Here is a 55,670-nt window from a genome sequence, read left to right on the forward strand (position 1 = left end):
GTGCTTGACGCGCAAACGCGAATCAATATCATCTGCATCGAACAAGGACAGGGCGTCACTTCGATGATGTGGCATGCGCGGACAACGCAGGTTTCAGAGGTAGCGCCCCGGGCGCTGCCCACCTCCGCGCAACTCGCCTCCCTCGGCCCGGTCCTGTGCCTTTACCGCGTCCAGCCCGGGGGCGCCCTGTCTGGCTGGGCCCAGGCTTCGCACTGCGAAGTCGTGTGCCGCGTCGATTGCGACGGCCCGTGCGAGGCCATCCACTTTTTCGACGCCCAGGGCCGCGTCTGCTGGCGCCTCTACCTGCTGCCGGACAGCGACTTCCTCGGCTGGGACGCTCTGACAGCACCGCTCCGCGCGCGCAGCGACGGCGCGCGACACGGCGCGCGCTGGTATCGCCTCGTCTGGCGCCTTCGCCGCAAACACTGGCGCGCCGACATCCTCACCTTCCGCGATGCGGGCGACGGCGGTGCCTCGATCGGCGCCGAGCGCACCCATTTGTCCCCGTTCGGGAACGCGATTGCCGCGCGCATCGCGCGACGCGAGGGCCTGACGAGCGACGGCTTCGACTGTTGCTGCCAGCACCACGCGTTTCCGCTGCAAACCCCTCTCTGACTCCCTTTACAAGGCCCCACCATGTCCGTTGGACCGCTGCACCCGCTCGCTTTCGCGATCCTCGCCTCGCTCGCCACCTTGGCCGCGCCTGCGCGCGCCGACGACGATCCGGCGCCGCCGCCGACCGCGCGCGAGCTCGACAAGGTCACCGTCGTCGGCGAAGCAGAGGCGTCTCGCTCGAGCGGCGCGACTCGCCTGGATCTGTCCCTGCGCGAAACGCCGCAATCGGTAAGCGTCATCGACCGCGCGACGCTCGAAGCCTTCGGCCTGACGAATGCGAACCAGGCGCTCGAGCTCGCAACCGGCATCCAGGTCGAGTCGGTGGAAACCGACCGCGCCTACTACACCGCGCGCGGATTCGACATCACCAACTTCCAGCGCGACGGCCTCGGCCTCCCGATGCCCTACGGTCTGCAGAACGGCGACATCGACACCGCGATCTTCGAGCGCATCGAAGTGCTGCGCGGTGCAAACGGCCTGATGTCCTCCACCGGCAACCCATCGGCCACGATCAACTTCATCCGCAAGCGGCCGACGAACGAACTGCAGGCCAATGCCGCACTCACCGTCGGCAGCTGGAACATGGTGCGTGTCGATGCCGATGTCGCCGGCGCGATCGCGAACGAAGGCGCCGTGCGAGGGCGCGCGGTCGTCGCGGTCGAACAGGGCGACAGCTACCTCGACCTCTATTCCAACGACAAGCAGGTCTATTACGGCATCCTCGAAGCGGATCTTGGCGATGCGACGATGCTCGCCGTCGGCGCGTCCTACCAGCGCAATCGCCCCGAAGGCGTCCTGTGGGGCGCGTTGCCCTTGTTCTACGGCGACGGCACGCCGACCGACTACGACGTCTCGACCAGCACCGCCACCGACTGGTCGCATTGGGACACCGACGACATGGATGCGTTCGTCGAACTGCAGCACGACTTCGGCAACGAGTGGCAAGCCAAGGCTTCGTTCAACTACGAGGAAACGGAAGAACTCACCGAGTTGTTCTATGTCTACGGCACGCCGGATCGCGAGACGGGCCTGGGCCTGTTCTCCTATCCCTCCGCCTACGATTCGGTATTCCGCGCGCACTTCGCCGACGTGTACGCCAGCGGTCCGCTGACGCTGTTCGGCCGTAAACACGACGTGGTTGCCGGCTTCAACTGGGCGCGCGGCAACAACGTCGAGCACTCGCAGTACAGCGACGATCTCGGCACGCCGCTGCCGCCGCTCGAGCAGGGCTACGCGCACTACCCGAAGCCGGCCTGGAACGCGATCTCCGCCGGCTCCGACTTCGATTACGCGCGCGAAAGCCTGTACGCCACCGTGCGCTGGAATCTCTCCGACAGCGTCAAGCTGATCACTGGCGCATCGCGCACGCACGCGGAGACCACGGGCGACAGCTATGGCGAATCCAATACGTCCGACGACACGAAGACGACGCCCTTCGCGGGCCTGGTGATCGATTTGGCGCCGAACTATTCGCTGTACGGCAGCTACGGCGAGATCTTCAATCCGCAATCCGAGCTCGACGTCGACCACCGGCTCGTCGGCCCGCTCACCGGAAGCAACGCGGAAATCGGCATGAAGGGCGAATGGCGCGACGGCGCGGTCAACGCGACGGTGGCGGTATTCCGCACGCGCCAGGACAACCTCGCCGAATCCGCCGGCTTCGACCTCGATACCGGGACGAGCTACTACCAGGGCATCGACGCGGAATCGCGCGGCATCGAACTCGACATGGCCGGCCGCCTGACCGATCGCTGGCGCGTGGCCGGTGGCATCACGCACCTGCGGGTGGAAGACGACGCGGGACAGGACACCCGCACCTACGTGCCGCGCGACACGTTCCGACTCTCCACCACGTACGATCTCGCGCAAGTCGAAGGCCTCATGCTCGGCGCGTCGTTGCGCTGGCAGAGCGCGATCCATCGCGAGGCCGTCGCGTTCGACCTGCTCGGCAACGCCACGCCGACGCGCATCGAACAGGATGCCTACGCGGTGCTCGGCCTGATGGCGCGTTACGAGTTCGCCGATCGCTGGAGCGCCACGCTCAACCTCGACAACGCGACCGACGAGAAGTACCTCCCGAGCCTGTACTGGGAACAGGGGTATTACGCCGCGCCGCGCAATGTCGCGCTGACCATCGCGTATCGCTTCCAGTGAGCACGCTCGCCGTCCAGCGTCGCCTGTCGCTCGCCAGCCGTTCGCTGGCGGCGATCGTCGGCGGCTATGCGTTCGCGCATGCCGCCACTGCATTCCTCACGCTCGCGCTTCCCTTCGGACGCAACGATCGCGTCGTCACCGCGACGCTGCTGGCGTTCGTCGTGTGGTGCGCGGCGGCCATCTACGCGTTCGCGGCGGCCAAGGCCTGGCGCGTGTGGGCGATCCTCCTCGTCGGCGGCGCGTTGCTGTACGGCACGGCCGCCGTCTTCCCCGAACTGGCGGCACGCGCATGAAGCACAACATCACCCAGTCGCTGTCGTGGCTGCACACCTGGTCCGGCCTGCTCGTCGGCTGGCTGCTGTTCGTGATCTTCGCCGGCGGCACGATCGCGTGCTTCGACAAGGAACTCGATTACTGGATGCAGCCATCGTTGCACGGACGCGCGACGCCGAAGATTCCCGCGTTCGACAAGGCGGTCGAACGCCTGCAGGTGCAGGCACCGGAGGCGCATTCGTGGTACCTGCTCGCCGGCGATCGCGACCCGGCGCTGCAGGCCTATACCTTCGCGGACGACGGCACGGAAACACGCGTCGCGCTCGATCCGGAAACCGGAGAACCTTTGCCGTCGACCGCGGGCGGCGACTTCTTCTTCGAACTCCACTACAACCTGCACGCCGGCAACCTGGGCATGTACATCGTCGGCCTGGCGGGCATGTTCGCGTTCGTGGCCATCGTCGCCGGCATCTTCATCCACAAGCGCATCTTCAAGGACTTCTTCACCTTCCGCCCCGCGGCGGGAAACCAGCGCGCGTGGCTCGATGCGCACAACCTCACCGGCGTGCTCGGCCTGCCCTTCCACCTGTTGATCTCGTACACCGGCGTGATCATCTTCGCGACGAGTTACATGTTCGCAGGGGTGAACGCGGGCTACGGCGGCGACATCAACAAGCTTTACATCGACGCGGGCGATTTCTACGAACGCGAGGAAGTCGGCAGGCCGCTCGGCCCGATGACGTCCGTGGAAGCGCTGCTCGCCGACGCGCAAGCGCGCCTGGGGGCACCGGTCACCTGGGCGAGCATCCACCATCCGCACGATGCGAGCGCGACCATCGCGCTCGGCGGCGACCATGATCGACGCGTCGCCTGGAACTTCCACCAGGCGACCTACGACGCCGCGGACGGACGATTGCTGCATGTCACGCCACCACCGAAGACCGCCTACCACGCGTACACGTGGCTCGGCGGCCTGCACATGGCGCAGTTCGGCGGATCGTCGGTGCGCTGGTTGTACTTCCTGCTCGGCCTGGCGGGGTGTGTGATGATCGCGAGCGGCTGCAGGTGTGGGTCCGCAAACGCATCAAGCATGTGCGCGAAGCAGGCATCGTGTCGGGTTACGGATTGGTACGCGCGCTGAACGTCGGCGTGGTCGGGGGGTTCCCGTTCGCCGCGGCGGCGATGCTGCTCGCCAATCGTCTGTTGCCCTGGCATCTCGCTGATCGCGCCGCCGCGGAAATCTTCGTGTTCTGCGGCGCATGGGGCGCCGCGGCATTGTGGGGCGCATGGGCGGACCGTCGCGATCGCGGGTGGCGCGACCTGTTCGCTGCAACCGCGATCGCGCTTGCCTCCATCCCGGTCGTCAACGCCGTCGCCACGCCGGACAGCGCGCCCTGGCGCACGTTGCAGTCGGGCCAGCATGGATTGGCCGCGGTCGACCTCACCGCGTTGGCGCTCGCGATCGCGTTCGGATGGATGGCGATGCGCGTATCGCGACGCCATCGCGTCACGCAGGGCGAGGAGGCGATCGCATGAGCCTGGCCCTGTGCATCTTGCTTGGCCTCGTCGGTTGGGCCGCGTTGAGCCTCGCGCTGCCGAAGCACTTTCGTGCGCTACGCGGGCGCGACCCCTCCTCCGCCGTACACCGGACGCTGCGCACCTCGGGTTGGTTCGCGCTCGCCGCGATGTCCGCGGGTTGCATCGCCTCCCGCGGCGTCGAATTCGGCGTGATTCAAGCGTTCGTGCTGGCGATGCTCACCGCCCTCGCGTGGTCGTTGTGGCTCACGCGGATGACGATGCGTCGCTGAGGCGCTTGCGCAACGCGTCGAGTCGAAGGTCTCCCGCTGCACCCGGCGACACGCGCGCGGACAGGCTCGCCTGCGGATCGCCTTCGGCCCATCGCGCGGGATCCGCCGCCTGCCTGTAGGCATCGCGGAACGGCACGCCTTCGCGCGCGAGGTCGACGGCGAGGTCGGTCGCGTACATCGACGGATCGATCGCCGCACGCATGCGCCCGGCATCCCAGTCGAGGTTGCGCAACAGGTCGGGCAAGAGCGCCAGCGCGGCGAGGCCCTTGCCGAAGCCATGGAACAGTGCGCCCTTCGTGATCTGCAGGTCGCGGTGGTAACCGCCCGGCAGCGACAGCAGGTGTTCGATTTCGGTGCGCGCGGCAGCGACGCTCGCGTACGTGCCGCGCATCAGTTCGACGACATCGGGGTTGCGCTTGTTCGGCATGATCGAACTGCCCGTCGTGTACTGCGCGGGCAGCTTCACGAAACCGAACTCCGCGCTGGTGAACAGGCTCAGGTCCCAGGCCAGGCGACGCAGGTCGAGCATCGCGCTGTTCAGCGCTTCGAGCGCGGCGAGTTCGAACTTGCCGCGCGACAGTTGCGCGTACAACGGCGACACCTGCAGCCGCGCGAAGCCGAGCGCCTGCGTGGTGTGCGCGCGATCGAGCGGCAGATTCACGCCGTAGCCGGCGGCAGTGCCGAGCGGATTGGCATCGACCCATGCGCGCGTTTCGCCCGCGCGCTGCGCGTTGTCGATGAACGCCTCGGCCCACCCCGCCCACCACATGCCCGCCGACGACACGACGGCGCGCTGCAGGTGCGTGTATCCGGGCATCGGCAACGCGCTTTCGGCCTGCGCGCGATCCAGCGCGATACCCGCGACTTCGCGGCACAGCGCCTGCACGCGCGCGAGCTTTTCCTTCAGCCACAGGCGCGTGGCGACGAGCACCTGGTCGTTGCGGCTGCGCCCTGCGTGGATCCGTCGGCCGGCGTCGCCGAGACGTTCGGTCAGCCGCGCTTCGATGGCGGAGTGCCCGTCTTCGAAGCGTTCGTCGAGCACGAATGCCCCACTGCGGAAATCCTCGGCGAGCGTCGTGAGTTCGCGTTCGAGTCCCACCAGCTCTTCGCCCGTCAGCATTCCGATCCGCTGCAAGCCCTGTGCATGCGCGCGACTCGCCTCGATGTCGTGCAGGAAGAACTCGCGATCGAGCAGCACGTCGTCGCCGGCGAGGAACGCCTGGATCTGCGCGTCGACCGCGACGCCCGGCTTCTGCCACAACAGGTCGCTCATGCGGCCTCCGCGCGCGGTGCAAGGGGAATGCCGGCGAACTCGTCGAAGCCGAACGCCAGGTTGAGGTTCTGCAGGGCCTGCGTCGCGGCGCCCTTCAGCAAGTTGTCTTCGGTCGCGACGACGACGAGGCGGTGCCCGTCCTCGGACAACGTGAAGCCGCCGAGTTCGACATGGTGCGCGCCCGCGATGCGGCTCACCCACGGGGCATCGTCGCCGACGCGCACCAGCGGCTCGCCCGCATACGCGTCGCGATAACGGGCGGCGACCGCCTCGCGGTCGAACGCGGTGCGAAGGTGCAGGTTCGCGGTGATCGTGAGTCCGCGGAAATGCGGCGCGACATGCGGCATGAACTCCACCGGATGGCGCAGGTGCGCACTCACTTCGCGCTCATGCACGTGGCCGGTCAGTGCGTACGGCATGAAGTTGTCGCGCAGCTTCTCCGGATCGTTCTTGTCGGAGGGCGTGGTGCCCGCGCCCGAATACCCCGAGACACCGAAGCATTGCACCGGCCCGTCGAGGAACTCGAGCATCGGCGCGATCGCCAGCTGCATCGCGGTGGCGTAGCAACCGGGATTGCTGATGCGACGCTGTCCTGCCTGGTGTTGCCGCGTGAGTTCCGGCAAGCCGTAGTACCACGCAGCGTCGAAGCGGAAATCGGCGGACAAATCGAGGATCACCGGATCGGCGTCGTCGGCGAAATCGAATGCGGCCACGCACGCGGCCGCCTTGCCGTTCGGCAGCGCGAGCACGACCGCGTCCGCGCCGAGCGTCGGCAGGTCTTCGTGCGTCGGTGCGCTGTAGCGCAACTCGCCGACGTAGGCCGGCTCGAAATCCGACACGCGCCGCCCCGCACGCTCGCGCGACGACACGTAGGCGAGATCGAACGACGGATGCCCGCACACCAGCTTGATCAGCTCCGTGCCGACATGCCCGCGCGCGCCGACGATGCCGATGGTCTTCTTCGCGCTCATGCGTGACGCTCCAGGCGACCGGCGAGGTTGGCCTTCACGCCCGGCCACTCCGCGTCGATGATCGAGAAGTTCACCGTGTCGCGCAGCGTGCCGTCGCGATGGCGCACGTGGTTGCGCGTGATGCCCTCTTCCTTCGCGCCGAGTCGCGCGATCGCGGTGCGCGAGACGTGGTTGAACCAGCTCGTCTGCAGTCCCACCGACGCGCAACGCAGCACGTCGAACGCATGTCCGAGCAGCAACAGTTTCGCTTCGGTGTTCAGGCCGGTGCGTTGCACGCTCGCCGCGTACCACGTGTAACCGATCTGCAGGCGCGGCACGTCGGGCGTGAGTTCGTAGTAACGCGTGGTACCCACCACGCGACCGTCGGCGTCGCGCACGGCGAACGCCAGCTGCTCGCCTTTCGCCTGCTTCGACAGCGCGCCGTCGATGTAGGCAGCGACGTCCGCGGGGGCCGGCACGTTGGTGTACCAGATCTCATGAAGGCGGCCGTCCTCGACCGCTTCGCGCAGACCGTCCGCATGCGACGGCGCGAGCGGTTCCAGGGACACGTGGCGGCCGCGCAGGGTCGGCGGCGTGGTCCAGTCGACGGTGGTCATGCGGCATCCTCGAGCGTTGCGGGGCGCGCGGCGCAATGGTCGACGCAGCGCGCGACTTCGTCCAGTCCACCGGCTTCGTGCGTGTCGATGCCGTACCAGTACACGTCCCACTTCGGCTGCTTGAGGCAACCGTCGGATTCGGCCCAGTAGAACGCGTTCACCGGATTGCCGCGGCGCGAACGCCAGAACAGGCGCGGGTTCTCGTCGCGCATCACCTGCCAGACGGCACGACCGAGGCCTTCGCCCTGCGCTTCGTCGAGCACGGCGAACTTGTCGAGGTACACGCCCGCGTCTTCCTGCGTGAGGATGACCGCGACGCGGTAGTTCTCGCTGACGTAGGCGCGATGCAGTTGCGTGCGCTCGAAATAGTCCGGCAGCAGCTTGCGGCCGAACGCAGAATCGATGAGCTTGCGCAGGCGCACGAGATCGAGTTCGTCCCACGACGACGCCGTCAGCACGCGCTCGCCGCGACGCACGAGCGTGCCGGAGCCGGTATGCGTGAACAGTTCCTTCGCGAGTTCCGAGGGGCGCGTGATCGACACCGACGACGACAGCGGCAGCGTGTCGAGCAGCGCCTTGATCTGTTCGATCTTCACCTTCATGCCACCGTGGATCCACGGCTGCTCGATCAGGTGTTCGTATTCCGTCGACAGGTTGATCGAATCGATCACGTCGCCCGCATCGTCGAGCAGGCCGCCCGTGCCGGTGAGGAAGACGATCTTGTAGGGCTGCAGCACCTGCACGAGCTCGTTGGCGGCGAAGTCGGCGTTGATGTTGAGGATCTGTCCACCCGCGGTTTCGCCGAGGCTCGCGATCACGGGAATCGAACCGGCCTGGAGGCTCGCCTGGATCGGTGCGAGGTCGACCCGCTTCACTTCGCCGACGAGGCCGTAGGTGTCGCGATCGAGGTAATCGGCTTCGAACACGCCCGACACGATCGAGGTCGCGCGCGCGTCCTGCGCCTGCAGCGCTTCGACCAGCTTGAGGTTCTGCGCGTGGAAGACGCGGCGCACGATGGCGAGCGCTTCGGGCGAGGTGATGCGCAGGCCGTTGACGGTCTGCTTTTCGATGCCCGCGTTGGCGAGTTCGGCGTCGAGCTGCGGGCCCGCGCCATGCAGCACGATCGGCGTGAGGCCGACGTCCTGCAGGAACGCGAGCGACGACGTCAGCGCATCGAGGTCGTCGCGCAGCACCGCGCCGCCGACCTTCACGAGGGCGAAGCGCGCCGCGTCCAGCTGCGAGAAACGCTTGAGGTACTGCGAGATCTCCTTCGCACCGGCCATGCTCGAAAGCAGTCGGACGATGGTCTGGCGGGTTTGCGGATCGTGGACTTGGAGATTCATTGCGACAGGATCCGCACGATGGAATCGGTGTAACGGGTGAGCTGGTCGAGGGCGACCCATTCGTCGGCGGTGTGCGCCTGCGCGATGTCGCCCGGGCCATAGACGATCGCGGTCATGCCCGCGCGCGAGAACAGCGAGGCTTCGGTCCAGAAGTCGACGGCGTTGCCGATCGGCAGGCCGAGTTCGTCGGCGAGGTCGCGTGCTTCGAGGCGACGCGCCTCGGCGGTCGCGACATCGCCCGACGGCAACGACGGACCGCGGAAGGTTTCTTCGTAACGCGCGAGCGCACCGGGATCGGCGAGTCGACCGAACGCGTCGTGCAGTTGTTCGAACGCCATCGACGGCAACGGACGGAACCCGAACCGCACTTCCGCGGCGGGCGCGATCACGTTGGCCTTGATGCCGCCTTCGACGCGGCCGATGTTGAAGCGCAGGCCGGTCAGTCCGCCGAATCGCTCGTGCGATTTCGCTTCGACATGATCGAGCGCGCGGCTGCCCCAACGCATCGCGTGGTGCAACGCGCTCGCCTGCAGCGCGCTTTCGCCGGACGCGTGCCCCGCCTGTCCCTGGAAGCGCAGCAGCACCGAACTGATGCCGCGATGCGCGAGCACCGCTTCGCATTGCGTCGGCTCGGCGACGATCGCTTCGGCGAATCCATGGTCGCTGGCAAGGAACGCTTCGATGCAACGCGGGTCGTTCGCTTCCTCGTCGCTGCTGAAGAGGAACGCCGCATCGCCGCGCGTGAGGTTCGCCGCGGTCACCAGGCCCGCGGCCGCGCCCTTGATGTCGCACGCGCCGAGGCCGATCGCGCGATCGCGCGTGACGCGCAGGCGCAGCGGATTGCGCGACCACGCGGGCGAGTTCGGCACGGTGTCCAGGTGCACGTTGAACACGCGCTTCGGCGTCCCGCGCACGGCGAGCATCGACACGGCGCCTTCGCCGTGGTCGGTCACCGTGCAGCGGAAGCCCGGCAGTTGCGCGCGCAGGTAGTCGAAGATCCCGCCGGTCGTGATCTCGCGCGGCGGATTGCGCGTATCGCACGCGACCAGGGCTTCGAGGTGGCGGAGCGTGGTGTCGAGCATGTCAGTCGAGGCCGCCTTCGACACGATCGCCGTTCACCTGCGCCCACAACGTGCTGCTCATGCCGAACAGGCGGATGAAGCCTTCGGCTTCCTCCACGCCCCAGTCCGCCGTCTGCGCGTACGTCGCGCCCTTCGCGTTGAGCAGGTGCGGCGATTGCACCGCGACTGCATCCACGCGCGCGCCGCGCGTTTCGAGCACGACTTCGCCGTTGACCATGCGCTGGCTGGAAGCGAGGAACGCTTCGAGGTCGGTCTTCAGCGGATCGTGGTAGAAGCCTTCGTACACCAGCTCCACCCACTTGCGCGCGACATCGGGCTTGAAGCGGTTCTGCTGCTTGGTGAGCACGGCTTCCTCCAGCGCACGATGCGCGACGAGCAGCGCGGTGAGGCCCGGCGCTTCGTACACGATGCGGCCCTTGAGGCCGATCGTGGTGTCGCCCGTGTACATGCCGCGACCCACGCCGTACGGCGCGAACATCGCATTGAGCTTCGCGAGCAGCTTCGCGCCCGGCATTTCGACGCCGTCGATCGCCACCGCCTCGCCGCCGACGAAGCGGATCGCGACGCGCAGCGCATCGGCCGGCCACTGTTCGCGCGGCGCACACCAGCCACGCGCGCCCTCGCCCGGCGCTTCCCACTTGTCGATCTCGCCGCCGGACAGCGTCACGCCCAGCAGGTTCTCGTTGATCGTGTAGGCCTTCTGCTTGGCGCGCACGCCGAAGCCGCGCTGCTCGAGGTACGCCTGCTCGTAAGCGCGCGTCTGCGTGTGCTCCTTCTGGATTTCGCGGATCGGCGCGACGATGCGGTAATCGCCGCTCGCCTTCACCGCGAGATCGAAGCGGACCTGGTCGTTGCCCATGCCGGTGCATCCGTGCGCGATCGCGCGCGTGCGCAGCGCCTGCGCGCGGGCGAGCGTCGCGTCGACGATCAGGTAACGATCCGACACCAGCAGCGGGTACTGGCCCTGGTAGCCCTCGCCCGCCATGACGAACGGCTTGACGAAGCCGTCCCAGATCGCGGGGCCGCCGTCGATGGTGACGTGCGAAGCGACGCCGAGTTCGGCGGCGCGCGCTTCGATCGTCGCGCGTTCTTCCGCGTCGACGCCGCCGGTGTCGGCGAACACGGTGTGCACGTTCCAGCCCTGCTCCTGCAGGTAGGGAACGCAGAAGGAAGTGTCGAGGCCGCCGGAAAAGGCGAGGACGATGTCTTTCGAAGGCATTTGAAGTCGTTCCGTGGGAAGAGAGTCAGCGACGCTGGCCGATCAGCGAGGCCATCACGGCCTTCTGCACGTGGAGGCGGTTTTCGGCTTCGTCGATCGCGATGCAGCGCGGCGAATCCATCACCGCATCGGTCGCCTTGACGTTGCGGCGCAGCGGCAGGCAGTGCGAGAACACGCCGTCGTTGGTCAGCGCCATCTTGGCTTCGTCGACGATGAAGTGCTTGTACTGGTCGCGGATGGGCTTCTCGGGCGCCCAGTTGCCGAAGTACGGCAGCGCGCCCCAGCTCTTCGCGTACACGACGTCGGCGCCGCGGTACGCGCTTTCGATGTCGTGGCTGACGTGCAGCGAGCCGCCGTTGTCGGCGACGTTCTGCGCGGCCCATTGCATGTAGCGCTCGTCGAGGACGTACTCGGGCGTCGGGCACAGCAGCGTCACGTCCATGCCCATGCGCGTGGCGATGGTGAGCGCGGAGTTGGCCACGGCGGTGTTGAGCGGCTTCGGGTGGTAGGTCCAGGTGAGCACGTACTTCTTGCCGCGCAGGTCGTTCGTGCCGAAGTGTTCCTGCAGCGCGAGGATGTGGGCGAGCTCCTGGCACGGGTGGGTGATCGTTTCCATGTTGATCACGGGCACCGAGGAATAAGCGGCGAAGCTGGCGAGCACGCGGTCCTGCCGGTCGACCGACCAGTCGACGAACTTCGGGAACGCGCGCACGCCGATCAAGTCGACATAGCGCGACAACACCCGCGCCACTTCCGCGATGTGCTCCTCCGATTCGCCGTCCATCACCGTGCCGAGGTCGAATTCGATCGGCCACGCGTCCTTGCCCGGCTGCAGGATCACGGCGTGCCCGCCGAGCTGGAACGTGCCGATCTCGAAGCTCGTCCGCGTGCGCATCGACGGATTGAAGAACACCAGCGCGACCGACTTGCCTTCCAGCTTTCGCAGTCCGAGCGGCTGCTGCTTGCAGGCGGCGGCGAGCGACAGCACCGCGTCGAGCTCAGCGCGCGACCAGTCCTGGGTATTGAGGAAGTGACGAAGCGGAACCTGTTTCATGGGGCGTCCTGGGGAAGGAAACCGCTGGGCCATGAACGAAAAAACCCAGCGCGGAGGGCTGGGTTTTGGTGCGATCCGATGCGATGCGCGACGCCTACCCAGCCAGATTGTGGGTCAGCGGTCGGCGCGCGCGCGAAGTCATCCCCGCCGCCATGCGGGCGGAAGTCAGGATGTCGGCGTCGGCGCGGCAGGTCTGCATCGGGCGCGCATGGTCGCACCTGCGCCCGTGCGATGCAACGGAAGCCATCATCTGGCCTCGTCGCGCGGCGGGATGTAAGGCACCACCGACACGCGAACGCGCAGGCGGTTGCCGGGGTCGTACGGCAGGCGCGAGCGGTACTTGGTGCCCCGGTAGACGTAATCGACGTCGTAGGCGATCGGGCGGCGGAACTCGCGCACGACCGGGACCATCTCGCAGTTGGCGTCGGCCTTCGGCTCGGGCTGGCGCGACATCGCGCCCTTCACCGCACCGACGATCTTCGCCAGGCCCTTGTTGTCGTCGTCGTCCGGGCAGCGCGGCTCCATGCGCGTGGCGCGCAGCACCTGGTAGATCGGCTGCACGCGCATCACCTGGGCGAAGTCCATGCGCACGTTTTCCGGCTGGAGGACCGTCGTGGCGGTGTCCTGCGCGGCGGCGGGAACACAGGCCGCCCCCAGGGCAAGGGCAGCGGTCAGCAGGAGAGACGAAGGGAGGCGCACGCATTCAGTGTAAGCGCCGAAGGGCCCCGAGGCCTGAATCCCTGCTGTCATGGGCGCGGGTCGTGGCCGTTAGAATGGCCCGGTTTCCCCATCCCCCACCCCATGAGCCTGCGCCTCCACAACACGCTGACGCGCCGGGTCGAGGCCTTCGCGCCGCTCGATCCCACGTGCCCCACGATGTATCTGTGCGGGCCGACGGTCTACAACTACGTGCATATTGGCAACGCGCGCGGCCCCGTCGTGTTCGACGTGCTGGCCGGCGTGCTGCGCCGACGCTTCGGCAACCTGCGCTATGCGCGCAACATCACCGACGTCGACGACAAGATCAACAACGCCGCGCGCGAAGCCGGCGTGCCGATCTCGGCGATCACCGACAAGTACACGCAGGCCTATCGCGAAGAGATGGCGCTGCTCGGCGTCGCGCCGCAGGAACTGCAGCCCAAGGCGACCGAGCACATCCCGCAGATCGTCGCGATGATCGAAACCCTGATCGAGCGCGGCCATGCGTACGCGGCGGAAGGCCACGTGCTCTTCGCGGTCGACAGCTATGCCGAATACGGCAAGCTCTCGCGCCGCGATCCGGAGGACATGCTCGCCGGCGCGCGCGTGGAAGTCGCGCCTTACAAGCGCAATCCCGGCGACTTCGTGCTGTGGAAGCCCTCGACCGACGACCTCCCCGGCTGGGACTCGCCGTGGGGCCGCGGCCGCCCGGGCTGGCACATCGAATGCTCGGCGATGGCCGAAGCGCACCTCGGCGAAACGATCGACATCCACGCCGGCGGCATCGACCTGCAGTTCCCGCACCACGAGAACGAAGTCGCGCAGAGCGAATGCGCGCACGGCGGCAAGCCCTTCGCGCGCTTCTGGCTGCACAACGGCATGCTGGTGTTCGGCGGCGCGAAGATGTCCAAGTCGCTCGGCAACGTCGAACGCATCCACGACCTGCTCGCGCAATGGCCGGCCGAAGCGCTGCGCTATTCGCTGCTGTCGGCGCACTACCGGCAGCCGCTCGACTGGACGCCCGCGCTGATCGAACAATCGATCCGCACGCTCGATCGCCTGTACGGCACGCTGCGCGACCTCGCCGACGTCGACGCTTCACCCGCGATCCCGCAATCGGTCGAGGACGCCCTCGACGACGACCTCAACACGCCGCAGGCGCTCGCGGAGATCGCGCGCATCGCGGCCGACGCGCGCAAGGTCGAAGGCCCCGACGCGCGACGCGAAGCGAAGGCCGCGCTGCTCGGCGCGGGCCTCGCGCTCGGCCTGCTGCAACAGGCGCCGGCCGACTGGTTCGGCCGCGGCGCGTCCAACGAGGACGACGCGCGCATCCAGGCGCTGATCGACGAGCGCATCGCGGCGAAAGCGGCGAGGGACTTCGCGCGCGCCGACGCCATCCGCAAGCAACTGGCCGACGACGGCATTCTCCTGGAAGACACGCCCCAGGGCGTACGCTGGAAACGTGGATGAATGACCTGACGCAACCGCCGTTCTTTCCCCTCGAACCGACCGCCGCCGAGGCGCAGCGGGCGATCGCGGAGGAGTTCGCGTTCTTCGGCGACTGGTCGGAGCGTTACCAGTACCTGATCGACCTCGGCCGCAAGTTGCCACCGTTCCCCGATGCGCAGAAGGTCGAGGAACATCGCCTGCTCGGTTGCCAGTCGATGGTGTGGATCGTGGTCGATGGCGACAAGGATCGCCTCGACTTCGCCGCCATCAGCGATTCGGCGATCGTCTCCGGCCTGTGTTTCCTCGCGCTGCGCGTGTATTCGGGGCGTTCGGCGGACGAGATCCTCGCGACGAGCCCCGACTACGTCGCCGACATCGGCCTGGCGAAGCACCTCTCGCCGACCCGCAGCAATGGCCACGCCGCGCTGCTCGCCTTCATCCGCGAGCGGGCGCAGGCCGCCGCGTGAGTTCGATCACCGCCGATACGCCGCTGCGCAACCGCGGCTTCGTCCAGCTGCTCAGCTATCGCATCCTCGCGATGCTGTCGTACCAGATGGTCGCGGTCACGGTCGGCTGGCACGTGTACGAACTCACCGGCGATCCGCTCGCGCTCGGGCTCGTCGGGCTTGCGGAAGTGATCCCCTACATCTGCGTCGCACCGTTCGCCGGGTATCTCGTCGACCACGTGCGACGCCGGCGCCTCGGCGCGGTGGCGTGCCTCGGGCTTGCGATCACCGCGATCGTGCTCGTCGGCATCGCGACCGGAAGGATCGCGACGAGCGGGACGTGGCTGATTTATGCCGCGGTCGCGCTCACCGGATCGGTGCGGTCGTTCCTCACGCCGATCTACAACACGCTGTTCGCGCGCATCCTGCCGCGCGAGCAGTACGCGCGCGGCGCGGGCTTCGGCAGCGTCGTGTTCCAGCTCGGCCTGGTGCTCGGCCCCGCGTTCGGCGGCGTCATGGTCGCGTGGGCCGGCAAGGGCGTCTCGTACGGCGTCGCCGGCGTGTTCGCGATCGCCGCGGGCCTGGCGCTGCTGATGCTGCACATGGAAGAGCCGCACATCCCGACCGAACGCGCGCCGATCTTCTCGAGCATCGGCGAAGGCCTGCGCTTCGTGTTCGGCCACCAGATCCTGCTCGGCGCGCTCGCGCTCGACATGTTCGCGGTGCTGTTCGGCGGCGCGGTCGCGCTGCTGCCCGCCTTCATCAAGGACATCCTGCACGCGGGCCCGGAAGCGCTCGGCATCCTGCGCGGCGCGCCCGCCGCGGGTGCGGTGATCGTCGGCCTGTGGCTCGCGCGCAAGCCGCCGGAAAAGGGGGCGGGCCGACTTCTGCTGATGGCGGTGGCCGGATTCGGCCTGTGCATCATCGGCTTCGCGCTCTCGCGCCACCTGTGGCTATCGGCGGCACTGCTGTTCGCCTCGGGCCTGTGCGACGGCGTGTCCGTGGTGCTGCGCTCGACGATCCTGCAACTCGCCACGCCCGACGCGATGCGCGGCCGCGTGTCGGCGATCAACGGGATCTTCATCGGCTCGTCGAACGAACTCGGCGCATTCGAGTCGGGCCTGGCCGCGAAGCTGATCGGGCTGGTGCCGAGCGTGATCTTCGGCGGATGCATGACGATATCGATCGTCGGGATCACGGCGAAGTTCGCGCCGAAGTTGCGGCGGTTGGATTTGCGCGAGCTGCATTGACGCAAAGCGGGAAACGGGAAACGGGAAACGAAAAGCGGGAAACGGGAAAAGAGGTACGCAGTGCCTCAGCCGGCGCGTGCCGAAGACACGCTTTCGACGCGTCGCAATGCGACCTTCGGCTCGCGCGCCCAAAATCGCCGCGCAACAGTCCCTCCCGTTTCCCGCTTCCGGTTTCCCGTTTCCCGCTCTTGCTCCAACAAAACGAAACCCCGCCGAAGCGGGGTCCGTTCTTCCTTGCGTCGGGCGAAAAACTCAATCGCCCATCTGCTTCTGCAAATGCTCCCAACGCTCCTGCTCGTCGATCGTGCGTTCGGCGGTCAGGCGCGCTTCGAGGCGTTCCAGGCCGATCTCTTCGCCCGAATCCACGCTGTAGCCGTACTCGCCGGCGTCCAGGCGCTTGAGCGTGCTGTCGATCTTGCCGATCAACTTGCGGTAGCGGTCGCGCGTGCGCAGTTCCAGGGAGTTCTCGGTCTCGCGCGTCGCACGTTCGGCTTCGTCGCCGACGTCGCGCACTTCGTCCTTCAGGTTCTCGATGGTCTGCTTGGATTCCTCGACGAGGTCGGCGCGCCACGAGAGCAGGCGCTGGCGGAAGTACTCCACCTGCAGCGCGCTCATGTATTCCTCGTCGCCCGAGGGCTTGTAACCCTGCGGAATGACGGGGCGACCCGTTCCTTCATCGGTCTTGTATTCGACGACTTTCACCTTGCCCCGCGGTGCAGGAGCGGCCGGCTTCGCGGCCACGGCAACAGCCACTTTACCTGCCGGGCGCGGGCGCGACGTGACGGCCTCCGACGACGACGCGGGCTTCGGCGCGGTCGCCAGGGCGGGTTTTGCATTCTTCATTTGTTCTTTCTGCGGTGCTGCAACGGCTGTGGACTTCGCAACTGCGGGCGCGGCCACCGGTGCGCTCTTGGTGGCGGGCTTGGCGGCGGGCTTCTTGACCGCGGCGACCTGCGGCTGCTTCGCGACGGGCGCGGGCACGGCCTTGACGGGCGGCGCGGCCTTCGCGGGAGCGGCCTTCGCAGGCGCGGGCGCGGGCTTGGATGCGGGCTTGGGTACGGGCTTGGCGACCGGCTTGCTCGCGGCCTTCGCCGGCATGGGCTTCTTCGCCGGTGCGGGCTTGGCGACGGGCTTGACGGCCTTCGCGGGTGCAGGCTTCCTGGCTGGCGCCGGCTTCGAGGGTGCTGATTTCGCGGGCACCGGCTTCTTCGCGACCGCGGCTTTCTTCGCGACCGGCTTGGTGATTTTTTTCGCGGCGGGCTTGGCGACCGGCTTCTTCGCCGGCGCAGCCTTCTTCGCGACAGGCTTCGCGGGCTTGGCCGCGGCCTTCTTCGCCGCAGGTTTCTTCGCGACGGGCTTGGTGGACTTCTTCGCGGCCTTGGCGGCCTTCTTCGCTGGTTTCTTCGCTGCCACGAGCGGTACGTCCCTCGTTCCCTTGAGGCGGGAAAGCGCGCTGTTATACCCTGCCCCGACAAGGGCGGCAACACGTGATCGATCGATTGCTCATCGGGGCCCTGCGCCTCTACAAACGTTTCATCAGCCCGCTGTTGGGGCCGCGTTGCCGCTTCGTGCCGAGTTGTTCGGAGTACGCGATGCAGGCGATCGCGCGCTTCGGTGCGGTGCGCGGCGGGTGGCTCGCGGCGCGGCGCATCGCGCGGTGCCATCCGTTCCATCCCGGCGGCCACGACCCCGTTCCGGGCGACGATACGAACCCACACACCCATCGCACGCATCGCTGAATGCGTCGCCACGAGAAGGACCCCGTCATGCCCGCGACGTCCAAGCCCACGCTGATCGTCAACGCCCGCCTGGTGAACGAAGGACGCGAGTTCGACGGCGACCTGCGCATCGAAGCCGGCCGCATCGCGCAGGTCGGCAGCGGTTTGTCCGCGCGCGAGGGCGAGCACGTCGTCGACGCCGCCGGCCGCCGCCTGCTGCCGGGCATGATCGACGACCAGGTCCACTTCCGCGAACCGGGCATGGAATACAAGGCCGACATCGCGACCGAATCGGCCGCGGCGGTCGCCGGCGGGCTCACCAGCTTCATGGACATGCCGAACACCAACCCGCCGACGCTCGACAGCGCCGCGCTGGAAGACAAGTACCGCCGCGCCACCGGCCGCGCCTGGGGCAACTTCGGCTTCTACATGGGCGCGAGCAACGACAACATCGAGGCGATCCGCGCGCTCGATCCGCTGCGCGCGCCGGGCATCAAGGTGTTCATGGGCGCCTCGACCGGCAACATGCTGGTCGACAACCCGGAAACGCTCGACGCGATCTTCCGCGATGCACCGACGCCGATCATCACGCATTGCGAAGACACGCCGATGATCGACGCCGAGCTGGCGAAGTACAAGGCGAAGTACGGCGACGACATCCCGGCGGAATTCCACGCCGACATCCGCTCGCGGCAGGCGTGCATCAAGTCCACGCGGCTGGCGATGGAACTCGCGCGCCGCAACGACACGCGCCTGCACGTGCTGCACATCAGCACCGCCGACGAGCTGGCGCTGTTCGAACGCGGCCCGCTGGTGCGCGCCGACGGTTCGCGCAAGCAGATCACCGCCGAGACGTGCATCCATTTCCTGCGCTTCGATCGCGCCGACTACGCCGCGCTCGGCAACCTGATCAAGTGCAACCCGTCGATCAAGGAAGCGAGCGATCGCCAGGCGCTGATCGCCGCCATCGGCGACGACATCATCGACGTGCTCGCCACCGACCACGCGCCGCACACGCTGGAAGAAAAAGCGCGTCCCTATACCTCCGCGCCGAGCGGCCTGCCGCTGGTGCAGTACGCGCTGGTCGCGGCGCTCGAACTCGTGCGCGAAGGCAAGCTCACCAACGCGCAGGTCGTGCAGAAGGTCTCGCACGCGCCGGCGCAGTTGTTCGACGTCGCGCAGCGCGGCTATCTGCGCGAAGGCTATGCGGCCGATCTCGTGCTGATCGACGACACGCCGTTCACCGTGCGCCGCGAGGACGTGCTGTCGAAGTGCGGGTGGTCGCCGTTCGAGGGACGCACGTTCCATTCGCGCATCGGCGCGACGTGGGTGAACGGCGTGCTCGCATGGGATGGCGCGCAGTTGGTCGGCGGGCCGAACGGGCAGCGCCTGGAGTTCGCGCGTTGACGTCGGCATCCCCGCGCAGGCGGGGATTCGGGCGCGCTGTACGCCTGATGATGTCGATTGCCTGGATCCCCGCATGCGCGGGGATGACGGTGCTGGCAGGTTGCACCGCGACCGCGGAAACCCGCTCCGCCCAATCGCCCTCGCCCGCTATCGCGGGCACGCGCGCGACGATCCTGCCGCCCACTGTCGAACAGGGCGCGCTCGTCATCGGCACGACGCATCCGGCCGCGACGGTCGAGTACGCGGGCCGTCGCGTGCGGGTGTCACCCGACGGCGTGTTCGCGATCGGCATCGCACGTGACGCGGCCTCGCCCGCCATCGTGGTCGTGACGCAGCCGGGCACACCGCGCACCGAACATCGCATCGAAGTACGACCGCGCGACTGGCCGGTCGAACGCATCACCGGCGTGCCCCCGAAAACCGTGAAACCGCCGCCCGAGATCGCCGCACGCATCGCGCGCGAACAGGCCGAGGTCAGCGCCGCGCGCACGCGCGACGATGCGCGCGCGGATTTCGCGCAAGCCTTCCGCTGGCCCGTGCAGGGCCGCATCAGTGGTCGATTCGGCAATGCGCGCGTGTACGTGCTGCCCGACGGCACCGACGTGCCGCAGACGCCGCATTCGGGCATGGATATCGCCGCGCCGACCGGAACACCGGTGCAGGCGCCCGCGCCGGGCGTGGTGACGTTCGCGCGCAGCGATCTCTATCTCACCGGCGGCACGGTGCTGCTCGACCATGGGCAAGGCGTGAGTTCGAACTTCCTGCATCTTTCGCGCATTGACGTGCGCGTGGGCGATCGCGTCGAACAGGGCCAGGTCATCGGCGCGGTCGGCGCGACCGGGCGCGCGAGCGGGCCGCACCTGCATTGGGGCATGAATTGGTTCGACGTGCGCGTCGACCCGCTGCTGGTGCTCAGCGCGACGCGTTGACACCCGACACGCGCGCGACCGCGTCGTGCGGATGCAGGCTCTCGAAATGCGCGACGCGCACGTCGTAGCGCTCGATGCGCTCGTCGTTCGACATCACGCCCGCCACGCGACGCGCGGCGTCTTCGCAGAACATCAGGTTGGCCGCGTTGAGTTCGGCGAAGGCCTGTTCGTCTTCGCGCTTCACCGCGGTCTGCACCGGCGTGCCGAGCGCGGCTTCGACCGCGTCGACCAGCGCGAGCAGCGGCAGTTCGTCGAACGAAGGACGCAGCACCGCGCGCACGTCGGCGCGGCTTCGCTGCGCGTGCGGCGTCGCGGCGAGGCCGCGTTCGGAGGCCAGCCATTCGCCGACGACCTGCGCATTGAGCGGGCGCGCAGCGGCGAAATCGCTGGCGAAGCGTTCGGCATTGCGCTGGCGCGACAGCGCGGCCGACGCCGGACACGTGCTCGAGTACTCGACCGCGAAACCGAGCGCGAGATGGAAATGCCCATCGGCGAGTTCGGCTTCGATCGACACCGGATAGCGCTTCCAACCGACGTTGCCGCTCGCGAGCGCTTCGCGCTGCAGCAGGTGTTCATAGCGGATGTGCAGGCGCGCGCGCGACGAGGCGCCGTTCTGCGAATCGACGAAGCCCTGCAGCACGCGGCGCAGGCCGCCCGGCGTGATCGCTTCGCTCGCGAACGCCTGCTGCAACTGCAGGTACAGGCGCGACATGTGGATGCCGCGGGCCTGGCCATCGCGCAGGTCGACCGCGACATCGACGTCGGCCGCGACCTGCACGACCTGTCCGTCGGGGTCGTGGATGCGCACGGGCACGGCGATGCGGTCCATGCCAACCCAGTCGAGCGGGCGTGCGAGCGCCGCCGTCTCGAAGGCGACGTCGGGCAACTGGGACTGGGCGGGGGTGCGTGGGGGATTCATGAGGGGCGCATTGTAGCGAGGGTGCGCCCCGGGTCGTGACGATACGCGTGCAACGCAGCGTCGCTCAGCGGCGCGCGGCCCGCCAGGCGGTGAACAGCGCGCGCCAGCCCGGCAGCGGGCGGTCCTGGGGGTTCGAGCCCTTCGCGAACAGGCGCAGGCGTTCGTGCACCAGCGAGGCATGCAGGCGGCCGGCGACCGAACCGCCGAAGGGCAGCGGCCACGTTTCGAGCAGGCGCGCGGCCCACAGGCGCGAGGCGGCGGACGGCGCGGCGTTCGCGCCGGCCTTCGCGACGAATTGCAGCGGGGGCATGTCGTCGGCTTCCGAGATCACGCGCTTGGCGAGCAACGCCGCGATCACGCTGCGCGTCGGCGCGGGTTCGCCGCCATTGAACAAGGTCGACGCAATGGTCGAGACCCCTTCGGCGAACGGTTCGAGTTTCGCGAAGGCTTCGTCTTCGGTCGCGGCGCGCTCGCGGCTCGCGAGCAGCGACGGCAGCGTCGCGGCGAGCGCATGCCACGCGGCCGGTTCGCGCTGCAGCACGATGCCGAGCGGATGGCGGCGCACGCCGCGGCTCCAGCCCTGCAGTTCTTCGGCCCACCATCCGAGCTTCGCTTCGCCGGGGCGCGGATCGGAGCCGCCCCACGCGGCGTGCGTGAGTTCGTCGCGCAGCGCGAACCACGCGGCCGCGCGCTCGCGATGCAGCGGACCGAGGAACGGTTCGGCGAACGACCATTCCGGCAAGCGCTCGCGCCACTTTTCCAGCGCACTGTCGACGGCGGCATCGCGCACGGTCATGGCCAGCGCTCCGGTGCGCAAAGTTCGGAAGGAAGATCGATCATCGCGTCGCCCTGCCACGCGATGGGGTCGTCCTCGTCGAGTCGATAGCCCCACAGCGCGACGACCGACCGCATGCCTGCCGCGCGCGCGGCGACGATGTCGCGTTCGTCGTCGCCGACATACACGACCTCGTCGGGCGACAGGCCCATCGCTTCTGCCGCGTGCAGCAGGGGCAACGGATGCGGCTTGCGCTCGGGCAGCGTGTCGCCGCCGATCAGCACCGCGCAGCGCGCATCCCAGCCGAGCATCGGCATCAATTGCTTCGCGAGGTATTCGGGTTTATTGGTGACGATGCCCCAGCGGCAACCCGCCGACTCCAGCGCGTCCAGCATCGCTTCGATGCCATCGAACGGCGTGCCGTGGCGGCCGAGTTCGCGCTCGTAGGTGGCGAGGAATTCCGGGATCCACGCGTTGCGCTCGTCCGCCGGGACGTCGGGGAACGCAGCCGCGGTCATCGCGCGCGCGCCCTTCGACACCACCGGGCGCAGCGCTTCCATCTGCATCGGGCCGCGGCCGCGCGCGGCGCGCATCGCATCGACCGTCGCCAGCATGTCGGGCGCGCTGTCGAGGAGAGTGCCGTCGAGGTCGAACAGCACGGCTTTCGGGAACGTAGGTTGGGTCACGACGGTTTGCGCGCGCAGGCGAGATAGTTGACGTCGGTGCGGCGGCCGATGCGTGCGGCGTTGCGCCAGGGCTCGTACACCAGGCCGCTGACGTCCTCGAGTTCGAGGCCCGCTTCGCGCAGCCACGCGGCGAGTTCCGAAGGCTTGATGAAGTCGCGGTACTGGTGCGTGCCCTTCGGCAGGATGCGCGCGATGTATTCGGCGCCCACGATCGCCAGCGCGAATGCCGCCGGCGTGCGGTTGAGCGTCGAGAGGAACAGGCGCCCGCCCGGCTTGAGCATCGACGCGCACGCGGCGAGCACCGACGGCGGCGACGGCACGTGCTCGAGCATCTCCATGCAGGAGATCGCATCGAACGTCGCGGGCATCTGTTCGGCGAGGGTTTCGGCGGCGACCTGGCGGTAGTCGACCTTCACCCCGGATTCCAGGCCGTGCAGGCGCGCGATCTTCAGCAGGTCGGGCGCGAGGTCGATGGCGGTGACCTCGCTTCCGGCCGCGGCCATCGCTTCGCTGAGCAAGCCACCGCCGCAACCGACGTCGAGCACGCGCGCACCCTGCAGCGGCGTGCGATCGGCGATGTAGCGCAGGCGCGCGGGGTTCAGCGCGTGCAGCGCCTTCTGCGGGCCATCGGGATCCCACCAGCGGTGCGCGAGCTCGTTGAAACGATCGAGCTCGGCCTGGCGGAAATTGTCTTCGTTCGCTTGCGCCTGCGTCATGCGCTCACTGTCTCACGTCGTGCGTACTGCGGCGATGCGGGTTTGCCATTGACGTGCATTCGCCACGATGGCCTCGACGTCCATGTCGACCAGCAATCGTGCTTCGAGTTTCCGCACACCCGCGATCCACACATCGCTGACCTGGTGGCGGCCGCACGCGTAGACCAGTTGCGAGACGACGTGGTGCAGCGGTTGCGTTTCGAGCGCGCCGAGGTCGACGAGCGCGAGGTCCGCCTGCTTGCCCGGCTCGATCGAACCGATGCGCTCCTCGAAGCCCATCGCCTTCGCGCCGCCGAGCGTGGCCGCGCGGAGCGCGGCGAACGCATCCAGCGCCGACGCATCGTCGCCCACCGCCTTGGCGAGCAGCGCAGCGGTGCGCATCTCGCCGAACATGTCGAGGTCGTTGTTGCTCGCCGCGCCGTCGGTGCCGATGGCGAGGTTGACGCCGGCCTTCGCGAGCTTCGCCACGGGGCAGAAGCCGGAAGCGAGCTTGAGGTTGGATTCGGGGCAATGCGCGACGCTCACGCCGCGCTCGGCGCACAGCGCGATCTCGGCGTCGGTGAGCTGCGTCATGTGCACCGCGATGAGGCGGTCGTTCACCAGGCCCAGGCGATCCAGGCGCGCGATCTGGCTCTGGCCGAGCGTGCGGCGCGCTTCGGCGACTTCGTGCGCGGTCTCGTGGACGTGGCAATGTACCGGCACGTCGAGCTGGTCGGCGAGCATTCGGATGCGCTCGAAGTTCGCGTCCGACACGGTGTACGGCGCATGCGGCGCGAACGCGGTGGCGACCAGCGGATCGTTGCGCCACTGGTCGTGCACTTCACCGGCGCGATCGAAGTATTCGTCGGCGGTGCGCGCCCACGCGGTCGGGAAATCGATGACCGGCAGGCCGACGCGCGCGCGGAAACCATGCTTGCGGTAGGTGGCCGCCTGCACGTCGGGGAAGAAGTAGTTTTCGTTGCAGCACGTGGTGCCGCCGCGGACCATCTCGGCGATGGCGAGCGTAACGCCGTCGGCGATGAAGTCGGGTGCGACCACCGCGCCTTCGATCGGCCAGATGTGGCCCTGCAGCCATTCCATCAGCGGCAGGTCGTCGGCGACGCCGCGCAGCAGCGTCATCGGGTTGTGCGTGTGCGTGTTGACCAGGCCCGGGATCAGCGCGCCGTCGGGGCGCGAGACGACTTCGCGCGGGGCGAAGCGTTCGCGTGCCTCGTCGATCGGGAGGATCGCGACGATCGCGCCATCGCTGATCGCGACGGCGTGGCGCTCCAGCACCACGCCATGCGGGACCACCGGCACGACGTGGCCGGCTTCGATCAGCAGGTCGCAGGCTTCGGGCGCCATCGCGCTACCAGATGCCCGCACCCAGCGCGTACGTCAGGCCGAACGCGCCGGCGCCGAACAACAACCACGCGAGCAGCATCAGGCGCAGCGCCTCGAAGAACCCCAGCGCGCGCACGCGGCCCGGGAACACGCGCGGCAGCGTCGTGTTCCACAGCCACAACACCGCGCCTGCGGCGATGAGCACGCCGAAGAACCACACGGCGAGCTGGACGTATGCGGTCGAATCCATCGTTCTGGTCAGGTCAGGTCACTTCACGCGGCTGACGTATTCGCCCGAACGCGTATCGACCTTGATCGTCTCTTCGTTGCCGACGAACAGCGGCACGCGCACGACCGCGCCGGTCTCCAGCGTGGCCGGCTTGCCGCCGCCGCCCGAGGTGTCGCCGCGAACGCCCGGATCGGTTTCGACGATCTTGAGTTCGACGAAGTTGGGCGGCTGCACCATGATCGGCGTGCCGTTCCACAGCGTGACCACGCATTCCTCTTCGCCCTTCAGCCACTTGTCGGCCCCGCCCATGCCGGCCTTGTCGGCCTGCACCTGCTCGAAGGATTCGGGGTTCATGAAGTGCCAGTACTCGCCGTCGGCGTAGAGGAACTGCATGTCCGTGTCGACGACGTCGGCCTGCTCGACGTTGTCGGTCGCCTTCATCGTCATTTCGACGACGCGGCCCGACTTGATGCTGCGGTACTTCACGCGCGTGAACGCCTGGCCCTTGCCCGGCTTGACGTACTCGGTGTCGGTGATGATGCAAGGGTCGTTGTTGACCAGGATCTTCTGTCCGGTCTTCACGTCGTTCATGCCAAGGCTGGCCACGGTGCTGCTCCTGAAAAAGCTGGACGGCTACAATGCGTAGCTCGCCATGATAACCGCCCCGCCCCTTTCCCTGCAGCCGCCCGCCCCGGCAACCCCCGCCGATTCGCGCCATGACTGGCGCCACCAATGGCGCGATGCGATCCGCGATCCGCGTGAACTGCTTTCGTTGCTGGGCCTGGAAGCGCTGGCTTCCCGCATTTCGGACGAGGCGGCCGCGCAATTCCCCATGCGCGTTCCCCGGGCCTTCGTCGCGCGCATGCGCCGCGGCGACCCGCTCGATCCGCTGCTGCGGCAGGTGCTGCCGATGGACGACGAGGACCGGCTCGTCGCCGGCTTCGCCCTCGATGCGGTCGGCGACGTCGCGGCACGCACCGCCCACGGGGTCCTACAGAAGTACCGCGGCCGCGCGTTGCTCGTGGCCACCGGCAGCTGCGCGATCCACTGCCGCTACTGCTTCCGCCGCCACTTCGACTATGCCGGCGATACCGCGGCGGCCGGCGACTGGCGCGAGGCCGTGGCCCGCATCGCCGGGGACCCGTCGATCGAGGAAGTCCTCCTGAGCGGCGGCGACCCGCTCTCGCTGGCCACGCCGAAGCTCACCGAACTCACCGACGCGCTGGCCGCCGTTCCCCACATCCAGCGCCTGCGCATCCACACCCGCCTGCCGATCGTGCTGCCGGATCGCGTGGACGACGCGCTCGTCGCCTGGTTGCGCGCCCTGCCCTGGCCGGTGGTCGTGGTCGTGCATGCGAACCACGCGAACGAGTTCGACGCCTCGGTCGACGCCGCCATGGCCCGCCTGCGCGGCGCCGGCGCGATGCTGCTCAACCAGGCGGTGCTGCTGCGCGGGGTCAACGACGATGTCGAGGCGCTGGCCGACCTCGGCATGCGTGGCCTCGCGGCCGGCGTACTCCCTTATTACCTGCACCAGCTGGACCGCGTGCAAGGCGCGGCCCACTTCGAGGTGGACGACGCCACCGCGCTCGACCTGCACGGTGCGCTCCGCGCACGCACATCGGGGTACCTCGTGCCGCGCCTGGTTCGTGAACTACCCGGCGATACCGGCAAGAGACCCCTCGCCTGAGCGTTCGATACATGGACCGCGACCGGCCATTCGTGCCATAAGGTCAACCGTCCGTCGACCGGAAACGTTTCCCTTGCCCCGGTCGACCATGCGCGATTGACCAGAGAGCCACGGATGCGAGCCAAACAGGACAGCGTGCTGCGATTGCTGATCGTCGACGACAGTGTCGAGGCGGCCGAAGCCATCGTCAGCGGCCTGCGCAACGCGGGCATCGCGGTACGCGTGTCGCGTCCGGAGGACGAGGAATCGTTGCCCGCGCTCGTGGGCGGCGCGCTCGACCTGGTCATCGCCGCGAAGGATGCAAAGCACCCGCCGCTGTCCGCCGTCATGCAGGCGATCGACGCCAGCGGCAAGGACGTGCCGGTGCTGATGGTGGTCGACGCCGTCGACGACAACACGCTGCTGCAGGCGAGCGAGCGCGGTATCCGCGGCCTCGTGCTGCGCGGCCGCACGCCGCACGTGCTCGCCGTCGTGCGCGCCGAATGGGAAGACCTCGAAGCGCGCCGCGCGCAGCGCCTGCTCGAAGCGCAGGTGCGCGAGACCGAACGCCGCTGCGACGCGCTCATCGATTCCTCGCGCGAGCCCATCGCCTACGTGCACGAAGGCATGCACATCCGCGCGAACCAGGCGTACCTGGAGATGTTCGGCTTCGATTCGTTCGACGACATCGAAGGCATGTCGCTGCTCGACCTCGTCGCGCCCAGCCACGTCGCCGACTTCAAGACGCTGCTCAAGAAACTTTCGAAGGGCGACACGCCGCCGCCGCGCCACGAACTCGAGGCGCGCGACCAGGAAGGCAACCACTTCCCCGCCGTCATGGAGTTCACGCCCGCTTTCTACGAAGGCGAGTCGTGCGTGCAGATCGTGTTCCGCCGCCAGGAAAGCGACCCGGAACTCGCGCGCGAAGTCGAAGAACTGCGCCAGCGCGACCAGGCCACCGGCCTGCTCAACCGCCCGACGTTCCTGCAGCACCTGGAAACCGCTGTCGCCGGCACCGCGCAGAGCGGCGCGCACCACGGCTTCCTGCTGATCGAACCCGACCACTTCGTGCGCCTGATGCAGGAGATCGGCCTGGGCGCGGCGGACGACCTCATCGCCGCGATCGCCGACCGCCTGCGCAGCGCACTCGGCAAGGACGACGTACCCGCGCGCTTCGGCGAGCACCAGTTCGCGGTGCTGTCGAAGAACAGCGACCACGTCGGCACCGTCGCGCTCGCCGAACGCGTGCGCGCGGCGTTCGCCGACCACGTGTTCGAAGTCGGCGAGCGTTCGCTGTCGGCGACGGTGAGCATCGGCGGCGTGCAGATCGGCGAGAAGATCGCCTCGGTCACGCAGGTGCTGGCGAAGGCGAGCCAGGGCGTGCAGTCGTCGGTCGGCGTCGGCGGCAACCGCGCGGAGATCTTCGATCCGGGCGCGATCGATCGCGCCGAGGAAGAACGCGTGCGCGCGTGGGTCGAGCGCATCCGCGCGGCGGTCGACGGCGACGGTTTCGTGCTGCACTACCAGCCCGTCATCAACCTGCACGGCGAACCGGGCGAAACCTACGAAGCATTGCTGCGCCTGCGCGGCGGTGCGGAAGGCGAGCTCGTCGCGCCGCAGATGTTCCTGCCGGTCGCGGAAGAACACGGCCTGCTGTGGGAGATCGACCGCTGGGTCGCCGGTCGCGCGATCCAGGTGATCGCCGAACGTGCGCGCATGCGCAACGACACGACGCTGCTGGTCAAGATCACCCAGGCCTCGCTGCAGGACGACACGCTGGCGAAGTTCATCGGCGAGCAACTCGCCGCGCACAAGGCCCCCGGCGAACGCCTGGTGCTGCAGTTGCCCGAATCCAAGGTGTTCACCCACCTCAAGCAGGCGCAGGCCTTCCGCGATGCGGTGAAGCGCTTCGGCTGCCGCGTCGGCCTGGAGCAGTTCGGCACCGGCCTCAACTCCTTCCAGTTGATGCAGCACTTCGAACCGGCGCTGGTGAAGATCGACCGCGCCTTCATCCAGGACCTCGCGTCGAACCCCGACAACCAGGCGAAGATCCGCGAGATGAGCGCGCGCGCCGTCGACCAGGGCGCGCGCACGATCGCCGAGTTCGTGCAGGACGCCGGCAGCATGACGTTCCTGTTCTCGAGCGGCGTGGATTTCGTGCAGGGGCACTTCCTTGCGGCCGCAGGCCCCGAGATGGACTACGATTTCCAGTAGTTTTTCGCATGCGCGAACAACTTCCAGGCTTTGCTGCGCAAAACCTGGACCCTGGGCTTATTGGCTTCCAATTTCCCCGCGGCTGTCGCCGCGCCCCCTTTTACTAAAAGGGGGCTGACTCGCTCAGGCAACGTGCACTTCGCTCGTGACCTTTCGCGGCCTGCCACCGAGCTTGCCATTCGCCTGCGCTGCGGTCTTTTTCGCGGACGACACTGCCCGGCCGCCCTTGCGTCCGCGCTCCGCCATGAATTCGCGGGTACCGAAGATGCCTTCCAGCAAAGCCGGCAAGTAGAAGTCCGCATCCAACGCCGGCACATGAATGCCATATCCACTGGGGCTGATTTCAATCAGCCGCATGGCCTGCGCCTTTGCGTGCTCAAGGCCTTGCAGCGCAGTCGTGGGGAAGCCGACGTAGACGCCGCCCTCGAGCTGCACGACCAGCGCCTTGCTGGCCGCGTCGTATCGAGCTGCGACGGCCTTTGGAACATGCGCCTTCAGCGCGTGCGCGCGCTTACGTGCGGCTTGCATCCGGGATTTAGTAACGGCCATGGATGTCGCTCCACTGCTTGCACAGTTCCGCGAGGTCTGCAGACAAATGCGATTGAATCGTTCCCAACGTTCGTCTCGGAAAGTTGTGATTGATCTTCAGGACCGGAGGCCCATCGGGGCAGTTCAACTCGAACACTGCCTCGTATCCATTTCCCACGACGTGCACGTGGCACGGGGTGTGGTCGTTGGGATAGATGACCACGCGGTAGCTGAGGAACCTCAAGACGGTCGGCATCGTACCAAAACCTAAGCAGGTTGGGTTTACGCCGAAGGTTATGGGCGCAGAGGCGACGTTTACCGGTGGCTCTGCAAATCGAGAGCGTTCGGGTCGGCCATGAACGAAAAAGCCGCGCATCTCTGCGCGGCCTTTTGCTTCTGCCAATCACGAATCACGAACCACCAATCACGGCCCTCAGGCAACGACGCCCTGTCGCACCGCGCCCTGGTCCGGCTGCCAGTTACGCAGCGCCTGGATGCGTTCTTCCAGCGGCGGGTGGCTGAGGAACAGGCGGCGGAAGCCGTGGCCGACGGCGCCGCTGATGCCGAACGCGGCGACCTGCTTGGGCAGCGTGTTCTCGCCGTAGGTCAGCGACAGGCGCTGCAGGGCGGCGACCATCTTGTCGCGGCCGGCGAGCGTGGCGCCGCCCGCGTCGGCGCGGAATTCGCGGTGACGAGAGAACCACATCGCGATCATGCTCGCGAACAGGCCGAACACCATATCGAGCACGAACACGATCACGAAGTAACCGATGCCGACGCCGTCGCCTTCGCGGTTGCCGCTGAGCCAGGCGTCGATGACGCGGCCGAGCACGCGCGAGAGCACGATCACGAAAGTGTTCAGCACGCCCTGCAGCAGCGCCATCGTCACCATGTCGCCGTTGGCGACGTGGCTGACTTCGTGCCCGAGCACGGCTTCGGCTTCGTCGCGGTCCATCGCGCGCAGCAGGCCGGTCGACACGGCGACCAGCGCCTTGTTGCGGTTGGCGCCGGTGGCGAACGCATTGATTTCCGGCGCGTCGTAGATGGCGACCTCCGGCATGCCGATGCCGGCGGCCTGCGCCTGGCGGCGGACCGTGTCGTACAACCAGCGCTCGGTGTCGTTGCGCGGCGTGTCGATGACGTGCGCACGCGTCGCGCGCTTGGCCATCCACTTGGAGATCAGCAGCGAGATGATCGAACCGCCGAAGCCGAAGACCGCGGCCATCACGAGCAGGCCCGCCATCGACTGCGGATTGATGCCGAACACCGCCATCACGACGCTCAGCAGGCCGAGCACGGCGAGGTTGGTGGCGAGGAACAACACGATGCGCTTGAACATGTTCGTCACATCCCTATTGGCCGCAGACAGAGCGGCACATGCGTGAAGTGTGGCGAGCATCGGGTAAATTCAAGCGGAATGCCAACAAGAAGCGCCCCGGAACCCACGTCAGCGCCGCCGCAACGCGGGCGGGGACGCTTCGCGCCCTCGCCGACCGGGCCGCTGCACTTCGGCTCGCTGCTGGCCGCGTTCGGCAGCTGGTTGCTGGCACGGCACGCGGGTGCGGAATGGTGGGTGCGCGTCGAGGATCTCGATCCGCCGCGCGAGCAATCGGGCGCGATCGACCGGCAATTGCGCACGCTCGAAGCCTTCGGCCTCGTCTCCGACGGTCCGATCCTGCGGCAGAGTTCGCGCGATGCGGCCTACCGCACGGCGCTCGACCGGCTGCTGGCGGAGGGGGCTGCGTTCGAATGCTGGTGCAGCCGCGCGGACCTGCTCGCCACCGGCAGCGTGCACCACGCCTGCCTGAGCGGGCCGACGGAAGGTCGCACGCCCGCGATCCGGTTGCGCATCCCGCGTGGCGCGATCATCGGGTTCGACGACGCGATCCAGGGCCGCATCGTGCAGGACGTCGGCACCGAAGTCGGCGACGTCGTCCTGCGCCGCGCCGACGGCTACTGGGCCTATCAACTCGCGGTCGTCGTCGACGACGCGGCGCAGGGCATCACGCAAGTCGTGCGCGGCGCCGACCTGCTCGACTCGACGCCACGCCAGGTCTTCCTGCAGCGCGCGCTCGGCCTGCCCACGCCGGACTACGCGCACCTGCCCCTGGTCGTCGACCACGAAGGCCGAAAGCTCTCGAAATCCCTGTCGGCGTTGCCCATCGACGATGCCGACCCGCTCCCCGCGTTGCGTGCCGCATGGCGCGCGATGGGACAGGATCCCGCCGCGCTCGCGCAGGTGGCCGACGTGCCCTCCGCGCTCGACGCAGCGCGCGCCGCCTTCGTGCCCGACTGGATACCCTCGGGGTCCGTTGCATTGCACAACACGGGTGTCGCAATCGCGCCATAGACTGGGGCTCGTCCTTTTCGATCGGAGCACGGCATGACTTCGAGGGTGGCCCTGGTGACGGGTGGCACGGGCGGCATCGGCACGGCGATCTGCCGCAGGCTGGCGCTGTCCGGGCATCGCGTGGCGACGAACTACCGCAACGAGGAAAAGGCGCGCGCCTGGCAGGCGCAGTTGAAGGCCGAAGGCATCGACGTCGCGATCGCGCCGGGCGATGTGTCGACGGCCGAGGACGCCGAATCGATGGTGCGCGCGGTCGAAGCGCTGGTCGGCCCCGTCGACATCCTCGTCAACAACGCGGGCATCACCCGCGACACCACCTTCCACAAGATGACGTCGCAGCAGTGGAACGAAGTCATCTGCACCAACCTCAACTCCTGTTTCAACGTCACCCGCCCCGTGATCGAAGGCATGCGCGCCCGCAAGTGGGGCCGCATCATCCAGATCAGCTCGATCAACGGACAGAAGGGCCAGTACGGCCAGGCCAACTACGCCGCCGCGAAGGCGGGCATGCACGGCTTCACGATCTCGCTGGCGCAGGAGAACGCGAAGTTCGGCATCACCGTCAACACGGTTTCGCCCGGTTACATCGGCACCGACATGGTCATGGCGGTGCCGGAGGACGTGCGCAACAAGATCGTGGCGCAGATTCCGACGGGGCGGCTCGGCGATCCGGACGAGATCGCCTACGCGGTGTCGTTCTTCATTCCCGACGAGGCCGGGTGGATCACCGGGGCCAACCTGTCCGCCAATGGTGGGCAGTACATGGGTTGGTGAACGCGACTCACGGGGTTGGAGGGGCAACGCCCCTTCAACCGGTGTCGCGCAGCTGACTCTTCGCCAAACCCGCCGTTCACGATGATGACCTGAGGGTCTTGACAGCCCTGTTGCAAACCGGTGTTGCAGTGCGCCATGCTCGGCCTCGCGCTCTTCGGGGGTCGACCGCAAATGCCAGTCCGCGTCATCAAGAAGTATCCGAACCGTCGTCTCTACGACACGCGCATCTCGAGCTACATCACCATCGAGGATGTGCGCCAGCTCATCGTCGAAGGCGAAGAGTTCGAAGTGCGCGACGCCAAGAGCGGCGAAGACCTCACCCGCTGCGTGTTGCTGCAGATCATCGCCGAGCACGAACAGGACGGTGAGCCGATGCTGTCCACGCAGTTGCTCAGCCAGATCATCCGTTTCTACGGGGATTCGCTGCAGGGCTTCATGGGCAACTACCTCGAGCGCTCGATGCAGATGTTCCTCGAGCAGCAACAGCAATTCCGCCAGCAGATGAGCGGGCTGATCGGCCAGGCGCCCTGGACGATGCTCAACCAGCTGACCGAAAAGAACCTCGAGATGTGGAAGGACTACCAGCAGGGACTGGTCGGCGGCATGGGCCGCCCCGCGGCTTCGCCGCGTCCGCCGTCGAAGGAAGAGAAAGACAAATCGCGCGCGTAAGGCGCGCGTCACGCGGGGTGCGTTGACGCACCCCTGCCGGGCTGGCACGCTGCCGGCCTGTTGCACTGCACCATCCACGGGAATCCCATGAACAAGCGCGTGGCCGTCGTGACCGGCGGCATCGGCGGTCTCGGCACCGAGATCTGCAAGACCCTCGCCCGTGCCGGGCGCACCGTCGTCGCCGCCGACCTCGGCGCGCGCGAAGACCGCATCGCGCAGTTCCGCGAAGACGTCGCGGGGCTCGACGTGCATTTCGAAGCCGGCAACGTCGGCGACTTCGATGCCTGCGCCGCCCTCGTGCGCAAGGTCGAATCGCAACTCGGCCCGATCGACATCCTCGTCAACGCCGCCGGCATCACCCGCGACACCACGCTGCGCAAGATGGAGCGCACCGACTGGGACGCGGTGATGAACATCAACCTCGACGGCGTGTTCAACATGTGCCGCCACGTCATCGACGGCATGACGACGCGCGGCTTCGGCCGCGTGGTCAACATCAGTTCGGTGAACGGCCAGACCGGCCAGTTCGGCCAGACCAACTACTCCGCCGCGAAGGCCGGCATGCACGGCTTCACGATGGCGCTGGCGCGCGAAGTCGCGCGCAAGGGCGTCACCGTCAACAGCGTGTCGCCGGGCTACTGCGAAACGGCGATGGTGATGGCGGTACCGGAGGACGTGCGCGAGAAGATCGTCGCGAGCGTGCCGGTCGGCCGACTCGGCAAGCCGAGCGAAATCGCGCGGACCGTCGAGTTCCTGACGAATGACGAAGCCGGATTCATCACGGGGGCGAATATCCCGGTGAATGGCGGGCTGTTCATGAGCTTCTGACGAAAAGGAAAAGGGAAACGGGAAACGAAGAGCGGGAAACGGGAAGGTAGTCTCTGCTTCGGCTGAAGGTCCCGTCGGCCGAAGCGAACGTTTCTTTCCCGTTTCCCGCTTTTCGTTTCCCGCTCTTCGTTACTGCGCCGTCTCGCAGAACTTCTTCCGATACTCCATCGCCTTCGGCATCAACGCCTGCAGGTTCTGGATGCGCGTGCCCGGGTTCGGGTGCGTGGAGGAGAATTCCGGCGGCGCTTCGCCGCCGCTGGCCTGGCCCATGCGCTCCCACAACGGGATCGCTTCCTTCGGGTTGAAGCACGCCGCGGCCGCGAGCATCAGGCCCATCTCGTCGGCCTGCGTTTCCTGCTTGCGCGCGTAAGGCAGCGCACGGCCGTAGCCGTACACGGCCATCACCGCCTGCATCTGCGACTGGTCCATGCCGCTCATCGCGCCGGCCATCTGGCCCATTTGCGCGAGTTTCTGTTCCGACATGCGCTGCGCGCCGTGGCGCAGCAACGCGTGCGTGATCTCGTGGCCCATCACCACCGCCATCGCGTCCTGGTTCTGCGCGACGGGCAGCAGGCCGGTGTACACCGCCATCTTTCCGCCGGGGAGGCAGAACGCGTTGACCTGCTCGGATTCGAGCAGGTTCACGTCCCAGTCGAAGGTCTTCTCGATGTGCGGCGCCGTCAGCCCGTGTTCGGCGGCGAGCGAGTCGGACACCGGGCCGATCTTCGCGATCAGGCGCGATGCGATGTCGCGCACGGCTTTCGCATTCGGATCGTTCGGCGAGACGGGGCGTTCGGTCTGCAGCAGTTCGTCCCACGCCTGCAGGCCGAGTTGTTTCTCGTCCTCGGGCGAAATGTTCTTGTCGATCAGCACGGTTTCGCCGGTCAGCGCATCGGTGCTGCGATTCGATATCCAGTAGTACCCCGCGTAACCCGCGAACAACAGCAACACCCACCAGCGGATGCCGCCGAATCCCATGCCGCGCCGACGCGGCTGTCCCTGGTTGCCATACGGATCGGTCGCCATTCCCAAGCTCCTTGCAGTCGGGGGCGGATCAGAGCTCGCGCACGAGGCGGAACCCGAGCCGCGCGTTGGTCGTGTCGCCATCCGTCGACAATCGCCAGGCCGAGCGCACCTGCGCCGGTGCGCTCGCCCACGATCCGCCACGGATCACGCGCTGGCGGCAGCCCGGGTTGACCCACGGCTGGCCGTCGGCGGGGGCGCGTCGATAGCCTTCGTGCCAGCAGTCGGCGACCCACTCGCTGACGTTGCCGCTCAGGTCGTGAAGGCCGAATGCATTGGACGGGAAGCGGCCGGCCGGCGACGGACCCCAGAAGCCGTCCCCGTAACCCTCGAACGCGTTGCGCCACCGGCGTCCCGTCGGCGAGCGATCGTGCCCGCCGGTGAGGTTGCCGGCGAAGGACGGCGGAACGCGAGAGGCCCACGCGAGGCTCCCCTCGCTGCCCGCGCGCTCGGCGTATTCGAATTGCGCTTCGCTCGGCAGGCCGTAACGCTCGCCGGTCTGCTGCGACAGCCACTGCGCATACGCTTCGGCATCGCGCGCGCTGACGTGCAGCACCGGCATGTCGTCGCGCGCGGGCTTGCCTTCGAAGTCGTGGCGCCAATCCACGCCGCTGCGACGCACGAGGTTGCCGGTGCGCTCGGCGTACACGATCGAATGCCCGCGCCGCACCGCGCGGCTGCGATAGCCGGTGGCCTGCACGAAGCGGCGGAATTCGCCGACGGTGGTTTCGGTGCGCGACATCGCGAAGCCGCGATCGAAGCGCACGTAGTGCAGCGGGCGTTCGGACGGCGACGCGCCCTCTTCACCATCGCGCGCGCCCATGCGGAAGCCACCGTGCGGCACCACCACCATCGGCGGCCCGCGCGTGCCCGCGCGCAACGCATCGGTGAACACCTGCCCGGCGCGGAACAGGCCGTAGTGCGCGACCTGGTCGATGCGCGCGCGCAGTTCCGCCGCGGCCGGGTCGCCGGGCGCGGCAATGCGCAGCATGTCCGACAGCGTGCGGCGCGCCTGCGGCAGGCCGTTCTCGCGCAGCGACGCGGCCATGCCCTGGTCGAGCAGTTCGCGCACGCGCGCGCGGCGTTGCATCGCGATGCGCTGGCGGGCGTCTTCGACCGTCTCCATGCCGGGGCGCACGCTCGCGGCGGACTGCAGCCAGCGTTCGGCGCTTGCGAAGTCGTTCTTCGATGCGGCCTCTTCCGCGCGGCGGATCAGCGCGCTTTCGACCGCGGCGATGCCTTGCGCCGCGCGTGCGTCGCCGGGGCGGCGTTCCATCGCTTCGCGGAAGTATTGCAACGCGCCGCGTTCGCCGGGCGCGTCGCCGAGACGTCCGGATTGCAGCTCGCGTTCGCCGCGATGATCCAGCTGCATCGACTGATCCGCGCGATCGATGCGCGTCAGGTACGCGCGCATCGCCGGGTCTTCGTGCGCCGCGGTGCGGCCGACTTCGCCGACCTGGTGCGCGCGCACCAGGCCTTCGGGATCGCTGTCCATGCGCGCGAGCGCGGCGTCGCCTTCGGCGATGAGCGCGGCGTTCGCGCGTTCGCGCAGTGCGGCGACGCGCGGATCGTCCGGCATGCGCGCATGCAGTTCGAGCAGCAACGGGATCGCATCGCGCGGACCGCCGAACAGGCGCAGCTCGCGCAGCGCGGTCTCGGCTTCGGCGATGACTTTCGGTTCGTCGCCTTCGGCGATGAAGACCTGCGGCGGCTGCCACGCGGGCACCACCACGGCGCCTTCGCCGCTGATGGTGACCAGCGGATTGCGCGCAGCACCGTCGGGCCCCGTGTCGGGCGCGCCGCGCTTGCCGTCGCAGGCCGACAGCGCGCAGGCCGCCGCCAGGACCGTGCCCGCAAACAGCGGCATCGCGAGTGACAGGAGCCGGGAGGCAGGGGCCGTCGTACGGGAAGCCGTCATGAAGGTCCGTGGGGGTGCGCCGCGACGATGATAGTCTGGCGGTCATTCCTTTTCACAAGCCTGTCCGTGCACCACTGGATTTCCGACCCCGCCGACCTCGCGGCGCGACTGGCACACCGCCCCGCCCGCGTGGGCCTGGACACCGAGTTCATCCGCGAACGCACGTACTGGCCGCAACTGGCACTCGCGCAGCTCGCCTTCGACGGTCCCGACGGCGCGCCCGTCGTGCTCCTCGCCGACACGCTGGTGCCCGGCATGAATGCCGCGCTCGTTCCGCTGCTCACCGATCCGGAAGTGCTCAAGGTGATGCACAGCGCTTCGGAGGACGTCGTCGCGTTGAAGCGCGCGTGCGGCGTCGCCCCCGCGCCGCTGTTCGACACGCAGATCGCCGCGGGCCTCGCGGGCATCGGCGCGGGCATGGGGTACCAGAAGATCGTGCAGGAAATGCTCGGCGTGACGCTCGAGAAAGGCGAGCAGCGCTCGGACTGGTTGCGACGCCCGTTGTCGGATTCGCAACTGCATTACGCCGCGCAGGATGTCGTGCATCTCGATGCGCTATATCGCGCGTTGTCCGAACAACTCGACGCACTCGGTCGCCGCGCGTGGCTCGACGAAGACAGTGCGCGCCTGTCGCAGGGCGCGGACGAGAACGGCGATCGCTGGCCGCATCTGTCGTTGCGTGCCGCGCAGTTCCTCGACACCGACGGCCAGCATCGCCTGCTGCGATTGCTGCGCTGGCGCGACGCCTACGCACGCACCAGCGACCGCCCGCGCAGCTGGATCCTCGACAACGAACTGGCGACGCTGCTCGCGCGCAATCCGCCGATCGATCGCGACGGCCTGAAGCGCCAGCTCGATGCGATTCCGAAATCGCCGCGCAGCCTGGTCGATGCGCTGTGGGCCGCACTGGTCACGCCGCTCCCCGACGAAGCGGAAGCACCGCCGCCGCGCTCCGAGGAGCGCGACAAGGCCGCGCTGCGCCGCCTGCAGGACACGACCGCGGAGATCGCGCGCGAACTCGGCCTGCCCGACGGCGTCCTCGCCTCGCGGCGTTGGCTCGAAGCGCTGCTGGACGGGCACGACTGGCCCGGCGCGTTGTCCGGCTGGCGCCGCCAGCAACTCGAAGCGCGCCTGAAACCGTTGCTGGCCGCCGCCGGCAACTGAACGGGACGCGCCGCGTCGCGCATCGGCGATGCGGATCCCTTCACCCCGCTTGGCAGCCATCGACGCGCTCCGTATACTGCGCGACTTCGTGGGGCGGTAGCTCAGCTGGGAGAGCGTCGCGTTCGCAATGCGAAGGTCGGGAGTTCGATCCTCCTCCGCTCCACCACGAATCGAAAGGGCCGCGCAAGCGGCCCTTTTTTGTCCGCTCATCACGCGACTGTCACCGCCCCTTTACCAAAGCGGGCGTATTCACATCTCAGTTTGTCGCTTGGCTTTTCCCCCAACGCAGAACAAACGAGGTCGCGACCATGCGCAAAGCCCTTCCTTCGATGTTCCTGGTCGCGACGCTCGCGGCCTGTTCGCACGGCCCGACGATGAGCGCAGAGGACCGCGTGGCGCTCTACCGCCAGCACGCTGGCGAGCCCGTCGCGTCCATCACCCTCCCCGGCACCGGCATGCGGCAGTGGACACCGCTGGATGACCAGGTGCTTGCGGTGTGGGCGACGCCGACGACCGGCCACCTCGTCGAACTGCGCAATCCGTGCCCGCGCATGTCGAGTTCCCCGCGCCTGGCGTTCACCAATTCCATGGGCACGGTCACCGCGGGAATGGACAGCGTGGTCACGCGCGGCGCTACCGGATCGGTGGCGGGCGTCAACGCTTGTCGGATCGAGACGATCCGTCCGCTCGACGGCAACGCGATCCGCGAAGCCAAGCGTGAAATGCGCGAGTACGAGGCCATCGAACGCAGCGAGGCACCGCCGGAATGAACCGCAACGTAGCCAACGCCGTATTGCTTGCACTGGGCCTGGTCGCCGCTTCGGGATGCGCCACGCATACCTCGCCGTCGACCTTCAACCGCTCCGAGGTCGGCACTGCGCGCACCGTCGAATGGGGCACCATCGAGGCGATGCGCGACATCACCATCCAGAACGATGCACGTGGTGTCGCCACGTGGACCGGCGCCGTGCTCGGCGGCATCGCGGGCAGCACGCTCGGCAGCGGAACGCGCGCGAACACCGCGGGCGCAGTCGCGGGTGCAGCGGCGGGTGGCGCGGCGGGAAGCGCGATGGGGCGCGGCGCGCGCCCCGGCGTCGAGATCACCGTTCAACTCGATGCGGGCCGCACGATCGCCGTCACGCAGGAAGGCTCGGCCAACGATTTCCGCGTCGGCGATCGTGTCCACGTTTCGTCGGATGGAACAACCACGCGCGTCTCGCGTTGAGGGCGACATCATGCGCAAAGCGATTCCTGCACTCGTGCTCGTCGCCACGCTCGCTGCGTGCGCGACCGGCCCGACGCTGACCACGGAAGAGCGCCTCGCGTTGTATCGCGAGCACGCGGGCGAACCGACCGGTTCGTTCCGCCTCGAACGCATGCCCGGCATGCAGAACTGGACGCCGCTCGGCGACCAGGCGCTGGCGGTGTGGACGAGCGCGAACCGCGGTCATCTCCTCGAACTGCGCAGCCGATGTTCCGGCCTGGGCCCCGCCGCGCGCATCTCGATCACCAACTCGATGGGCGTCGTCGGCGCGCGACTGGACAGCGTGGTCGTGAGCCCTGCCGCTGGCGCCATGGCCAGGTCGTGCCGCATCGAAACGATCCGCCCCATCGACGGCACGGCGCTGCGCGAAGCCAAGCGCGAACTGCGCGAAGCGCAATACATCGAACGCAGCGAGGCGCCACCGGAAGAGACGCCCTCGACCTGATGGCGATTCGCTCCGCGATCCTCGCGCTCGTTTTCCTGTGCGCCGGCAGCGCCTACGCGCAAAGCTGCGTCAGCGACGAGGATTGCCAGGACGGTTCGTGGTGCAACGGCATCGAACGTTGCGAAGGCAATCCCGGCAACCAGATGTGCATGCCCGCGCCGCGCCCGATGTGTTCGGCGAAGAAGGCATGCGACGAAGCTGCGAAGACGTGTCGATCGCTCGATCCATCGCGCCTGCAACGCAAGTGCGCGAAGGGCGAAACGTGGAGCGGCGACGACGGCAAGTGCATTGCGAAACCGCCGCGTTGATGCAGGCGCAAGGTCGTTGATGCAGGCGCACTGACGTTGATGCAGGCGTAAGCTCCGGGCGTGCAAGTCCTCCCGACCATCCGCCTCGCCACCACCGCCGATGCGCAGGCCATCGCCGCCCTCTCGCGCGACGCCATCGAACACGGCCTGCGCTGGCGCTACACGCCCGCACGCATCCTCGCCGCGATTCGCAGCAGGACCACCAACGTGGCGGTCGCGCATGCGAACGACGAGATGCACGCGTTCGCGATCATGGATTACGCCGACACGACCGCGCACCTCGTGCTGCTCGGCGTGCAGGCGACGCAGCGGCGCCGCGGCTTCGGGCGCCACCTGCTCGCGTGGCTCGAAGACGCGGCGCGCGTGGCAGGCATCGAACGCATCGACGTCGAATGCCGCGCGGACAACCCCGGCGCGATCGCGTTCTATCGCAACCAGGGCTACCGCGTGCAGGACGTCGTCGCGCGGTACTACGACGCGCGCATCGATGCGGTGCGCCTGGCGAAGACGTTGCGCACGCCCGCCGTCTGAGGCACCGGTTGCCACGGCATTTGGCGGCGCGCGAAAGCAGCCGTACCATCGCCCGATGCGCCTGCCCACCCTGATGTTCGGCACCCTCGCCCTCCTCGCTGGCTGCGCCACCGGAGGCCCGTCCATGTCGACCACGTCGCCTGCGTCGCCCACGTCGCGCGTCGATGCGCTGATGCAGGACTACGCAGGCCACGGCCCCGGCGCTTCGGTGCTCGTCGTGCGCGATGGCGAGGCGATCGTGCAGCGGAGCTACGGCTTCGCCGACCTCGAAGCGAACACGCCGGTGACGCCGCAGACCAACTATCGCCTCGCGTCGGTCAGCAAGCAGTTCACCGCGGCGGCGATCCTCCTGCTCGCGCGGGACGGCAAGCTGTCGATCGACGATCCGGTGCGACGCTGGTTGCCGTCGCTGCCGGCGTCCGACGATGCGATCACGATCCGTCACCTGCTCACGCACACCTCGGGGCTGATCGACTACGAAGACCTGATGGATCCCGCCGACACCTCGCAGATCCACGACAGCGGCGTGCTCGCGCTGCTCGCGAAGGAATCGAAGCACTACTTCGCGCCGGGCACGTCGTATCGCTACAGCAACAGCGGTTACGCGCTGCTGTCGCTGATCGTCGAGCGAGCGTCGGGCCAGCGTTACGCGGACTTCCTGCACGCGCGCATCTTCGCGCCGCTCGGCATGCGCGACACCGTCGCGTACGAGGACGGCATCTCGACCGTCGCCCATCGCGCGTTCGGCTACACCTTCGAGGATGGCCGCTGGCAGCGCACGGACCAGAGCACCACGAGCGCAGTGCTCGGCGACGGCGGCATCTATTCGTCGATCGTCGATCTGCAGAAATGGGACGCCGCGCTCTACGACGAACGCCTGCTCCCGCGCGCGATGTGGACGCAAGCCTGGACGCCCGCGACGAAGACCGACGAAGCCGACGTCGAATACGGCTTCGGCTGGCGCATCACCGGCGAGACGGTGTGGCATTCCGGCGAAACGGTCGGCTTCCGCAACGTGATCGTGCGCTGGCCGCAGCGGCATCTCACCGTCGTCGTGCTCACCAATCGCAACGATCCGGAGCCCTACGCGATGGCGAAGCAGATCGGTGCGTTGTTCCTGGACGGATCCGCCGTGGACGCATCAGCGAATGGGGACGTCGTAAGCCACGCCCGGTGACGGTTCCGGATCCAGCGTGAAGTGCCACCACTCCATCGGATAGTTGCGGAAGCCGCCATACTCCATGGCGTCGCGCAGCCGATGGCGGTTCTCGCGTTGCGCGTCCGTGGCTTTCGGCGAATCGGTGTTGGCGAGCGTGTCGAAGAAGTCGAACGTCGTGCCCATGTCGAGCGGCTCGCACGCGGCAAGGTGCGCATCGCATTGCAGCAGCGTCAGGTCGAGCGTCGCGCCGCGGCTGTGGCCGGACGTCGGCGCGATGTAGTCGCCCAATAACGCGGGCTTGTCGAACGTGGGGTAGTACGCGGCCTTCGTCGTGCCGTCTTCCGGCGCATGCGCCCATTGCACGAAACGTTGCACCGCGCGCACCGGCCGGTAGCAGTCGAAGAGGCGCAGGCGCAGGTGCTCTTCGCGCAACGCGAGTTCGACGCGCGCGAGCGCTTCGGCCGCCGGGCGCAGCAGGAAGCAGCGCGCCGCGTCGTAGCCCTCCACGCGCGCGCCGGTGAAGTTGTTCGCGCCCGCGTAGCGCATGTCGAGGTCGATGTCGGGCACCAGCGCGCGGATGTCGACGAGGCCCGCGGCCTCCGGCGTGGTCGCCGTGGAAATCGTCGGGCCTTGCGGCGTACTCGCGCATGCCGCCAGCGCAAGCGCGCATGCGGCGGCCATCCAACGCAACGATGCCGTCATCGGCGCTCCTCCCCTCGTGTCCGCCTACGTTAGCGCGAGGCGGGCACGGCGGGGAGTGCGCGGGGACGGTCAGGGAACGACGCCCCACGCCGACGACACGGTCGACACATGCATCTGCGTCGCCGCATTGCCCGACAGCCAGACCGTGTTCGAACCGGCGGCCTGGTTGCGCCACAGCACATCCGACTTGCGGTCGCCGTTGTAGTCGCCGATCGCGACGATGCGCCACGCCAGGTTGGTGATGCTAGGCGGGAACATCCGCGTCGCCGCATTGCCCGAGAGCCAGATCACGTTGCCGCCGGTCGTGCCGTTGCGCCAGAAGATGTCGGCGATGCCGTCGCCGTTGAAGTCGCCGACGCCTCCCAGCTGCCACGGAGGGACGAGGGCCCCCACCGCCTGCGGGAGGGATGCCGAACCGCTGCGCCAGATGACGTTGCCGCCGGTCACCGTGTTGCGCCACAGCAGGTCGCTGCGCCCGTCCCGGTTGAAGTCGGCCACGGCGACGATGCGCCACTGCAGGTTGGTCACCGACGTCACGTACATCTGCGTCGCGCCGTTGCCGGACAGCCAGATCGTGTTGAATCCGCCGGCGTCGTTGCGCCACACGATGTCCGCCCGACGGTCGGCGTTGAAGTCGCCGACGCCCATGATCTTCCATTGCAGGTTGCCCACGGTCGACACGCCGGTCTGCGTCGCGGCATTCGCGCCGCGCCAGATCAGGTTGGTGCCGGTCGCCGAGTTGCGCCACAGCAGGTCCGCCTGCCCGTTGTTGTCGAAGTCGCCGACGCCCACGATGCGCCATGCCACGTTCGGCACGGTGGTCACGCCCTGCTGCGTCGCCGCGTTGGCCGATCGCCAGATCGTGTTGTAGCCGCCCGTCGTGTGCCGCCACGGCAGATCGGAACGGCCATCGTTGTTGAAGTCCGCGTACGCGCGATAGGTCGGCGTCGTCACCGCCGCGCACGTGCTGTTGCACGCATCGCCGTTGAGGGTGTTGCCGTCGTCGCATTGTTCGAGGCCTTCGGTGCGACCGTTGCCGCAAGTCGCCGCGGGGACCGTGCCGACCTGGCCTGCGTTGTTGCGCGGGGCCGGCGTGCCGAAGCGGAAGTCGTTCGCGCTGTTGTCGGTGTCGTCCTGTCCTTCCAGGGTCGTCGTCGATCCAGGAACGCCACCGCCGCCATAACCGTCGTCGGGGATGCCGGCGAAGATGTCGAGCCTGCGGACCACCGCGCGTCCCGCAAGCAGCCCGCCGCCGGTGGCGTTGAAGGGCACGCCCACGCCCGCGCTGCCTGCGGTGTAGTTGCCCCATGCGACGCAATCGATCGTGTCGGCGTAACAGATCTTGCCGCCCGCACGCAGGAGCTGCGGCGTCGTCGTGAAGTCCGGTTGCACGTTGAAGAACGTGCGCGCCTCGGGCGTTGCGATCAGGATCTTCGCCTGGGCCATGCCATTGGCCACGTTCGACGGGAAGGTGAACGTGGACGTCGCCTGGCCGGCCGCGTTGTAGTAGGTGAAGCGATGGGTACCAAGGAGGTTTTCCCCGTTCGCATACATCTGCAACACGATGTACTGCGCGTTGGGGGATGCCGCGGTTCCCGGGAAGATCTCGACGATCTTGACGAGGTGGAAGGTCGCCTGCGCGGATCCGATCATGCCCACCAGCGCCATCGCGCCGGCCAGTGCGCCGAAGCGCAGCGTCGATCCGAATCGCCGCCCCGTCTTGCGTGCCTGCGTACCCATGTGCCGAACTCCTGGCCCGACCTGCACCTGCATACCGGCAGGTGCGGGTCGGGTTCAAAGTTCGCGGGCGCAACTCAGGGCACGACCGCCCACGGCGCCAGGAGCGCCGACACCGCCTGTTGCGTCGAGCCGTTGCCCGACAGCCAGATCGTGTTGCCGCCCGAACTCGCGTTGCGCCACACCGCATCCGACCTGCGGTCGCCGTTGAAGTCGCCGATCGCCACGATGCGCCATGCCTGGTTGGTGACGGTCGCCGCGTAGATGGGCAACTGCGCGTTGGCCGAACGCCAGATGATGTTGCCGCCACCGGTGTGCCGCCAGAAGATGTCGGAGAAGCCGTCGCCGTTGAAGTCGCCGACGCCAACCGCCTGCCACGCGATTCCGACGGTGGTCACGTACTGCTGCGTGGCCGAGCTGCCGCTGCGCCAGATCGTGTTGGCGCCGGTGGCCACGTTGCGCCACAGCAGGTCGCTGCGTCCATCGCGGTTGAAGTCGCCCACGCCGACGATCCGCCATTGCAGGTTCGTCACCGTCGTCACGTGCATCTGCGTCGCGGCATTGGCCGACAGCCAGATCGTGTTGGCGCCGGTCACGTCGTTGCGCCACACGATGTCGGAGCGCCGGTCGGCGTTGAAGTCGCCGACACCCACGACCTTCCATTGCTGGTTGGGCACGGTGGCCAGGCTGGTCTGCGTCGCTGCGTTCGCCGAGCGCCAGATCACGTTGACGCCGTTGCCCGAGTTGCGCCACAACACGTCGGCCACGTTGTTGTTGTCGAAATCGCCGATCCCGACGATGCGCCACGAGAGATTGCTGACGGTCGCCAATGCGATCGACGAACCCGAGTTGGCCGAACGCCAGATCCTGCTGACGCCGGTCTGCATGTTGCGCCACGGCAGGTCGGAACGTCCGTCCGCATTGAAGTCGGCATAGGGGCGATACGCCGGAGGCGGAGGCGGAGGCGGAGGCGGCGCCGCGGTCACGCGGATGATGCCGGACATGCCGACACCGCCCGGCGCGCCATGGATTTCGCAGAAGTAACGGATCGTGCCGGCGGTCGGGAACCTCACCACGGCAGTCCAGGGGTCGGTGCTGGGGTCGCCGTTGTTGCCGTCGCATCCGACGGCACAGCGGAACGATGTGATGGAACCATTCTCCGAACGCACGTTGTGCAACCCGCCGCCGTTGACGAAGGTGACCGTGTCGCCGGCGACGATGGTGAGATCGTTGGGCGAGAACGTCATTGGATTCGCCCGCACCGTGTGATTGGCCGCCGACACGGTCGCAGGCAACGTCAGCGCCGGGACGGCCCCCAACATCGCGCAGGCAAGCGCCCACGCCAGCCACCTGCGGGTCCTGTTGAACCTGTGCCGCTCCATCCGGGTATCCGTGCGCATATGCCGACCTCGTCTTTTCGCGTGATGAGTGCACTGCTGCTCGCCGCAGCGCCCTTGGCGGCCGTGGCCCAGTCCGACGTCATCCGGAACGACGAAGTCCTCGATGGCGACCGGCTCGAAGCGTGGGCCATGCATTACATGACTGCCTCGACGCTGATGACCGCTTTCGGCCCGACCCCCGCGCTCGCACCCGGCCAGTGGGAAGTGGCCGTCGAACTGGGTGAAGTGCCGCACCTCAATGCCGAACAAAGGGTGGTCGGGTTCAACGGGGTCAAGAACGAGGACCTGAACAAGTCGCCGGTCTTCGGCCGAGTGCGCGGGTTCATCGGCCTGCCGTGGGGGTTCGTCGGCGAGCTGGCGTGGACGCCACCGGTCGAGATCGATGGCGCGAAGCCGCGCGACCTGTGGGCCGCGGCGCTGTCGAAGCGCGTGGTCGACAAGGACGGCATCGTCGTGTCGCTGCGCGCGTTCGGGCAACACGGCGCGGTCGTCGGCGACGTCACCTGCCCGGCCGCGCTGGCGGGGGTCCGGGACTTCGTCGCGAACCCCTACGGTTGCGAAGCGCCGTCGAGCGACACGCTCCATCTGAACTATTACGGCCTCGAATCCACCGCCGCGCTGCAACACGGAGCGTGGACCTGGCACCTCACCGGCGGCATCGTGCGCATGGAGAACGAAGTGCAGGTCGATGCGCTGACCTTCGGCTTCCGCGATCGCTCGCGACTCACCGCCACCGACGACGTCGGTTACCTCGCCTTTGGCGTGGGCCGCGCACTGCCGAACGGCTGGGGCCTGGCGGCCGAAGTGCTGTACGTGCCGCTGACCGTGGTGCGGCCGACGACCGACTCGCCGGACAACGATCCGATGCTCTCTTTCCGGCTGCAGGTGCGCTACGCGTTGGACGCGCGTTGACGACGCCGCGTTGACGCGCCTGCGCGCGCAAGCCCGCGACAATGGGCGATGCCTGCCGCCCTCGTCTGGTTCCGCGACGACCTCCGCCTCGACGACCAGCCTGCGTTGCAGGCGGCGCTGGCGCAGGAGTACGCGCCGATCCCGGTGTACGTGCATGCACCGGAGGAAGAAGGCGATTGGGCGCCGGGGGCGGCGTCGGATGCGTGGCGGCGACGTTCGTTGCAAGCGCTGGATGCGGCGCTGCGCGCACGCGGCTCGCACTTGACCTGCGTGCGCGGGCCGACGCTTGCGGCCTTGCAACGCCTCGCGTCGGCGACCGGCGCAGAAGCGATCTTCTGGACGCGCCGCTACGAACCCGCGATCGAGCGTCGCGACACCGAGTTGAAGCGCGCGTTGCGCCGCGCGGGCCTGCACACCGAAAGCCACAACGGCGCGTTGCTCGTCGAACCGTGGGACGTCGCGACGAAGGCCGGCGATCCGTACAAGGTCTTCACGCCGTTCTTCAAGGCCGCGATCGCGCGCATGCGCACGCCGCGGACGTGGGATGCGCCCGCGCATCTACCGCCCGTGGCGTTCGATGATGCTGCTGCGCACGCGATCGATGCGCCCGCGATCGATGCGCTCCTGCCCGCGCCGAAACACGCATGGAATCGCACGTTCTGGTCGCACTGGACACCCGGCGAACAAGGCGCGCGCGACGCACTGCGCGCGTTCGTACCGAAGGTTGCCGCATATCCCGAAGGCCGCGACCTCCCGGCGATGGAAGGCACGTCCTGCCTCTCACCGCATCTCCATTTCGGCGAAGTCTCGATCGCGCGCGTCTACGCCACGATCGCGCAGTCCGATGCGCCGAAGGACGCGCGCATCGCGTTCCTGCGCCAACTGTTCTGGCGCGAGTTCGCGCACCACCTGCTGCACCACTTCCCGCGCACGACCGACCACAACCTCGATCCGCGTTTCGACGATTTCGATTGGGCGCGCGTCGACGATGCGCAACTCGATGCATGGAAGACCGGCCGCACCGGCATCCCTATCGTCGACGCCGGCATGCGCCAACTGTGGCACACCGGCTGGATGCACAACCGCGTGCGCATGCTGGTCGCCAGCCTGCTGACCAAGCACCTGCGCATGCACTGGTTGCATGGCGCGCGGTGGTTCCATGACACGTTGGTCGATGCGGACCTCGCCAACAACACGCTAGGCTGGCAATGGGTCGCGGGCACCGGCGCGGATGCGGCGCCCTACTTCCGCATCTTCAATCCGACGTTGCAGGCGAAGCGATTCGATCCCGACGGCGCGTACGTCCGCACGTGGGTGCCGGAACTCGGCACGCCCGATTATCCGCCACCGATCATCGACCTCGCGACCGCGCGCGAGGCCGCACTCGCCGCCTACGCGCGGCGCTGAGCGCCGAACTTCGCGTCGACGTAGTCGTCGATCATCGCGACGAACTCCTGCGCGATGTTGTCGCCGCGCAGCGTCTTCGCTTTCTCGCCGTCGATGAACACCGGCGCGGCCGGCGCTTCGCCGGTGCCGGGCAACGAGATGCCGATGTTCGCGTGGCGCGATTCGCCGGGGCCGTTGACGACGCAGCCCATCACCGCGAGCGTGAGGTTCTCCGCGCCCGGGTGGCTGATCTTCCATTCCGGCATCTTCTCGCGCACGTGCGTCTGCACGACCTTGGCGAGTTCCTGGAAGAACTCCGACGTCGTGCGCCCGCAACCGGGGCATGCGGTGACCATCGGCGTGAACGCGCGCAGGCCGAGCGTCTGCAGCAGTTCCTGCGCGACGATCACTTCCTGCGTGCGCGACGCGCCGGGTTCCGGCGTGAGCGAGATGCGGATCGTGTCGCCGATGCCTTCCTGCATCAGCACCGCGAGCGCGGCGCTGGAGGCGACGATGCCCTTGCTGCCGATGCCCGCTTCGGTGAGGCCGAGGTGCAGCGCGTAGTCGCCACGCGTGGCGAGTTCGCGATACACGGCGATGAGTTCCTGCACGCCGCTGACCTTCGCGCTGAGCACGATGCGATCGGCGGGAAGGCCGAGTTGCACGGCGCGCTCGGCGGAGTCGAGCGCGGAACGGATCAGCGCCTCGCGCAGCACGCGCGCGGCATCCCACGGCTCGGCGCGCGCGTGGTTCTCGTCCATCAATTGCGCAGCGAGCGCCTGGTCGAGCGAACCCCAGTTCGCGCCGATGCGCACGGGCTTGTCGTTGGCGATCGCAAACTCGATCAGCTGCGCGAACTGCACGTCCTTCTTCTTGCCGAAGCCGACGTTGCCCGGGTTGATGCGGTACTTCGCGAGCGCACGCGCGCACGCCGGTTCGCCGGCGAGCAGCTGGTGCCCGTTGTAGTGGAAGTCGCCGATGATCGGCACGTGCACGCCCATCATCTCGAGCTTCTCGACGATGCGCGGCACGGCGGCCGCCGCTTCGGGCGTGTTGACGGTGACACGGACGAGCTCGGAGCCCGCGCGCCAGAGTTCGGCGACCTGCTTCGTCGTCGCGGCGACATCGGCCGTGTCGGTGTTGGTCATCGACTGCACGACGACCGGCGCATTGCCGCCCACCGCGATGCCGCCCACACGCACCTGCCGCGTGTTGCGGCGCGGCGACGGGCCGAACATGTCGGCGCAGGGAAGCGGAAGGACGGAGGCGTTGGCGGCAGGCATCGACGGCTTGCTTGATAGGGGCACCCGCATTCTACCGTGCGTGACCCGAACGCCCGCCTGCGCTACCGTGTCCCGCCGCCTCCGGCCCCCGCATGCCCCGCGACGACGCCCGCCAGGTCCTGTCCCCGAGCCAGCTCAATGCGCTGGCGCGCGACCTGCTGGAAGGCAGCTTCCCGTCGGTCTTGGTGGAAGGCGAGCTCGGCAACCTCTCGCGGCCCGGCTCCGGGCACCTGTATTTCACGCTGAAGGACGCGCGCGCCCAGGTGCGCTGCGCGCTGTTCAAGCCGAAGAGCCAATGGCTGAACTTCGTCCCGCGCGAAGGCCTGCGCGTGCTCGCGCGCGGCCGCCTCACGCTGTACGAAGCGCGCGGCGACTATCAGCTCATCCTCGACTCGCTGGAGGAAGCCGGCGAAGGCGCGTTGCGCCGCGCGTTCGAGGAACTCAAGCAGAAACTCACCGCCGAAGGGTTGTTCGACACGGAGCGCAAGCGACCGCTCCCTGCGTTCGTGCGACGCCTCGCGGTGGTGACGTCGCCTTCCGGTGCAGCGGTGCGCGACGTGTTGAGCGTGTTGTCGCGCCGTTTCCCGCTGATGCATGTCGACGTACTGCCGGTGCCCGTGCAGGGCGAAGGCGCGCCGGCGCAGATCGTCGCGATGCTGCAACGTGCGTATCGATCCGAGCGTTACGACGCGATCCTGCTCGCGCGCGGCGGCGGCTCGCTCGAGGATCTGTGGGCGTTCAACGACGAGCGCCTCGTGCGCGCGATCGCGCAATCGCCGGTGCCCGTGGTGTCGGCGATCGGACACGAGACCGACTTCAGCCTCAGCGATTTCGTCGCCGACTTGCGCGCACCGACGCCGTCGGTGGCGGCGGAACTGCTGGCGCCGAGTCGGCACGATCTTGCGTTGCGGTTGCAGGGATTGCAGCGGCGTTCGTCGCGCTTGATGTCGCATCGATTGCATCGTGATGCGCAGCGCGCGGATCGTGCGGCGTTGCGATTGCATGCTTTGCGGCCGCGCGCGCGACTGGATTTGCTTTGCCGGCGCCAACTGGAAGCGCAGCGTCGCCTCGATCATGCGTTCCGCAAGCAACTCGAACGCCTGCATGCACGGTTGCGCCATGCCGACGCGGTGTTGCGGACGATGGCGCCGAAGCGGCGGATCGCCCTGCTCCGCCAGCGGCTGGAGTCGCTGCGGCCGCGCCCCCAGGCAGCGATCATGCGGCGGTTGCGGCATGACCAGGTGCATCTGCGCGGACTCGCGCGATCGATGGAAGCGGTGAGCCCGTTGAAGACGGTGGCGCGTGGTTACGCGATCCTGCAGCACGAGGATGGGCGAATCGTTCGCAGCGTGCAGGATGCGCGGGTGGGCGATCGCGTTTCGGCCAGGCTGGGCGATGGGCAGTTGCCGTTGAAGGTGATCGCGCCGGACGAGTAAAAAAGGGGGTCAGAGCACCATTTCGCTCGGCGAAATGGTGCTCTGACCCCCTTTTTTGCTCAGACGTCGCGAACCACCAACAGCCGTTCTTCCGTCATGTCCCGGATCGCGCTGCGAATCCCCTCGCGCCCCAGCCCCGACAGCTTCACCCCGCCATACGGCATGTTGTCGACGCGGAAGCTCGGCACATCACCCACGATCACGCCGCCGACTTCCAGCGCATCCCACGCGCGCATCGTGTGCGCGAGCGAGCCGGTGAACACGCCGGCCTGCAGACCGAAGTCGCTGTCGTTGACGCCGTTGATCGCGTCTTCGAAATCGTCGAACGGTTCGAGCAACGCCACGGGGCCGAATGCTTCCTTCCGATAAAGGTCGCTCGTGCGCGGCACGTTCTCGAACAACGCCGCGGGCACCATGTTCTTCTTGCGATTGCCGCGCACGATCGCCTTCGCGCCGCCGGCGACGGCCGCATCCATCCACGCCTCGATGCGCTTCGCGGCTTCCTCGTCGACCATCGGGCCGATGAAGACCTTCTCGTCCTTCGGATCGCCCATGCGCAGTTTCGACACCGCCTCGCCGAACTGCTTGCGGAACTTCGCGTACAGCGACTTGTGCACCAGGATGCGCTGCACGCTGATGCAGCTCTGGCCCGACTGGTAGTACGCGCCGAACGCCATGCGCTCGATGACCTTGTCGAGCGGCTGGCCCGGATCTTCGTCGACGATGCACGCGGCATTGCCGCCAAGTTCGAGCACGACTTTCTTGCGGCCCGCACGCGCCTTGAGGTCCCAACCGACGAGGCCGCCGGTGAAACTCAGCAACGCGATGCGCTCGTCCTCGACGAGCAGGCTCGCGTCTTCGTTGGAGCACGGCAGGATCGAGAACGCGCCACGCGGCAGATCCGTCTCCGCGAGCACCTCGCCGATGATCAGCGCGCCGACGGGCGTCTTCGCCGCGGGTTTCAGCACGAACGGACAGCCCGCCGCGAGCGCAGGCGCGACCTTGTGCGCGACGAGGTTGAGCGGGAAGTTGAACGGCGTGATGAACGAGCACGCGCCGATCGGCACGCGCTTGACCATGCCGCGATAGCCGCGCGTGCGCGGGGAGATTTGCAGTTCGATGGTCTCGCCTTCGCTGCGCGTGGCTTCGCCGGCGGCGATGCGGAACGTGTCGATCAGCCGCGTCACTTCACCGCGCGCATCGCGGATCGGCTTGCCGGCTTCGATGCACAGCGCGAGCGCGAGTTCTTCCTGGCGCTCGGTGAAACGGCGCACGCAATGCTCGAGGACGTCGCGGCGCTTGTCCGGCGGAAACTCCGCCATCGGTCCGCGCGCCTTGTGCGCGGCAACGATGGCCTTGCGAATCAGCGTCGCGTCGGCGAACCCGACGCGCGTGGCGCGCTCACCGGTGAACTTGTCGAGGACGTCGAGTTCGGAGGCGCCCGCGATGGGCGCGTTCGCCAGATAGCAGGGGTAGTGCTTGTCCAGAGCGCGTTTCGCGAGTCCGTGCTTCTGCTTCGCCATGTCTGCCTCATGGAGCAATTCCTTCGCGCCATAGTGCAGCCCGACTGTCGCAATGCCAATCACGCGAAGCTGAGCAGGGCATCGATGGGGTCGCGAACAGCATCGTTGAGGTGGCGAAGCGCATCCGTGGGGTAGCGGAGGGCATCGATGGGGTTGCGGAGGGGATCGATGGGGTTGCGGAGGGCGTCGCATCAGGTTGTGACCGGCATCGATGGGGTTGCGAAGCGCATCGATGGGGTTGCGAAGGGCTTCGATGCGGTTGCGATGGGCATCGGCAGGGTTGCGACGGGCATCGTTGGGGTTCCCAACCGGATCGTTACGGGTCGCGACCCTCGTTTCCCCTGGGAGGAAGCGCTCCTGGGAGCGGCTGAGCAGCGCCGTTCGTCGGCAAACGTAGACGTATGTCTTTTCGTGAGACTCCTGTCGCATTAGTATCACCACCGTCCCACGACGAGAGCCCGCCCATGCCCCTCACCCCCGCCCAGATGAACCGCCGGATGGACGAGCACTTCGGCTACGAAGCGCGCGACGATGTCGCAGGCGTGCTGGCCACCCTCGCCCAGGACGCCGAACACGACATCGTCGGCTTCCCCACCGGTCCCACGTTCGGTCGCGACAACGCGCGCGGCTTCTACGAATCGCTGTTCGCCGACCTCTCGCATGGACAAGTGCGCTCGCTGCGACGCATGCACGGCGACAATTTCCTCGTAGACGAGTCGCTGTGGCGCGGCCGCGCGCCGGGCCGTCCGTTCGGCCTCGAAGGCCGCGATCGCCCGCTCGAGTTCCGCCTGCTGCACGTCATGGAGTTCAGCGAGGGCGGCGACATCCAGCGCGAACAGGTGTGGCTGGACCTCGCCTCCATCCTCCAGCAATTGCCGCAGGGCGACTGACATGCCGGACGGACGCCCCAACCAGCGCCAACGCACGCGCAAGGATCTGCTCGCCGCCGCCGCGAAGCTCATGCAGCAGGGCCGCACGCCCACGCTCGACGAAGTCGCCGAAGCGGCGATGGTCTCGCGCGCGACCGCCTATCGCTATTTCCCCGGCGTGGAAGCCCTGCTGGCGGAAGCCTCGGTCGACGTCGAAGTGCCGGAGGCCGATGCGATCCTGAAGGGCGCGAACGCGGACCCGGTCGCGCGCCTGGAACGCATCGACGATGCGCTCTCGTCGGTGATCGGCACGAACGAACATGCGCTGCGCACCATGCTCGTGCATTCATTGCAACGCCAGGCCGCCGGCGACGAGAGCGTCCCGAAGCGCCAGAACCGGCGAACGCCGTTGATCGAAGCTGCGCTCGAACCCGCGCGCGCCGAGTTCAAGCCGGCTGATTACAAGCTGCTCGCGAAATCGCTCGCGCTCGTGATCGGCACCGAAGCGATGCTCGTCTTCAAGGATGTGCTGCGTGTCGACGATGCGGAGGCGCGCAAGGTGAAGCGGTTCATGATTCGTGCGCTGGTGCAAGCCGCGCGAAAGTAGAAGCAGGGGCAAAAAAGGGGGCAGCAAAAAAGGGGGTCAGAGCACCATTTCGGAGCGAAATGGTGCTCTGACCCCCTTTTTTGCTCACCGCGCGACGGGCCGCCCGAACAAATAGCCCTGCCCGTTCACGCACCCAAGCCCAATCAACGCATCGCGCTGCGCCTCGGTCTCGATGCCCTCGGCAATCGTGTCGATATTCAACGTCCCCGCCAACGCCAGGATCGCGCGAATCACCGCAAGCGATTCCGGCTGCGCCGTCGACAACCCCGCGATGAAGCTCCGATCGATCTTCAAACACTCGATCGGGAAGTGATGCAAATATGACAGCGCCGAGAACCCCGTACCGAAGTCGTCGAGCAACGCGAGCACACCATGGCGACGCAGATCGCTCAACGTGCGCAACGCACGCGGCGCATCATCGAACAGCGCCACCTCCGTGATCTCGATGCGCAACCGCCCAGGATCGACGTTCGACATCTCCAGCAACCCGAGCAGGCGCTCGGCGAAATCCGGCGAACGGAAATGCCGCGGCGACACGTTGACCGACACGTATCCGTCGGCCGGGAACTTCGCCATGTCCGCGATCACGCGCGCGTACAGCAGCCAGTCGACCTGTTCGATCAGGCCGCTGTCCTCGCCCACGCCGATGAATTCGCCCGGCGCGAGGATGCCGCGCTTTTCGTGGCGCCAGCGCAGCAGCGCTTCCTGGCCGAGCACGGCGCCGTCGGCGATGCGCACGATCGGCTGGTAGTGCGGTTCGAACGCGTCGGCGTTGATCGCGCGGCGCAGGTCGGCTTCGAGGTCGAGGATGCGCGTGGCTTCGTCGCGCATCGCTTCGTCGAACACGGCGCTGCGGTCGCGGCCGGCGCCCTTGGCGCGGTACATCGCGGCGTCGGCGTCGCGCAGCATGTCTTCGCCGTTGCGATAGCGCGGCAGCCACAGGGCGATGCCGATGCTCGCGGTCGGGAACAGTTCGCGACCTGCGATCCACACCGGCGCGCCGAGCGCACCGAGGACGCGGCCGGCGAGTTCTTCCGCCATTTCCTGCCCGTCGATCTGCTCGACGAGGATCGCGAATTCGTCGCCGCCCAGGCGCGCGACCGTGTCGCCGCCGCGCACCGCTGCGACGATGCGGCGGCCGGCTTCGATCAGCAATTCGTCGCCGACCGCGTGACCGACCGAGTCGTTGACGAGCTTGAAGCGATCGAGATCGAGGAACAGCACCGCGAACGTGCGCCCTTCATCGGCGCCGCTGCGCGCACGCTGGATCGCGTGACCGAGGCGTTCGAGCAGTTGCACGCGATTCGGCAGGCCGGTGAGGACGTCGTGCTGCGCCTGGTGCGTGAGGCGCCGTTCGGCGTGCATACGCTCGCCGATCTGCGCCATCAGCTCGGCGTTCGCCGCGGCGAGTTCGCGCGTGCGTTCTTCGACGCGGCGTTCGAGTTCGGCGTGCGCGGCCTTCAGGCTTTCGGTGGCCTGCTTGCGCTGCAGGCCGCTGCCGATGTGGTGCGCGACGAACGTCAGCAGTTCCTGGTCGCGCTGGGTGAACGCGACGGCCGGCGAATAACTCTGTACCGCGATCACGCCGACGACGGCGTCGTCGCGGAACAGCGGCACGCCGAGCCAGTTGTAGGACAGCGTGCCCATCGTCTTCGCCTTGCCCTCGCGTTCCAGCGCTTCGATCGCCTGGCGATCGGCGAGGCACGGACGGCCGGTGCGGATGACGTATTCGGTCATGCCCATGCCGAACTTGCGGCGCGGGCGGTGCGGGTCGCGTTCGTCGATGGTGTACGGGAATTCGAGTTCGTCGCCGTCGCCTGCGAGCAACGCGATGTAGAAGTTGCGCGCGTACAGCAGTTCGCCGACCACGTCGTGCACTTCGGCGTAGAAGCGCTCGAGCGTTTCGGAAGTGATCGACAACTCGGCGATGCGGAACAGCGCGCGTTGCAGGCGTTCGGCGCGCTGGCGCTCGACGATCTCCGCCTGCAGCACGCGGTTGGCTTCCTGCAGCGCGTGCGTGCGTTCTTCGACGCGGCG

57 protein-coding genes and 1 tRNA gene (1 of these 58 cut by a window edge) are annotated in these 55,670 nt (G+C 67.9%); 31 read left to right on the forward strand and 27 right to left on the reverse strand.

Annotated features, from left to right (window positions below; genetic code table 11):
* The 6 genes from LK996_RS02490 to LK996_RS02515 are packed head-to-tail and all read left to right on the forward strand — an operon-like array spanning position 1 to position 4,850.
* Entirely contained in the window at positions 1-615 is a 615-nt protein-coding gene (locus LK996_RS02490) for a Hemin transport protein (RefSeq protein ID WP_230525597.1), read from the forward strand.
* A 21-nt stretch (positions 616-636) separates the two neighbouring features.
* A complete protein-coding gene (locus LK996_RS02495; RefSeq protein WP_230525598.1) occupies positions 637-2,769 on the forward strand; it encodes a TonB-dependent siderophore receptor in 2,133 nt (710 codons plus the stop codon).
* Positions 2,766-3,062: a DUF3649 domain-containing protein gene (locus LK996_RS02500; protein WP_230525599.1), complete on the forward strand. Its 297-nt coding sequence runs from the start codon at positions 2,766-2,768 to the stop codon at positions 3,060-3,062. Before LK996_RS02495 ends, LK996_RS02500 begins: the two co-directional genes overlap by 4 nt.
* Positions 3,059-4,183, forward strand: a complete 1,125-nt coding sequence (locus tag LK996_RS02505) for a PepSY-associated TM helix domain-containing protein (RefSeq protein ID WP_230525600.1) — start codon at positions 3,059-3,061, stop codon at positions 4,181-4,183. The genes LK996_RS02500 and LK996_RS02505 overlap by 4 nt, the downstream gene beginning before the upstream one ends.
* Positions 4,135-4,578: a hypothetical protein gene (locus LK996_RS02510; RefSeq protein WP_230525601.1), complete on the forward strand. Its 444-nt coding sequence runs from the start codon at positions 4,135-4,137 to the stop codon at positions 4,576-4,578. Before LK996_RS02505 ends, LK996_RS02510 begins: the two co-directional genes overlap by 49 nt.
* On the forward strand, positions 4,575-4,850 hold the full coding sequence (locus LK996_RS02515) for a DUF3325 domain-containing protein (protein WP_230525602.1): 276 nt from the start codon (positions 4,575-4,577) through the stop codon (positions 4,848-4,850). Before LK996_RS02510 ends, LK996_RS02515 begins: the two co-directional genes overlap by 4 nt.
* Here the strand turns inward: LK996_RS02515 and argH are convergent.
* From argH to LK996_RS02555, 8 genes are all read right to left on the reverse strand, one after another.
* Positions 4,825-6,123: an argininosuccinate lyase gene (argH, locus tag LK996_RS02520; protein WP_230525603.1), complete on the reverse strand. Its 1,299-nt coding sequence runs from the start codon at positions 6,121-6,123 to the stop codon at positions 4,825-4,827. The genes LK996_RS02515 and argH overlap by 26 nt on opposite strands.
* A complete protein-coding gene (gene argC, locus LK996_RS02525) occupies positions 6,120-7,094 on the reverse strand; it encodes an N-acetyl-gamma-glutamyl-phosphate reductase (protein WP_230525604.1) in 975 nt (324 codons plus the stop codon). Before argC ends, argH begins: the two co-directional genes overlap by 4 nt.
* Positions 7,091-7,690 (reverse strand): GNAT family N-acetyltransferase, encoded by a 600-nt coding sequence (locus tag LK996_RS02530; protein ID WP_230525605.1) that lies wholly within the window; start codon positions 7,688-7,690, stop codon positions 7,091-7,093. Before LK996_RS02530 ends, argC begins: the two co-directional genes overlap by 4 nt.
* Positions 7,687-9,033, reverse strand: coding sequence for an acetylglutamate kinase (locus tag LK996_RS02535; RefSeq protein WP_230525606.1), 1,347 nt, complete (start codon positions 9,031-9,033; stop codon positions 7,687-7,689). The genes LK996_RS02530 and LK996_RS02535 overlap by 4 nt, the downstream gene beginning before the upstream one ends.
* Positions 9,030-10,115: an acetylornithine deacetylase gene (locus LK996_RS02540; RefSeq protein ID WP_230525607.1), complete on the reverse strand. Its 1,086-nt coding sequence runs from the start codon at positions 10,113-10,115 to the stop codon at positions 9,030-9,032. Before LK996_RS02540 ends, LK996_RS02535 begins: the two co-directional genes overlap by 4 nt.
* Position 10,116: 1 nt before the next feature.
* On the reverse strand, positions 10,117-11,334 hold the full coding sequence (locus LK996_RS02545) for an argininosuccinate synthase (protein ID WP_230525608.1): 1,218 nt from the start codon (positions 11,332-11,334) through the stop codon (positions 10,117-10,119).
* A gap of 25 nt (positions 11,335-11,359) precedes the next feature.
* The gene (locus tag LK996_RS02550) at positions 11,360-12,388 is read right to left on the reverse strand and encodes an N-acetylornithine carbamoyltransferase (protein WP_230525609.1); all 1,029 of its coding nucleotides are present in this window, start codon (positions 12,386-12,388) and stop codon (positions 11,360-11,362) included.
* 246 nt (positions 12,389-12,634) lie between these two features.
* Positions 12,635-13,087 (reverse strand): hypothetical protein, encoded by a 453-nt coding sequence (locus tag LK996_RS02555; protein ID WP_425493694.1) that lies wholly within the window; start codon positions 13,085-13,087, stop codon positions 12,635-12,637.
* 102 nt (positions 13,088-13,189) lie between these two features.
* Here LK996_RS02555 and cysS point away from each other — a divergent pair, with 102 nt between their 5' ends.
* The 3 genes from cysS to LK996_RS02570 are packed head-to-tail and all read left to right on the forward strand — an operon-like array spanning position 13,190 to position 16,232.
* On the forward strand, positions 13,190-14,557 hold the full coding sequence (cysS, locus tag LK996_RS02560) for a cysteine--tRNA ligase (RefSeq protein WP_230525610.1): 1,368 nt from the start codon (positions 13,190-13,192) through the stop codon (positions 14,555-14,557).
* Between the two features lie 5 nt (positions 14,558-14,562).
* Positions 14,563-15,003, forward strand: coding sequence for a SufE family protein (locus tag LK996_RS02565; RefSeq protein WP_230526810.1), 441 nt, complete (start codon positions 14,563-14,565; stop codon positions 15,001-15,003).
* Positions 15,000-16,232 (forward strand): MFS transporter, encoded by a 1,233-nt coding sequence (locus tag LK996_RS02570; RefSeq protein WP_230525611.1) that lies wholly within the window; start codon positions 15,000-15,002, stop codon positions 16,230-16,232. Before LK996_RS02565 ends, LK996_RS02570 begins: the two co-directional genes overlap by 4 nt.
* Positions 16,233-16,484: 252 nt before the next feature.
* Here the strand turns inward: LK996_RS02570 and dksA are convergent, their stop codons facing one another.
* Positions 16,485-17,645: an RNA polymerase-binding protein DksA gene (dksA, locus tag LK996_RS02575; RefSeq protein ID WP_230525612.1), complete on the reverse strand. Its 1,161-nt coding sequence runs from the start codon at positions 17,643-17,645 to the stop codon at positions 16,485-16,487.
* A 74-nt stretch (positions 17,646-17,719) separates the two neighbouring features.
* Between dksA and yidD the strand changes: the two genes are divergently transcribed.
* The 3 genes from yidD to LK996_RS02590 all read left to right on the forward strand — a co-directional run bounded on the left by yidD (position 17,720) and on the right by LK996_RS02590 (position 20,286).
* Positions 17,720-17,971 carry a membrane protein insertion efficiency factor YidD gene (yidD, locus tag LK996_RS02580; RefSeq protein WP_230525613.1) on the forward strand — a complete coding sequence of 84 codons (252 nt, stop codon included), beginning with the start codon at positions 17,720-17,722 and terminating at the stop codon, positions 17,969-17,971.
* Positions 17,972-17,998: 27 nt separating this feature from the next.
* On the forward strand, positions 17,999-19,357 hold the full coding sequence (locus LK996_RS02585; RefSeq protein WP_230525614.1) for a dihydroorotase: 1,359 nt from the start codon (positions 17,999-18,001) through the stop codon (positions 19,355-19,357).
* An 83-nt stretch (positions 19,358-19,440) separates the two neighbouring features.
* Complete coding sequence (locus LK996_RS02590; RefSeq protein WP_230526811.1) at positions 19,441-20,286, forward strand: M23 family metallopeptidase; 846 nt, start codon at positions 19,441-19,443, stop codon at positions 20,284-20,286.
* Here LK996_RS02590 and folE2 read toward each other — a convergent pair.
* From folE2 to efp, 7 genes are all read right to left on the reverse strand, one after another.
* Positions 20,270-21,205 (reverse strand): GTP cyclohydrolase FolE2, encoded by a 936-nt coding sequence (gene folE2 / locus LK996_RS02595; RefSeq protein WP_230525615.1) that lies wholly within the window; start codon positions 21,203-21,205, stop codon positions 20,270-20,272. The genes LK996_RS02590 and folE2 overlap by 17 nt on opposite strands.
* Positions 21,206-21,269: 64 nt before the next feature.
* Entirely contained in the window at positions 21,270-22,001 is a 732-nt protein-coding gene (locus tag LK996_RS02600; protein WP_230525616.1) for a phytoene/squalene synthase family protein, read from the reverse strand.
* Positions 21,998-22,684 (reverse strand): phosphoglycolate phosphatase, encoded by a 687-nt coding sequence (locus LK996_RS02605; RefSeq protein WP_425493729.1) that lies wholly within the window; start codon positions 22,682-22,684, stop codon positions 21,998-22,000. The genes LK996_RS02600 and LK996_RS02605 overlap by 4 nt, the downstream gene beginning before the upstream one ends.
* A complete protein-coding gene (ubiG, locus tag LK996_RS02610; RefSeq protein WP_230525618.1) occupies positions 22,663-23,382 on the reverse strand; it encodes a bifunctional 2-polyprenyl-6-hydroxyphenol methylase/3-demethylubiquinol 3-O-methyltransferase UbiG in 720 nt (239 codons plus the stop codon). The genes LK996_RS02605 and ubiG overlap by 22 nt, the downstream gene beginning before the upstream one ends.
* A gap of 12 nt (positions 23,383-23,394) precedes the next feature.
* Entirely contained in the window at positions 23,395-24,726 is a 1,332-nt protein-coding gene (locus LK996_RS02615; RefSeq protein ID WP_230525619.1) for a TRZ/ATZ family hydrolase, read from the reverse strand.
* 4 nt (positions 24,727-24,730) lie between these two features.
* Positions 24,731-24,955, reverse strand: coding sequence for a hypothetical protein (locus tag LK996_RS02620; protein WP_230525620.1), 225 nt, complete (start codon positions 24,953-24,955; stop codon positions 24,731-24,733).
* 18 nt (positions 24,956-24,973) lie between these two features.
* Positions 24,974-25,540 carry an elongation factor P gene (gene efp, locus LK996_RS02625; protein ID WP_230525621.1) on the reverse strand — a complete coding sequence of 189 codons (567 nt, stop codon included), beginning with the start codon at positions 25,538-25,540 and terminating at the stop codon, positions 24,974-24,976.
* Between the two features lie 46 nt (positions 25,541-25,586).
* Here efp and epmB point away from each other — a divergent pair, with 46 nt between their 5' ends.
* Positions 25,587-26,624, forward strand: a complete 1,038-nt coding sequence (gene epmB, locus LK996_RS02630) for an EF-P beta-lysylation protein EpmB (RefSeq protein ID WP_230525622.1) — start codon at positions 25,587-25,589, stop codon at positions 26,622-26,624.
* 114 nt (positions 26,625-26,738) lie between these two features.
* A complete protein-coding gene (locus LK996_RS02635; RefSeq protein ID WP_230525623.1) occupies positions 26,739-28,817 on the forward strand; it encodes an EAL domain-containing response regulator in 2,079 nt (692 codons plus the stop codon).
* A 123-nt stretch (positions 28,818-28,940) separates the two neighbouring features.
* Here the strand turns inward: LK996_RS02635 and LK996_RS02640 are convergent, their stop codons facing one another.
* The 3 genes from LK996_RS02640 to htpX are packed head-to-tail and all read right to left on the reverse strand — an operon-like array spanning position 28,941 to position 30,684.
* Complete coding sequence (locus LK996_RS02640) at positions 28,941-29,345, reverse strand: DUF2442 domain-containing protein (RefSeq protein WP_230525624.1); 405 nt, start codon at positions 29,343-29,345, stop codon at positions 28,941-28,943.
* A 7-nt stretch (positions 29,346-29,352) separates the two neighbouring features.
* Positions 29,353-29,721: a DUF4160 domain-containing protein gene (locus LK996_RS16730; RefSeq protein ID WP_425493730.1), complete on the reverse strand. Its 369-nt coding sequence runs from the start codon at positions 29,719-29,721 to the stop codon at positions 29,353-29,355.
* Between the two features lie 57 nt (positions 29,722-29,778).
* Positions 29,779-30,684 carry a protease HtpX gene (htpX, locus tag LK996_RS02645; RefSeq protein ID WP_230525625.1) on the reverse strand — a complete coding sequence of 302 codons (906 nt, stop codon included), beginning with the start codon at positions 30,682-30,684 and terminating at the stop codon, positions 29,779-29,781.
* Positions 30,685-30,762: 78 nt separating this feature from the next.
* Between htpX and gluQRS the strand changes: the two genes are divergently transcribed.
* The 4 genes from gluQRS to phbB (LK996_RS02665) all read left to right on the forward strand — a co-directional run bounded on the left by gluQRS (position 30,763) and on the right by phbB (LK996_RS02665) (position 33,966).
* The gene (gene gluQRS / locus LK996_RS02650; RefSeq protein WP_230525626.1) at positions 30,763-31,695 is read left to right on the forward strand and encodes a tRNA glutamyl-Q(34) synthetase GluQRS; all 933 of its coding nucleotides are present in this window, start codon (positions 30,763-30,765) and stop codon (positions 31,693-31,695) included.
* Between the two features lie 33 nt (positions 31,696-31,728).
* Positions 31,729-32,469, forward strand: a complete 741-nt coding sequence (gene phbB, locus LK996_RS02655) for an acetoacetyl-CoA reductase (RefSeq protein WP_230525627.1) — start codon at positions 31,729-31,731, stop codon at positions 32,467-32,469.
* A 171-nt stretch (positions 32,470-32,640) separates the two neighbouring features.
* Complete coding sequence (gene phaR, locus LK996_RS02660; RefSeq protein ID WP_230525628.1) at positions 32,641-33,138, forward strand: polyhydroxyalkanoate synthesis repressor PhaR; 498 nt, start codon at positions 32,641-32,643, stop codon at positions 33,136-33,138.
* 87 nt (positions 33,139-33,225) lie between these two features.
* Positions 33,226-33,966, forward strand: a complete 741-nt coding sequence (gene phbB / locus LK996_RS02665; protein ID WP_230525629.1) for an acetoacetyl-CoA reductase — start codon at positions 33,226-33,228, stop codon at positions 33,964-33,966.
* A 129-nt stretch (positions 33,967-34,095) separates the two neighbouring features.
* Here the strand turns inward: phbB (LK996_RS02665) and LK996_RS02670 are convergent, their stop codons facing one another.
* Entirely contained in the window at positions 34,096-34,992 is an 897-nt protein-coding gene (locus tag LK996_RS02670; RefSeq protein WP_230525630.1) for a M48 family metallopeptidase, read from the reverse strand.
* Positions 34,993-35,020: 28 nt separating this feature from the next.
* On the reverse strand, positions 35,021-36,856 hold the full coding sequence (locus LK996_RS02675; RefSeq protein WP_230525631.1) for a formylglycine-generating enzyme family protein: 1,836 nt from the start codon (positions 36,854-36,856) through the stop codon (positions 35,021-35,023).
* Between the two features lie 117 nt (positions 36,857-36,973).
* On the opposite strand from LK996_RS02675, the gene rnd reads away from it, so the two are divergent.
* From rnd to LK996_RS02715, 8 genes are all read left to right on the forward strand, one after another.
* Entirely contained in the window at positions 36,974-38,071 is a 1,098-nt protein-coding gene (gene rnd, locus LK996_RS02680; RefSeq protein ID WP_230525632.1) for a ribonuclease D, read from the forward strand.
* Positions 38,072-38,161: 90 nt separating this feature from the next.
* Positions 38,162-38,237 (forward strand) — tRNA-Ala (locus LK996_RS02685).
* Between the two features lie 142 nt (positions 38,238-38,379).
* Positions 38,380-38,841: a DUF6491 family protein gene (locus LK996_RS02690; protein WP_230525633.1), complete on the forward strand. Its 462-nt coding sequence runs from the start codon at positions 38,380-38,382 to the stop codon at positions 38,839-38,841.
* Positions 38,838-39,296 carry an outer membrane lipoprotein gene (locus tag LK996_RS02695; RefSeq protein ID WP_230525634.1) on the forward strand — a complete coding sequence of 153 codons (459 nt, stop codon included), beginning with the start codon at positions 38,838-38,840 and terminating at the stop codon, positions 39,294-39,296. Before LK996_RS02690 ends, LK996_RS02695 begins: the two co-directional genes overlap by 4 nt.
* 10 nt (positions 39,297-39,306) lie before the next feature.
* Positions 39,307-39,780: a DUF6491 family protein gene (locus tag LK996_RS02700; RefSeq protein WP_230525635.1), complete on the forward strand. Its 474-nt coding sequence runs from the start codon at positions 39,307-39,309 to the stop codon at positions 39,778-39,780.
* Positions 39,780-40,088: a hypothetical protein gene (locus LK996_RS02705; protein ID WP_230525636.1), complete on the forward strand. Its 309-nt coding sequence runs from the start codon at positions 39,780-39,782 to the stop codon at positions 40,086-40,088. The genes LK996_RS02700 and LK996_RS02705 overlap by 1 nt, the downstream gene beginning before the upstream one ends.
* 60 nt (positions 40,089-40,148) lie before the next feature.
* Positions 40,149-40,619 carry a GNAT family N-acetyltransferase gene (locus LK996_RS02710; RefSeq protein ID WP_230525637.1) on the forward strand — a complete coding sequence of 157 codons (471 nt, stop codon included), beginning with the start codon at positions 40,149-40,151 and terminating at the stop codon, positions 40,617-40,619.
* Positions 40,620-40,743: 124 nt separating this feature from the next.
* A complete protein-coding gene (locus tag LK996_RS02715; protein WP_230525638.1) occupies positions 40,744-41,796 on the forward strand; it encodes a serine hydrolase domain-containing protein in 1,053 nt (350 codons plus the stop codon).
* Here the strand turns inward: LK996_RS02715 and LK996_RS02720 are convergent.
* From LK996_RS02720 to LK996_RS02730, 3 genes are all read right to left on the reverse strand, one after another.
* Positions 41,761-42,480 (reverse strand): M15 family metallopeptidase, encoded by a 720-nt coding sequence (locus LK996_RS02720; RefSeq protein WP_425493695.1) that lies wholly within the window; start codon positions 42,478-42,480, stop codon positions 41,761-41,763. The genes LK996_RS02715 and LK996_RS02720 overlap by 36 nt on opposite strands.
* Positions 42,481-42,549: 69 nt before the next feature.
* On the reverse strand, positions 42,550-44,220 hold the full coding sequence (locus LK996_RS02725) for an FG-GAP-like repeat-containing protein (RefSeq protein WP_230525639.1): 1,671 nt from the start codon (positions 44,218-44,220) through the stop codon (positions 42,550-42,552).
* Positions 44,221-44,294: 74 nt separating this feature from the next.
* Positions 44,295-45,752, reverse strand: a complete 1,458-nt coding sequence (locus tag LK996_RS02730; protein WP_343225844.1) for an FG-GAP-like repeat-containing protein — start codon at positions 45,750-45,752, stop codon at positions 44,295-44,297.
* Here LK996_RS02730 and LK996_RS02735 point away from each other — a divergent pair.
* Positions 45,642-46,529 carry a hypothetical protein gene (locus LK996_RS02735; protein WP_230525641.1) on the forward strand — a complete coding sequence of 296 codons (888 nt, stop codon included), beginning with the start codon at positions 45,642-45,644 and terminating at the stop codon, positions 46,527-46,529. The two genes, LK996_RS02730 and LK996_RS02735, sit on opposite strands and share 111 nt — an antisense overlap.
* A 48-nt stretch (positions 46,530-46,577) precedes the next feature.
* Complete coding sequence (locus tag LK996_RS02740) at positions 46,578-47,936, forward strand: cryptochrome/photolyase family protein (protein WP_230525642.1); 1,359 nt, start codon at positions 46,578-46,580, stop codon at positions 47,934-47,936.
* On the opposite strand, the gene ispG is transcribed toward LK996_RS02740, so the two are convergent.
* Positions 47,921-49,153 (reverse strand): flavodoxin-dependent (E)-4-hydroxy-3-methylbut-2-enyl-diphosphate synthase, encoded by a 1,233-nt coding sequence (gene ispG, locus LK996_RS02745; protein ID WP_230526813.1) that lies wholly within the window; start codon positions 49,151-49,153, stop codon positions 47,921-47,923. The genes LK996_RS02740 and ispG overlap by 16 nt on opposite strands.
* Positions 49,154-49,290: 137 nt before the next feature.
* Here ispG and xseA point away from each other — a divergent pair, with 137 nt between their 5' ends.
* A complete protein-coding gene (xseA, locus tag LK996_RS02750) occupies positions 49,291-50,634 on the forward strand; it encodes an exodeoxyribonuclease VII large subunit (protein WP_230525643.1) in 1,344 nt (447 codons plus the stop codon).
* A gap of 59 nt (positions 50,635-50,693) precedes the next feature.
* On the opposite strand, the gene LK996_RS02755 is transcribed toward xseA, so the two are convergent.
* Positions 50,694-52,157, reverse strand: coding sequence for an aldehyde dehydrogenase family protein (locus tag LK996_RS02755; RefSeq protein ID WP_230525644.1), 1,464 nt, complete (start codon positions 52,155-52,157; stop codon positions 50,694-50,696).
* Between the two features lie 464 nt (positions 52,158-52,621).
* On the opposite strand from LK996_RS02755, the gene LK996_RS02760 reads away from it, so the two are divergent.
* Together LK996_RS02760 and LK996_RS02765 are read left to right on the forward strand one after the other, a co-directional pair.
* Positions 52,622-53,047 carry a nuclear transport factor 2 family protein gene (locus LK996_RS02760; RefSeq protein ID WP_230525645.1) on the forward strand — a complete coding sequence of 142 codons (426 nt, stop codon included), beginning with the start codon at positions 52,622-52,624 and terminating at the stop codon, positions 53,045-53,047.
* Between the two features lies 1 nt (position 53,048).
* Positions 53,049-53,633 (forward strand): TetR/AcrR family transcriptional regulator, encoded by a 585-nt coding sequence (locus LK996_RS02765; protein WP_230525646.1) that lies wholly within the window; start codon positions 53,049-53,051, stop codon positions 53,631-53,633.
* An 84-nt stretch (positions 53,634-53,717) separates the two neighbouring features.
* Here LK996_RS02765 and LK996_RS02770 read toward each other — a convergent pair whose 3' ends face one another.
* Positions 53,718-55,670 carry the 3' portion of an EAL domain-containing protein gene (locus tag LK996_RS02770; RefSeq protein WP_230525647.1) on the reverse strand. 894 nt of this gene lie beyond the right edge of the window, so the window shows 1,953 of its 2,847 coding nt (coding positions 895-2,847); the start codon falls outside the window, past its right edge — the gene reads right to left on this strand; the stop codon is at positions 53,718-53,720.

The organism is Noviluteimonas lactosilytica, from assembly GCF_020866925.1.
GTDB classification, from domain to species: domain Bacteria; phylum Pseudomonadota; class Gammaproteobacteria; order Xanthomonadales; family Xanthomonadaceae; genus Noviluteimonas; species Noviluteimonas lactosilytica.

Bases quoted from the DNA above. Each gene is read 5' to 3' on its own strand.
- LK996_RS02495 (WP_230525598.1), top strand. From the start codon at position 637: ATGTCCGTTGGACCGCTGCACCCGCTCGCTTTCGCGATCCTCGCCTCG.
- LK996_RS02505 (WP_230525600.1), top strand. From the start codon at position 3,059: ATGAAGCACAACATCACCCAGTCGCTGTCGTGGCTGCACACCTGGTCC.
- LK996_RS02515 (WP_230525602.1), top strand. From the start codon at position 4,575: ATGAGCCTGGCCCTGTGCATCTTGCTTGGCCTCGTCGGTTGGGCCGCG.
- argH (WP_230525603.1), bottom strand. From the start codon at position 6,123: ATGAGCGACCTGTTGTGGCAGAAGCCGGGCGTCGCGGTCGACGCGCAG.
- argC (WP_230525604.1), bottom strand. From the start codon at position 7,094: ATGAGCGCGAAGAAGACCATCGGCATCGTCGGCGCGCGCGGGCATGTC.
- LK996_RS02530 (WP_230525605.1), bottom strand. From the start codon at position 7,690: ATGACCACCGTCGACTGGACCACGCCGCCGACCCTGCGCGGCCGCCAC.
- LK996_RS02535 (WP_230525606.1), bottom strand. From the start codon at position 9,033: ATGAATCTCCAAGTCCACGATCCGCAAACCCGCCAGACCATCGTCCGA.
- LK996_RS02540 (WP_230525607.1), bottom strand. From the start codon at position 10,115: ATGCTCGACACCACGCTCCGCCACCTCGAAGCCCTGGTCGCGTGCGAT.
- LK996_RS02545 (WP_230525608.1), bottom strand. From the start codon at position 11,334: ATGCCTTCGAAAGACATCGTCCTCGCCTTTTCCGGCGGCCTCGACACT.
- LK996_RS02550 (WP_230525609.1), bottom strand. From the start codon at position 12,388: ATGAAACAGGTTCCGCTTCGTCACTTCCTCAATACCCAGGACTGGTCG.
- cysS (WP_230525610.1), top strand. From the start codon at position 13,190: ATGAGCCTGCGCCTCCACAACACGCTGACGCGCCGGGTCGAGGCCTTC.
- LK996_RS02585 (WP_230525614.1), top strand. From the start codon at position 17,999: ATGCCCGCGACGTCCAAGCCCACGCTGATCGTCAACGCCCGCCTGGTG.
- LK996_RS02590 (WP_230526811.1), top strand. From the start codon at position 19,441: ATGACGGTGCTGGCAGGTTGCACCGCGACCGCGGAAACCCGCTCCGCC.
- folE2 (WP_230525615.1), bottom strand. From the start codon at position 21,205: ATGAATCCCCCACGCACCCCCGCCCAGTCCCAGTTGCCCGACGTCGCC.
- LK996_RS02600 (WP_230525616.1), bottom strand. From the start codon at position 22,001: ATGACCGTGCGCGATGCCGCCGTCGACAGTGCGCTGGAAAAGTGGCGC.
- ubiG (WP_230525618.1), bottom strand. From the start codon at position 23,382: ATGACGCAGGCGCAAGCGAACGAAGACAATTTCCGCCAGGCCGAGCTC.
- LK996_RS02615 (WP_230525619.1), bottom strand. From the start codon at position 24,726: ATGGCGCCCGAAGCCTGCGACCTGCTGATCGAAGCCGGCCACGTCGTG.
- LK996_RS02620 (WP_230525620.1), bottom strand. From the start codon at position 24,955: ATGGATTCGACCGCATACGTCCAGCTCGCCGTGTGGTTCTTCGGCGTG.
- epmB (WP_230525622.1), top strand. From the start codon at position 25,587: ATGATAACCGCCCCGCCCCTTTCCCTGCAGCCGCCCGCCCCGGCAACC.
- LK996_RS02635 (WP_230525623.1), top strand. From the start codon at position 26,739: ATGCGAGCCAAACAGGACAGCGTGCTGCGATTGCTGATCGTCGACGAC.
- LK996_RS02640 (WP_230525624.1), bottom strand. From the start codon at position 29,345: ATGCAAGCCGCACGTAAGCGCGCGCACGCGCTGAAGGCGCATGTTCCA.
- LK996_RS16730 (WP_425493730.1), bottom strand. From the start codon at position 29,721: ATGCGCGGCTTTTTCGTTCATGGCCGACCCGAACGCTCTCGATTTGCA.
- htpX (WP_230525625.1), bottom strand. From the start codon at position 30,684: ATGTTCAAGCGCATCGTGTTGTTCCTCGCCACCAACCTCGCCGTGCTC.
- gluQRS (WP_230525626.1), top strand. From the start codon at position 30,763: ATGCCAACAAGAAGCGCCCCGGAACCCACGTCAGCGCCGCCGCAACGC.
- phbB (WP_230525627.1), top strand. From the start codon at position 31,729: ATGACTTCGAGGGTGGCCCTGGTGACGGGTGGCACGGGCGGCATCGGC.
- phaR (WP_230525628.1), top strand. From the start codon at position 32,641: ATGCCAGTCCGCGTCATCAAGAAGTATCCGAACCGTCGTCTCTACGAC.
- phbB (WP_230525629.1), top strand. From the start codon at position 33,226: ATGAACAAGCGCGTGGCCGTCGTGACCGGCGGCATCGGCGGTCTCGGC.
- LK996_RS02670 (WP_230525630.1), bottom strand. From the start codon at position 34,992: ATGGCGACCGATCCGTATGGCAACCAGGGACAGCCGCGTCGGCGCGGC.
- LK996_RS02675 (WP_230525631.1), bottom strand. From the start codon at position 36,856: ATGCCGCTGTTTGCGGGCACGGTCCTGGCGGCGGCCTGCGCGCTGTCG.
- LK996_RS02690 (WP_230525633.1), top strand. From the start codon at position 38,380: ATGCGCAAAGCCCTTCCTTCGATGTTCCTGGTCGCGACGCTCGCGGCC.
- LK996_RS02695 (WP_230525634.1), top strand. From the start codon at position 38,838: ATGAACCGCAACGTAGCCAACGCCGTATTGCTTGCACTGGGCCTGGTC.
- LK996_RS02700 (WP_230525635.1), top strand. From the start codon at position 39,307: ATGCGCAAAGCGATTCCTGCACTCGTGCTCGTCGCCACGCTCGCTGCG.
- LK996_RS02705 (WP_230525636.1), top strand. From the start codon at position 39,780: ATGGCGATTCGCTCCGCGATCCTCGCGCTCGTTTTCCTGTGCGCCGGC.
- LK996_RS02715 (WP_230525638.1), top strand. From the start codon at position 40,744: ATGTCGACCACGTCGCCTGCGTCGCCCACGTCGCGCGTCGATGCGCTG.
- LK996_RS02720 (WP_425493695.1), bottom strand. From the start codon at position 42,480: ATGACGGCATCGTTGCGTTGGATGGCCGCCGCATGCGCGCTTGCGCTG.
- LK996_RS02725 (WP_230525639.1), bottom strand. From the start codon at position 44,220: ATGGGTACGCAGGCACGCAAGACGGGGCGGCGATTCGGATCGACGCTG.
- LK996_RS02735 (WP_230525641.1), top strand. From the start codon at position 45,642: ATGAGTGCACTGCTGCTCGCCGCAGCGCCCTTGGCGGCCGTGGCCCAG.
- LK996_RS02730 (WP_343225844.1), bottom strand. From the start codon at position 45,752: ATGCATGGCCCACGCTTCGAGCCGGTCGCCATCGAGGACTTCGTCGTT.
- LK996_RS02740 (WP_230525642.1), top strand. From the start codon at position 46,578: ATGCCTGCCGCCCTCGTCTGGTTCCGCGACGACCTCCGCCTCGACGAC.
- ispG (WP_230526813.1), bottom strand. From the start codon at position 49,153: ATGTTCGGCCCGTCGCCGCGCCGCAACACGCGGCAGGTGCGTGTGGGC.
- xseA (WP_230525643.1), top strand. From the start codon at position 49,291: ATGCCCCGCGACGACGCCCGCCAGGTCCTGTCCCCGAGCCAGCTCAAT.
- LK996_RS02755 (WP_230525644.1), bottom strand. From the start codon at position 52,157: ATGGCGAAGCAGAAGCACGGACTCGCGAAACGCGCTCTGGACAAGCAC.
- LK996_RS02760 (WP_230525645.1), top strand. From the start codon at position 52,622: ATGCCCCTCACCCCCGCCCAGATGAACCGCCGGATGGACGAGCACTTC.
- LK996_RS02765 (WP_230525646.1), top strand. From the start codon at position 53,049: ATGCCGGACGGACGCCCCAACCAGCGCCAACGCACGCGCAAGGATCTG.